The organism is Candidatus Zixiibacteriota bacterium (genome assembly GCA_018820315.1).
Lineage (GTDB): Bacteria > Zixibacteria > MSB-5A5 > JAABVY01 > JAHJOQ01 > JAHJOQ01.
Genome location: JAHJOQ010000065.1, coordinates 1 through 44,140, shown reverse-complemented (window position 1 = coordinate 44,140; position 44,140 = coordinate 1). Strand labels below are relative to the sequence as shown.

At 50.8% G+C, this 44,140-nt stretch carries 42 protein-coding genes and 1 tRNA gene; 31 read left to right on the top strand and 12 right to left on the bottom strand.

What is annotated here, in order from left to right; genetic code table 11:
* The 18 genes from KKH67_06210 to KKH67_06125 all read left to right on the top strand — a co-directional run.
* Positions 1 to 846, top strand: an 846-nt coding sequence (locus KKH67_06210) for a hydrogenase iron-sulfur subunit (protein ID MBU1318778.1), incomplete at its 5' end; no start/stop codon positions are given.
* Between the two features lie 482 nt (positions 847 to 1,328).
* Positions 1,329 to 2,543 carry a dissimilatory-type sulfite reductase subunit alpha gene (dsrA, locus tag KKH67_06205; GenBank protein MBU1318777.1) on the top strand — a complete coding sequence of 405 codons (1,215 nt, stop codon included), beginning with the start codon at positions 1,329 to 1,331 and terminating at the stop codon, positions 2,541 to 2,543.
* Positions 2,544 to 2,588: 45 nt separating this feature from the next.
* Positions 2,589 to 3,662, top strand: a complete 1,074-nt coding sequence (dsrB, locus tag KKH67_06200) for a dissimilatory-type sulfite reductase subunit beta (GenBank protein ID MBU1318776.1) — start codon at positions 2,589 to 2,591, stop codon at positions 3,660 to 3,662.
* A gap of 13 nt (positions 3,663 to 3,675) precedes the next feature.
* Positions 3,676 to 3,921: a hypothetical protein gene (locus KKH67_06195; GenBank protein ID MBU1318775.1), complete on the top strand. Its 246-nt coding sequence runs from the start codon at positions 3,676 to 3,678 to the stop codon at positions 3,919 to 3,921.
* A 23-nt stretch (positions 3,922 to 3,944) separates the two neighbouring features.
* Complete coding sequence (gene cobB / locus KKH67_06190) at positions 3,945 to 5,369, top strand: hydrogenobyrinic acid a,c-diamide synthase (glutamine-hydrolyzing) (protein ID MBU1318774.1); 1,425 nt, start codon at positions 3,945 to 3,947, stop codon at positions 5,367 to 5,369.
* Between the two features lie 285 nt (positions 5,370 to 5,654).
* Positions 5,655 to 7,343 carry an FAD-dependent oxidoreductase gene (locus KKH67_06185; GenBank protein MBU1318773.1) on the top strand — a complete coding sequence of 563 codons (1,689 nt, stop codon included), beginning with the start codon at positions 5,655 to 5,657 and terminating at the stop codon, positions 7,341 to 7,343.
* 69 nt (positions 7,344 to 7,412) lie between these two features.
* Positions 7,413 to 7,730, top strand: coding sequence for a TusE/DsrC/DsvC family sulfur relay protein (locus KKH67_06180; protein ID MBU1318772.1), 318 nt, complete (start codon positions 7,413 to 7,415; stop codon positions 7,728 to 7,730).
* Positions 7,731 to 8,250: 520 nt separating this feature from the next.
* The gene (locus tag KKH67_06175) at positions 8,251 to 8,823 is read left to right on the top strand and encodes an RsbRD N-terminal domain-containing protein (GenBank protein ID MBU1318771.1); all 573 of its coding nucleotides are present in this window, start codon (positions 8,251 to 8,253) and stop codon (positions 8,821 to 8,823) included.
* Entirely contained in the window at positions 8,820 to 9,821 is a 1,002-nt protein-coding gene (gene dsrM / locus KKH67_06170) for a sulfate reduction electron transfer complex DsrMKJOP subunit DsrM (GenBank protein ID MBU1318770.1), read from the top strand. The genes KKH67_06175 and dsrM overlap by 4 nt, the downstream gene beginning before the upstream one ends.
* Before the next feature lie 3 nt (positions 9,822 to 9,824).
* Positions 9,825 to 11,444: a (Fe-S)-binding protein gene (locus KKH67_06165; GenBank protein ID MBU1318769.1), complete on the top strand. Its 1,620-nt coding sequence runs from the start codon at positions 9,825 to 9,827 to the stop codon at positions 11,442 to 11,444.
* Positions 11,437 to 11,823: a sulfate reduction electron transfer complex DsrMKJOP subunit DsrJ gene (gene dsrJ / locus KKH67_06160; protein ID MBU1318768.1), complete on the top strand. Its 387-nt coding sequence runs from the start codon at positions 11,437 to 11,439 to the stop codon at positions 11,821 to 11,823. Before KKH67_06165 ends, dsrJ begins: the two co-directional genes overlap by 8 nt.
* Positions 11,820 to 12,617 (top strand): 4Fe-4S dicluster domain-containing protein, encoded by a 798-nt coding sequence (locus KKH67_06155; GenBank protein MBU1318767.1) that lies wholly within the window; start codon positions 11,820 to 11,822, stop codon positions 12,615 to 12,617. The genes dsrJ and KKH67_06155 overlap by 4 nt, the downstream gene beginning before the upstream one ends.
* A 7-nt stretch (positions 12,618 to 12,624) precedes the next feature.
* The gene (nrfD, locus tag KKH67_06150) at positions 12,625 to 13,836 is read left to right on the top strand and encodes a polysulfide reductase NrfD (GenBank protein ID MBU1318766.1); all 1,212 of its coding nucleotides are present in this window, start codon (positions 12,625 to 12,627) and stop codon (positions 13,834 to 13,836) included.
* Between the two features lie 57 nt (positions 13,837 to 13,893).
* Complete coding sequence (locus KKH67_06145; protein MBU1318765.1) at positions 13,894 to 15,576, top strand: FAD-dependent oxidoreductase; 1,683 nt, start codon at positions 13,894 to 13,896, stop codon at positions 15,574 to 15,576.
* A gap of 39 nt (positions 15,577 to 15,615) precedes the next feature.
* Positions 15,616 to 16,830: a glutamyl-tRNA reductase gene (gene hemA, locus KKH67_06140; GenBank protein MBU1318764.1), complete on the top strand. Its 1,215-nt coding sequence runs from the start codon at positions 15,616 to 15,618 to the stop codon at positions 16,828 to 16,830.
* 24 nt (positions 16,831 to 16,854) lie between these two features.
* Positions 16,855 to 17,499 (top strand): bifunctional precorrin-2 dehydrogenase/sirohydrochlorin ferrochelatase, encoded by a 645-nt coding sequence (locus KKH67_06135; protein MBU1318763.1) that lies wholly within the window; start codon positions 16,855 to 16,857, stop codon positions 17,497 to 17,499.
* A gap of 18 nt (positions 17,500 to 17,517) precedes the next feature.
* Positions 17,518 to 19,059, top strand: a complete 1,542-nt coding sequence (gene cobA, locus KKH67_06130) for a uroporphyrinogen-III C-methyltransferase (protein MBU1318762.1) — start codon at positions 17,518 to 17,520, stop codon at positions 19,057 to 19,059.
* Positions 19,060 to 19,106: 47 nt separating this feature from the next.
* On the top strand, positions 19,107 to 19,343 hold the full coding sequence (locus KKH67_06125) for a hypothetical protein (GenBank protein MBU1318761.1): 237 nt from the start codon (positions 19,107 to 19,109) through the stop codon (positions 19,341 to 19,343).
* Between the two features lie 2 nt (positions 19,344 to 19,345).
* Here the strand turns inward: KKH67_06125 and KKH67_06120 are convergent, their stop codons facing one another.
* Entirely contained in the window at positions 19,346 to 20,554 is a 1,209-nt protein-coding gene (locus tag KKH67_06120) for a 2,3-bisphosphoglycerate-independent phosphoglycerate mutase (protein MBU1318760.1), read from the bottom strand.
* A gap of 254 nt (positions 20,555 to 20,808) precedes the next feature.
* Here KKH67_06120 and KKH67_06115 point away from each other — a divergent pair.
* Both KKH67_06115 and hisS read left to right on the top strand, forming a co-directional pair.
* Positions 20,809 to 20,882 (top strand) — tRNA-His (locus tag KKH67_06115).
* 29 nt (positions 20,883 to 20,911) lie between these two features.
* Positions 20,912 to 22,348 (top strand): histidine--tRNA ligase, encoded by a 1,437-nt coding sequence (hisS, locus tag KKH67_06110; protein MBU1318759.1) that lies wholly within the window; start codon positions 20,912 to 20,914, stop codon positions 22,346 to 22,348.
* Between the two features lie 76 nt (positions 22,349 to 22,424).
* Here hisS and KKH67_06105 read toward each other — a convergent pair whose 3' ends face one another.
* Positions 22,425 to 24,719, bottom strand: a complete 2,295-nt coding sequence (locus KKH67_06105; protein ID MBU1318758.1) for a hypothetical protein — start codon at positions 24,717 to 24,719, stop codon at positions 22,425 to 22,427.
* A gap of 49 nt (positions 24,720 to 24,768) precedes the next feature.
* Positions 24,769 to 25,308, bottom strand: a complete 540-nt coding sequence (locus KKH67_06100) for a nucleoside-triphosphatase (GenBank protein MBU1318757.1) — start codon at positions 25,306 to 25,308, stop codon at positions 24,769 to 24,771.
* Positions 25,309 to 25,499: 191 nt separating this feature from the next.
* On the opposite strand from KKH67_06100, the gene KKH67_06095 reads away from it, so the two are divergent.
* From KKH67_06095 to KKH67_06045, 11 genes are all read left to right on the top strand, one after another.
* Complete coding sequence (locus KKH67_06095) at positions 25,500 to 26,789, top strand: SpoIIE family protein phosphatase (protein MBU1318756.1); 1,290 nt, start codon at positions 25,500 to 25,502, stop codon at positions 26,787 to 26,789.
* 4 nt (positions 26,790 to 26,793) lie between these two features.
* Complete coding sequence (locus KKH67_06090) at positions 26,794 to 27,258, top strand: ATP-binding protein (protein MBU1318755.1); 465 nt, start codon at positions 26,794 to 26,796, stop codon at positions 27,256 to 27,258.
* Entirely contained in the window at positions 27,248 to 27,604 is a 357-nt protein-coding gene (locus KKH67_06085; protein MBU1318754.1) for an STAS domain-containing protein, read from the top strand. The genes KKH67_06090 and KKH67_06085 overlap by 11 nt, the downstream gene beginning before the upstream one ends.
* A 109-nt stretch (positions 27,605 to 27,713) precedes the next feature.
* Positions 27,714 to 28,112, top strand: coding sequence for a response regulator (locus KKH67_06080; protein MBU1318753.1), 399 nt, complete (start codon positions 27,714 to 27,716; stop codon positions 28,110 to 28,112).
* Positions 28,105 to 28,749, top strand: a complete 645-nt coding sequence (locus tag KKH67_06075; protein ID MBU1318752.1) for a response regulator — start codon at positions 28,105 to 28,107, stop codon at positions 28,747 to 28,749. Before KKH67_06080 ends, KKH67_06075 begins: the two co-directional genes overlap by 8 nt.
* Before the next feature lie 97 nt (positions 28,750 to 28,846).
* Entirely contained in the window at positions 28,847 to 29,254 is a 408-nt protein-coding gene (locus KKH67_06070) for a response regulator (protein MBU1318751.1), read from the top strand.
* Entirely contained in the window at positions 29,254 to 29,766 is a 513-nt protein-coding gene (locus KKH67_06065; protein ID MBU1318750.1) for a hypothetical protein, read from the top strand. Before KKH67_06070 ends, KKH67_06065 begins: the two co-directional genes overlap by 1 nt.
* Positions 29,767 to 29,896: 130 nt before the next feature.
* Positions 29,897 to 31,123 carry a PAS domain S-box protein gene (locus tag KKH67_06060; GenBank protein ID MBU1318749.1) on the top strand — a complete coding sequence of 409 codons (1,227 nt, stop codon included), beginning with the start codon at positions 29,897 to 29,899 and terminating at the stop codon, positions 31,121 to 31,123.
* Between the two features lie 41 nt (positions 31,124 to 31,164).
* Positions 31,165 to 32,550 carry a sigma-54 dependent transcriptional regulator gene (locus KKH67_06055; GenBank protein MBU1318748.1) on the top strand — a complete coding sequence of 462 codons (1,386 nt, stop codon included), beginning with the start codon at positions 31,165 to 31,167 and terminating at the stop codon, positions 32,548 to 32,550.
* Between the two features lie 100 nt (positions 32,551 to 32,650).
* Positions 32,651 to 33,388, top strand: coding sequence for a methyltransferase domain-containing protein (locus KKH67_06050; protein ID MBU1318747.1), 738 nt, complete (start codon positions 32,651 to 32,653; stop codon positions 33,386 to 33,388).
* A gap of 115 nt (positions 33,389 to 33,503) precedes the next feature.
* Entirely contained in the window at positions 33,504 to 33,710 is a 207-nt protein-coding gene (locus tag KKH67_06045; GenBank protein ID MBU1318746.1) for a hypothetical protein, read from the top strand.
* 43 nt (positions 33,711 to 33,753) lie between these two features.
* Here KKH67_06045 and KKH67_06040 read toward each other — a convergent pair whose 3' ends face one another.
* The 9 genes from KKH67_06040 to KKH67_06000 form a co-directional block, all read right to left on the bottom strand.
* Complete coding sequence (locus tag KKH67_06040) at positions 33,754 to 35,190, bottom strand: GWxTD domain-containing protein (protein ID MBU1318745.1); 1,437 nt, start codon at positions 35,188 to 35,190, stop codon at positions 33,754 to 33,756.
* A gap of 20 nt (positions 35,191 to 35,210) precedes the next feature.
* Entirely contained in the window at positions 35,211 to 36,557 is a 1,347-nt protein-coding gene (locus KKH67_06035; GenBank protein MBU1318744.1) for a GWxTD domain-containing protein, read from the bottom strand.
* A gap of 139 nt (positions 36,558 to 36,696) precedes the next feature.
* A complete protein-coding gene (locus KKH67_06030; GenBank protein MBU1318743.1) occupies positions 36,697 to 37,938 on the bottom strand; it encodes an ABC transporter permease in 1,242 nt (413 codons plus the stop codon).
* Positions 37,935 to 39,155: an ABC transporter permease gene (locus tag KKH67_06025; GenBank protein ID MBU1318742.1), complete on the bottom strand. Its 1,221-nt coding sequence runs from the start codon at positions 39,153 to 39,155 to the stop codon at positions 37,935 to 37,937. Before KKH67_06025 ends, KKH67_06030 begins: the two co-directional genes overlap by 4 nt.
* Before the next feature lie 7 nt (positions 39,156 to 39,162).
* Positions 39,163 to 39,846, bottom strand: coding sequence for an ABC transporter ATP-binding protein (locus tag KKH67_06020; GenBank protein ID MBU1318741.1), 684 nt, complete (start codon positions 39,844 to 39,846; stop codon positions 39,163 to 39,165).
* Between the two features lie 19 nt (positions 39,847 to 39,865).
* Positions 39,866 to 41,197: an efflux RND transporter periplasmic adaptor subunit gene (locus KKH67_06015; GenBank protein ID MBU1318740.1), complete on the bottom strand. Its 1,332-nt coding sequence runs from the start codon at positions 41,195 to 41,197 to the stop codon at positions 39,866 to 39,868.
* A 19-nt stretch (positions 41,198 to 41,216) separates the two neighbouring features.
* The gene (locus KKH67_06010; GenBank protein MBU1318739.1) at positions 41,217 to 42,557 is read right to left on the bottom strand and encodes a TolC family protein; all 1,341 of its coding nucleotides are present in this window, start codon (positions 42,555 to 42,557) and stop codon (positions 41,217 to 41,219) included.
* A gap of 18 nt (positions 42,558 to 42,575) precedes the next feature.
* Positions 42,576 to 43,328, bottom strand: a complete 753-nt coding sequence (locus tag KKH67_06005; GenBank protein MBU1318738.1) for a hypothetical protein — start codon at positions 43,326 to 43,328, stop codon at positions 42,576 to 42,578.
* A gap of 112 nt (positions 43,329 to 43,440) precedes the next feature.
* The coding region (locus KKH67_06000; GenBank protein ID MBU1318737.1) for a thiamine diphosphokinase at positions 43,441 to 44,140 on the bottom strand (700 nt) is incomplete at its 5' end.

The following is a 44,140-nucleotide window of genomic DNA, read 5'->3' as shown; positions in this document are numbered from 1 at the left end:
GGTTATACGGATTCGCACTTCATTTGCTTCCCGTATGAGACAAGAAGAACCGCTATCTACGCAGCAGGAGCTACTCGTGCGCCGATGGATTTTGCATCAAGCATTAATGATGCCTACGGCGCCGCTCTGAAATCGATACAGGCTGTTGAAGCGATAGGCAGAGGCGCGGCTGTTCATCCCAGAGCTGGTGATTTGAGTTATCCGGAGTTCTTCATGCAGAGATGCACGCAGTGCAAACGCTGCACCGAGGAGTGCCCATTCGGTGCGCTCGATGAAGATGACAAGGGAACACCGTTGCCGAATCCGTTGCGTTGTCGCAGGTGCGGAATATGCATGGGCGCCTGTCCAGAGAGAATCATCTCGTTCAAGAACTACAGCGTGAATCAGATCTCACAGGTGATCAAGGCGATAAATGTCCCGGACGAATTCGACGAGAAGCCGAGAATTCTCGCGTTCGTATGCGAGAACGATGCGCTGCCTGCCGTTGACATGGTCGGCCTGAAGCGGATGCAGTATAATGCCATGCTGCGAATCATTCCGTTGCGCTGTCTCGGTTCGATGAATGTTGTGTGGGTCGGTGATGCCCTGGCGTCCGGGTTTGACGGCGTGATTCTAATTGGTTGCAAGAAGGGGGACGATTACCAATGTCATTTCGTCAAAGGTAGTGAATTGGCGAACACCCGAATGGAAAATGTTCAGGAGAAGCTGAAACAGCTTGTCCTCGAAGAAGAGCGGGTGGAGATTCACGAACTGGCGATCACTGACTACTACAAGATACCGAAGATATTCGATGATTTCCTTGAGGTGATCGAGTCTGTTGGACCTAATCCTTATAAGGGAATGTAAATCGGGATAGAATCTGTCTGAAGGTGTTTCAATCAGCCCCCGCAAGGGGGCTGATTAGAGTAAGTCAGAAGCCCACTGAGGCATCGCATTGGTGGTGCCAGTTTCAAAAGTACTACACGACTTGCCTAACAGAAGGAGGACGATTAAGGATCCGTAACAATCACATTCGAGGGGTACGTTACTACAACCTATTAATCTCTTGACAGTTAGAGGGGTGCGGTTGTAGAGCGGCGCATTCAGGGGGGAATCGGTCATGTTTAGACTTAATGAATTTTTTCACATTTTCTTCTTGACTACGGACCGAAATTGGTTTAATAAAGTATTGTCTTATAGCAACCTGCGACCGATTAGACTCGGGAGCGCCTGAGGCAAATCGGGTGCAGATGCATATATCACGATCGCAGAAGAAGAATGGGGTGATTCCATTCTCGGTGGCCAGGATGATAAAGGTTATACACTAATAAGCAATGTAAGGAGAGACAATGGCAGACGCATTACCTAAAACTCCGTTGCTCGACGAGCTTGAGAAGGGTGGGTGGCCAAGTTTCGTTTCGGAGATAAAGTCAGCCGCGAAGGACAACCCGATGGCCAAAGACTTGCTTGGCTTGCTCGAACGCTCCTACAAAGAGAAGATGGGCCATTGGAAGCATGGCGGAATCGTTGGTGTCATGGGTTATGGTGGTGGAGTTATCGGCCGTTATTCGGATCTTCCAGATGAATTCCCGAACGTGTCACACTTCCATACCATGCGTATAAATCAGCCGTCAGGTTGGTTCTACACTTCAGAAGCCTTGCGCAAGATATGCGATATCTGGGAGAAGCGCGGCTCTGGTCTTACCAACATGCATGGTTCCACCGGTGACATCATTCTGCTCGGGACTAAAACCGACCAGCTCGAACCGATATTTGCCGACCTTGCCAAGATCGACTTTGATATCGGCGGATCGGGCTCTGACGTCCGTACTCCGAGCTGTTGCTGCGGTATGGCGAGATGCGAATGGGCATGCTATGATACGATGAAGGCGTGCTACGATTTCACGATGGCGTTCCAGGATGAGATACATCGCCCGGCATTCCCTTACAAGTTCAAGTTCAAATTCTCCGGCTGCCCGAATGACTGTGTGGCGTCGATTGCTCGATCCGACATGTCAATCATTGGCACCTGGCGTGATTCAATCCAGATGGACAAAGCTGCCGTCACGGAGTACGCTGAGGCTGGAATGGATATCAAATCTGACGTAGTAGACAACTGCCCGGCCAAGTGTATGGAATGGGATGGCAAGGAGCTCAAGATTGAAAACAGCTATTGCCGCAGGTGCATGCATTGCATAAACGTAATGCCCAAGGCACTCCGTCCCGGTAAAGACCGTGGCGCAACGATCCTCCTCGGTTCCAAGGCTCCGATCGTTGAAGGTGCGCTGCTTTCATCCGTCCTGATACCGTTCATCAAGATGGAAGCCCCATACAAGGAACTGATGGGTATAGTCGAAAATATCTGGGATGTATGGAGTGAAGAAGGCAAGAACCGCGAGAGAGTCGGTGAGTTCATTCAGAGAGTCGGTCTCGGTAATTTCCTCGAAGCGATCGATCTTGAGCCTGTCGCAGAGATGGTCGCTCATCCGAGAGAAAATCCGTACATCTTCTACGAAGAGTATTTCGAAGATGATGGTGACGAAAGCGAAGAGGCAGAATCATAGCCACTTGTAATTCTGGATAATAACTTTTGGAGATAGAGGTATAACATGCCAGAGGAAAGAAGAACTGATTACGGGCCGCCGCATTACGAGCAGTTCTTGCCGCCTGTTATCAAGGAAAACTACGGCAAATGGAAATATCACGAATTGGTGAAGCCGGGCGTCATGGTTCACGTGTCCGAGACTGATGCCAAGCTGTTCACGGTGCGTGCCGCATCGGGCAGGCTAATCGCCGTCCACAAGATTCGTGCATACTGCGACCTCGCAGACAAATACTGTGATGGCTTTTTCAGATTCACAAGCCGCCACAATGTCGAATTCCTGCTGACTAAGTCAGAAAATATCGATCCGCTGATTAGTGATCTCGACAAGATGGGCCACCCGGTCGGCGGTATCGCAAATTCGATCTCGGCGATTGTCCACACTCAGGGCTGGGTGCACTGCCATTCGGCAGCCACCGATGCTTCGGGTGTTGTGAAAGCCGTTATGGACGATCTGCTCGAGTACTTCACGGAGACCAAGCTTCCCGGTAAGCTGAGAATTGCGCTCGCATGTTGCTTGAACATGTGTGGTGCCGTTCACTGCTCCGATATTGCTATCCTGGGCATCCACAGGCGCCCGCCGAAAATCGATCATGCGAGTCTGTACAAGATGTGCGAGATTCCGAACGTCAGCGCATCCTGCCCAACAGCGGCTATCAGACCAGCAACGGTTGACGGCAAGAACTCAGTTGAGGTTATTGAAGAGAGATGCATGTTCTGTGCCAACTGTTTCACCGTCTGTCCGTCGATGCCGATGGCAGATCCGCTGAACGACGGCGTTTCAATTTGGCTTGGTGGCAAGGTTTCGAATGCACGTCACGAGCCGATGTTCTCGAAGTTGGCGATACCATTTCTCCCGAATAATCCGCCACGGTGGCCGGAAGTCACCACTGCGATCAGAAGTCTCGTCGAACTGTGGGCAGCGAATGCTAAGAAGTACGAGAGAATGGGTGAGTGGATCGAGAGAATCGGATGGCCCAAATTCTTTAGGATGTCCGGTATCGAATTTCAGAAAGAGCATATTGACGATTTCAAGCATGCTGGTCTTACATTTAAGCGCTCGACGCATCTAACCTTTTAGAAGGGTGTGAGAAGTGGCCATAACAGTAGATGAACTCGCTGATGCGATGTTCAAGCTGGTGAAGGACGCGGGCAAACTTAAGAAGCTGAAAGCGATGGACCTTATCAAGTCGATGATCGAACTTCACGGTGATGTAGTCGACAAGAAGATGTGTAAGGAAGCCATCAAAGAGCTTATCAACTCTGGAAGATGCGTCTACACCTATTTCGGTGGAAGCTATATTGAGCTTCCACACAGGGAGGCCGCCGCCAACGATTAGATCGCGGTGTTCGGTTTTGCTCTATGCATGTCAGACTGCCGCGGCTCGTAGTTGCCGGCCTGTCCGGAGATTCTGGGAAGACGACGGTCAGCCTCTCAATCCTCACAGCTCTGCTGGAGAGAGGGCTGACTGCGTCAGTCTTCAAGAAAGGCCCTGACTTCATAGACTCGGCCTGGCTCGGGGCTGTCGGGAAAGCTACATGCCGAAACCTCGACACTTACATGGTCGATCCTGCGAAGGTGCTGGAACGTTTTGTTTCCAGCGCCGTCGGATCAGATATCGCGATTGTCGAAGGCAATCGCGGTCTGTTTGATGGCAAAGACCTCTCTGGGACTCATAGTACGTCGGAGCTCGCAAAACTGTTGCAGGCTCCGATCCTGCTGGTGGTCAATACCACGAAAATGACAAGAACGGTCGCAGCCATTGTCAATGGGCTGGTTTCCTTCGATCCGGGGGTCAGGATTGCAGGTGTCATATTGAATCGAGTCGCCGGAGAAAGGCATAAGAAGATTCTAACTGAATCGATAGAAGAATTCTGCCGGATCCCTGTACTCGGGGCTCTGCCAAGGCTCGGAGATGACTCATCAGTGATTCCGGGGAGGCATCTTGGTCTTGTTACGCCGGCGGAGTTCAGCGACGGCGACTCCCTGCACACGAAGCTCGCAGAGATTGCGGCGAAGTACATCGATATTGATGGCATAATTGAATTGACCTCCAAAGCTGATGACATGGAATCCCAAGATGACGCGAAGCAATCGGTGTCAGCAGGCGTGGCCCGCATAGGATATTTCAACGATTCTGTCTTTACATTTTACTACCCCGAGAATCTGGAAGCTCTGGAATCGAGCGGCGCTGAACTTGTTGGAGTCTCTTCACTTGATGATACGGCACTCCCGGATATCGATGCGCTCTACATTGGTGGTGGATTTCCGGAAACCCACGCTGAACGGCTCTGCTCGAACAAGTCGATGATGGTCTCTGTGAGGGATGCTGTGAACCTGGGGTTGCCTGTGTACGCAGAGTGTGGGGGACTTATTTATCTTTCGAGATCGCTGACTTGGCACGGAAAGAAATTCGAGATGGCTGGAGTGTTTCCTGTCGATCTCGAAATGCAGGCTAAGCCAGTAGGGCATGGGTATGCGCGGTGTCGAGTAGATCGGGAGAATCCCTTTCTGGAGATTGGCACCTTGATAAAGGGCCATGAATTCCATTATTCCGGAGCTCTCTCCGGGATAGGTGAAGTCGATACATGCCTCAGTATGCAGCGGGGAGTCGGACTGGGCGGCAATCGCGATGGGCTTATTTGTAAGTCGACTTTCGCGTGCTACACGCACATTCATGCTGATGGAGTTCCCAGTTGGTCTCGATCTGTGGTTGATGCAGCTTGCCGTTATCGCACTGATAGGAATGTCGTCGGGACAAGACAACTCGGAGGCTCATCCGGGTGATGCGCATGAATCTGACGTTGGTCACAGACCTGGATTTCGATGAAGATGAAATGTGTTGTCAACAGGAGCGAGATTGCTTAAATTACTTGATTGTTAAATATATCACAAGGTGTGGTATTGAATAAGACCTTTTGGAGAGAACATTAGAACAAACTCGGCCTATACGATGATTGAATGACCAGAGGCGACAGCGGAAGCTGGACCCGGCACTATTGCTCGGCGGACAGTACTGGCGGATTCGACCAGAATCATGGCGGAGTGCAACCATAACAAGAGAGTGACAACATGGCTAAAGTAGTTAGGAAAAAGAAAAAAGGTCTGGGGGGTCTCTCTCGTTCGTCGGGATCATCGAGTGTAGAAACCTCGCCATTGCGACCGAAGCTGATCGAGAAGATGCCGCCATGTATCTTCAATTGCCCCAATCACAATCAGATCAGAAAAATCCTGATGACGATTTCGAAGGCGGAAGAGTACGAGAAAACTTACGAGCAAGCTCTGGAAGAGGCCTTCTATATCTGGCTTGAGACCACTCCGTTTCCATCGACACTCGGCAGAGTGTGTCCTCATCCATGCGAATCAGAGTGCAATCGCAAGGCTCTTGAAGGCGCTGTCGGCATAAACAGCATGGAGAGGTTTATCGGTGACTGGGGACTCGAGAAGAAGCTCGCACCCAAGAAGCTGACTGACGAGAGAAGAACCGAGAAGATCGCAGTCATCGGCTCCGGCCCTGCAGGCATGTCTTGCGCTTACCACCTTGCTCGACGCGGCTATCCAGTGACTGTATTTGAGGCATTTCCCAAGACAGGCGGAATGCTGAGATATGGCATACCAGATTATCGCCTTCCGACAAACATCCTCGATGCAGAGATAAACCGTATACTCGATATGGGTGTCGAGCTCAAGCTCAGCACAATCGTTGGAAAAGATATCCAATACAGCGATTTGCAGAAGGAATTTAAGGCGATATTCATCGGGATCGGCGCGCATAAGGGGCTGCTGCTTCGAGTTGAAGGCGAAGATGCGGAGAATGTGTTCACCGGCACCGATTTCCTTCACAAGGTCAACGCGGGCCAGTCAGTATCTATCGGCGACAGTGTTGTCGTAATCGGTGGCGGAGACACCGCAATCGATGCCGCGCGAGTCGCGCGTCGTCTGGGTGCGAAATCCACTATTCTGTATCGCAGGACGCAGGCCGAGATGCCGGCCATCGACGAGGAGATAGAGGGTGCACTTGAGGAAGGTGTCAGAATCGATTTCCTTGCTGCTCCGATCGAAATCTACCGCAGCAACGGAACGGCCACAGGGATGAAATGCCAGCGGATGGAGCTCGGTGAGCCTGACTCATCCGGCAGACGGAGACCTGTTCCGATCGAGGGAGATACCTACGATCTCGAATTCACGACTCTGATAGCGGCTATCAGCCAGGAGCCCGACTTCACTGGTATCGAGAATCTCATTGAGGGACGCGACTGGATCAAGGTCGATGATAAGTTCAAGACCAAAGAAGATGGCATGTATTCCGGTGGTGACAATATCAATCTCGGCATAGCAATCGATGCCATATATCATGGCAGGAAAGCTGCCGCTGCCGTTCACGAGGCGATCACCGGCGAACCTGTACCCGCGGAGTATGGCGCGGATTTGAGCCAGATCAAGCCTGAGTTGATGCACATGGGGTACTATGCCGAGGCTCCGAGAGTCGAGTTGAATCACTTGAGTGTCGAAGAGCGTTTCAAAGCCCTGGATACGGAGATCACGTCGACGCTTTCGCAAGACGCCGCGATCGCTGAGGCAAAACGGTGCATGAGTTGCGGGGAGTGCTTCGACTGCGGCACATGCTGGAGTTTCTGTCAGGATAATGCGATTGTTAAGCCGCTCGCAAAAGGTGAACCGTACAAAATCAAGATGGAGTTCTGCAATGGTTGCAAGAAGTGTGAGGAGAACTGTCCTTGCGGCTATTTGGAGATGCACTGATAAAGCGAGTTTGCACAGTAGATTTGCATATAAGAATGCTGAACTAACGTAAATACGGAGGAATGAAAGATGGCACAACTCGAAGTTGGTGACTATCAGGTTGAGGTCGATGAGGACGGTTTCATTCAAGAGCCCGAAAAGTGGAATGAGGAAGTCGCCAAGGCGCTAGCCGTGACCGAAGGCGTCGATGCCATGACCGACGAGCATTGGCACCTCGTCAACTATCTTAGAGACTACTACCAGAAGTTCGGGATTGCTCCGATGATCCGCAAGCTCTGCAAAGAGACTGGATTCCCATTGAAGAAAGTCTACGAACTCTTCCCATCTGGACCGGCTAAAGGTGCCTGCAAAGTGGCTGGCCTTGCCAAGCCGACCGGCTGCGTGTAACACGCCGCATTCTATGACTTGAAAATCAGCCCGGAGCAAGTGAGCTTCGGGCTGACTCTATTATATCACTTCCGGTCGGGAAGGGTGGGCTCAGCGGACTGGTAGATCTAACATAAACGTATGAAAATCACCCAATGAAGCAGGACCCCTTCAAGGGCTAATGCACAGCGCCTGCCATGAATGCCCACAACTTATGCTGATTCTGAAAAAGGTAAAAATAACAGTTGACTATTCATCACAAAAGCATACTATCTATATAGCAGTAGCAGTTACTCTTACGACCTTTCTGTCGCGAATCACTGCTCTTCTATTTGTGTAAGGAGTTTCGTCTCTTGTGAAATAATGCGCAATCTTTCCTGACTGGATTGAGCGGCTGTCTGCACTTCACGATGAAGTGAACGTGAGACAGATGACAGTTGACTCCAGATTAGAGAAGTTGAGCGTGTTATTTTTTAGCTGAGTTTGTGAAATATGTAACATATTACAGTCCAGAGGCGGACTGAACGAGCGTCGAGGAGACATGCTGATAGATATCCTCAAAAAGAGAAGAAAAGCGGTTCTTGAAGACTGGCTCGACCGAACACTGGCCACTTATCCTCCTGACTCTGTAGATTTTTTCAAGAACCAGAAGAACAGGTTCTCGAACCCTGTGGGATTTACGATCGAGCGCGAGCTTGCCTTAATCTTCGAAGAGATCACAGGCGACATGGACGAGCAGAATCTCCGCGCCTCTGCTGAGTCATTGGTGAAGATCCGCGCAGTGCAGGACTTCAAGCCATCTGATGCCGTAGCATTCGTGTTCGAGTTGAAGAATGTAGTTCGTGCTTTCGCGATGGATCAGTCTTCCGACAAGCATCTGGCTGATGAATTGCATGACTTGGATACACGGATCGACAGATTTGCTCTTTATGCCTTTGATGCGTACATGCTCTGTCGCGAGACTATTTGCAAGATCAGAAACAGAGAAGCAACAATGGGAACGTTTTCGCCTCTGGAACGCCGGGCTAAAGCCTCGGATGATACGTGCGGTTCCGGAGCATCAGATAATGAAAATAATCCATCTGTGAAACGACATGAAGGGAGTGGTAGATGAGAGTCGTCTTTTCCTTCGTCGCAGTCATTCTGTTGATTCTTGCTGCCTGGATTGGAGTTGAATCGGCCGGACTCGGCTACCTTTTCGGGATCATCATCCCGTATGTAGCAATAGTCGCGTTCCTCGTCGGCGTGATCTACCGCGTGCTGAAGTGGGCGCGATCGCCGGTTCCATTTCGTATTCCCACAACCTGTGGCCAGCAGAAATCGCTGCCATGGATCAAGAGCAGCAAGCTGGACTGCCCTCACACGACGCTCGGCGTTATTGGAAGAATGGCGCTTGAAGTGCTTTTCTTCAGATCTCTGTTCAGGAACACCAAACTGGATCTGAAAGATGGTCCCAAGCTAGTTTACGGAGCGACAAAGCTTCTATGGTTCGGCGGGTTGATGTTTCATTGGTCGTTCCTGATCATCTTCGTACGCCACTTCAAGTTCTTTGCTGAACCGATTCCGTACTGGGTGCTCGGCCTTCAGAACTTCGATGGAATCTTTCAGGTAGGACTTCCGGTCATCTACATTACAGACATTCTGATACTTGCTGCCGTGACATTTCTGTTCGTGCGAAGAGTGATCGATCCGAAGCTGCGCTACATATCTCTTGCCGCCGACTATTTCCCGCTGTTCCTGATCTTCGGGATCGCCGCAACGGGAATTTTCATGCGGTATTTTTCCAAGGTGGATATTGTCTCCGTCAAGAAGCTTGCGATGGGGCTCATCAATTTTCACCCCGTCGACGCAACGGTTCTGAGTCAGATCGGTGAAGTGTTTTACATTCACGTGTTCCTGGTATCGGTATTGTTCATGTATTTCCCGCTGTCAAAGCTGATGCACATGGGAGGTGTCTTCATGAGTCCAACCAGGAATCTCGCGAACAACAACAGGATGAAGCGCCATGTGAATCCATGGGATTATCCGGTAAAAGTTCATACCTACGAGGAGTGGGAGGACGAATTCCGGGATGTGATGAAGGCGGCTGATATGCCACTGGAGAAGGAATAGACGATGGCTGAAGACACACCAAAACCTGAGCAGCTCATACAAATCGACTACGGCCCGCCCGACAAGGACTGGATGGAACCGTCGGTCAGGTTCCGTCGAGGATTTTACAACTATGGTGCTGTTCCCGCTAGCTCGAAGTATGTAGACTTTCCGTATCCGAGGAAATGGCAGCCTACTGACGATGACTGGCAGCTCCCCGATAACTGGAAGCAGATAATACTGGATGGTTTCAAGTCGCTGCTCGGCAAATATCGCACACTCAGGATTTTCATGGATACCTGTGTTAGATGCGGAGCCTGTGCCGACAAGTGCCACTACTTCATTGGATCGGGCGATCCCAAGAATATGCCTGTGTTGAGAGCGGAGCTGCTGAGATCAGTTTACAGGAATGATTTCACTGCCACAGGCAAGATTCTTGGCAAGTTCGCAGGCGCAAGAGAGTTGACGGTAGATGTGCTGAAGGAGTGGTTCTACTACTTTTTCCAATGCACGGAGTGCCGACGATGCTCGGTTTTTTGCCCTTACGGAATCGACACTGCCGAGATCACTATGATGGGGCGCGAGCTTCTCAATATGGTCGGCCTCAACATCGACTGGATCACGACACCCGTCGCGAATTGCTTCAGAACCGGCAACCATCTGGGTATTCAGCCTCACGGATTCAAAGACAGTATTGATTTCGCAGTCGATGAGTTGGAGGAACTGACCGGTGTCAAGGTCGAGGCTCCGATCAATAAGAAGGGTGCGGAAATACTCTTCGTTGCACCGTCAGCCGACTACTTCGCAACGCCGCATTACTACACTCTTCTCGGATATCTTGCACTGTTCCATGAGGTCGGTCTCGACTATACATGGAGTGCATATGCTTCCGAGGGAGGCAATTTCGGGCTGTTCCACTCTGCGGAAGCGATGAAGCGACTGAACAACAAGATCTATGCGGAAGCGAAGAGACTCGGCGTGAAGTGGATAATCGGCGGTGAGTGCGGGCACATGTGGCGCGTACTCCATCAGTATATGGATACATTGAATGGTCCTGCCGATTTTCTCGAGCAGCCGGTATCTCCGATCACCGGTACGAAATTCGAGAATGCGAAATCCACGAAGATGGTGCACATCTCGGAGTTCACTTCTGATCTAATCAAGAACGGCAAGATCACGCTTGATCCGAGCCGAAACGATCACCTCATTCCGACTTTCCATGACTCGTGCAATCCTGCGAGAGCGATGGGTCTTCTTGAAGAGCCGAGATACATAATCAACTCTGTGAGCAACAATTTCCACGAGATGCCAGAGAATACTATTCGTGAGCAGACTTTCTGTTGCGGAAGCGGCGCAGGCCTCGGAACCGACGAGAATCTCGAGATGAGACTGCGAGGCGGTCTGCCGAGAGCTAACGCTGTGAAATATGTTCATGAGAAGCATGGTGTGAACATACTGCTCTGCATGTGCGCGATCGATAAGGCGACTCTTCCAAGTCTGTTGGAATACTGGATTCCCGGTGTCGAGGTCGGCGGAGTTCACGAGCTTGTGGGTAATGCTCTAGTAATGAAGGGGGAGAAGCCAAGGGACACTGACCTGCGCGGCGAACCTTTCGCCGGGAAGGAGGGCAGCGAAGATGTATGATGGTGGGAAGATCATAATTGGATTGCTGATATTCCTCGCTCTCATATCTTTCCCGGTCTGGTATAATGTGGCAGCCGGAAGGGCTACATATCAACCCGATCCGAAGATAATTACATTGGAGAAGGAGTGTGTTGCTGCGACGGATTACATGAAGACAGACCATATGGATCTCCTCAACCAGTGGCGAGACCTGGTCGTGCGTCAGGACGTACGAGCCTACAAAGCGCAGTCTGGCAGGCTGTTTGAGATGAGCCTTTCGAATACATGTATGTCCTGTCATTCGAACAAGTCTGATTTCTGTGATCAGTGCCACAACTACATGGGGGTGCAGCCGTACTGCTGGGATTGTCATGTCGAGCCTAAGGAGGGTGTGAGATGAGCGTCGACAGGAGAATATTCTTGAAGGCCGCCGGACTCACCACCCTTACCGCTGCTGCAGGTGGGAAAGTGTTTGCGGGCGACGACCTCGCCAAGTCCTGGCTAAAAACAGGCGGTCTCAAGGCTGAGCGCTGGGCAATGGTCATCGATCTGAAGAAATGCCGTGAAGAGCATGGCTGTACGGCGTGTGTCGATGCCTGTCACCTCACGCACAATGTGCCGAAGATCGACAACCCAAAGCAGGAGATCAAGTGGATCTGGAAAGAGTCATTTGAGCACGCTTTCCATGAACAAGAACATGAGCTCACGCCCGATGAGGTGAAGCACTCGCCTGCGTTGGTGCTCTGTAACCATTGCAACAATCCGCCATGCGTCAGAGTGTGTCCCACGAAGGCAACATGGAAGCGGGAGCAGGACGGAATTGTCATGATGGATTGGCACCGCTGCATCGGCTGCCGATATTGCATCGTGGCTTGCCCCTATGGATCACGCAGCTTTAACTGGACGGACCCGAGAACTCATCTCAAGGAAATCCAGCCCGACTTCCCAACCCGCACGAAGGGCGTTGTCGAGAAATGCACTTTCTGTGAGGAGAGACTCTCCAAAGGCCAGTTGCCCGCCTGCGTGGAAGCCTGCGCTAAGCGATTCGCAGACAGGCCGGAGATCGCTCCAGCTCTCGCGTTCGGCGATATCGGAGATCCCAATTCTGAAGTGCGGAAGTTGTTGAGTTCAAATTATTCGATAAGACGCAAGCCAGGCCTCGGGACTGAACCTGAAGTCTATTACATAGTGTGAGGTTGGTATGATAGAAAAGGCACTAACAGGTGATAAGCGATACTGGGGATGGATAGCGTTCCTTCTCGTACTGATCGGCATTGGTACGATCAACTATCTCCGGCAATACGGTTACGGTCTTGGCCTCACCGGCCTCTCACGGGATGTTGCCTGGGGATTCTACATCGCCCAACTGACATTCCTCGTTGGAGTAGCGGCATCAGCAGTGATGGTCGTGCTTCCATACTACCTGCATGATTACAAAGCTTTCGGAAAGGTGACAATTCTCGGAGAATTTGTCGCCATCGGATCGGTAATCATGTGTGTTATGTTCGTATTCGTCGATCTCGGGCAGCCATTTCGGAGTCTGAACCTCCTTCTGTATCCCTCGCCGAATTCGCTGCTCTTCTGGGATACTGTAGCGCTAAGTGGGTACTTGGTGTTGAACGTTGTGATTAGCTGGTTCTCCATGGATGCCGAGCGGAAAGGTATCAAACCGCCCCGCTGGTTGAAGCCGATCATCTATCTCTCGATTCCGTGGGCGATCTCTATTCACACCGTGACGGCGTTTCTATATTCCGGTCTTTCAGCCAGACCATTCTGGATGACTGCTGTTCTCGCTCCGCGATTTCTTGCATCTGCGTTTGCAGCCGGTCCGGCACTGCTTGTAATACTCTGTCTGATTGTCAGAAATGTATCACGATTCGATCCGGGTGATAAGGCCATCAAGAATCTGGCGAGAATTGCGACCTATGGCATGATTGTCAATGTATTCCTGATTCTAATGGAAGTTTTCACTGCCGTCTATAGTGATATCCCTGAACATCTGTTGCACTTCAAGTATATGTTCGTCGGAATCGACGGCAACTCGAATCTTGTTCCGTGGATGTGGCTGTCATCGATACTGGCGATAGTGTCGCTGATACTGCTGATTCCTCCGAAGTCGCGCAACAATTTCAAAATTCTTTCTGTCGGATGCGTTCTGCTCTTTCTCTCGCTCTGGATTGACAAGGGTATGGCGATGGTTATTACCGGTTTCATACCATCTCCGCTCGGGACGATTACTCAATACTCACCAACATTCCCTGAACTGATGATTTCGATGGGGATTTACGCTCTCGGTGCGCTGATAATCACCATTCTATACAAAGTTGCTGTTTCGATCAGAGTTCGGGATCTCATGTCTGAGATCGTAGTGAAAAGAAAGATGGCGGCTGCCATTTCCAAGTCGTCTTCATAGACTGTAGATATTCGACTGCAACGGGGGTTGCCTTAGGGCAACCCCAAGGTTTTTAAAATGAGTGTTAATAGATCAGATTTTGTGATAATAGGCGGAGTCGCCACAGGTCCAAAGACTGCCGCTACGTTGGCGCGAAGGTTGCCCGATGTGAAGATTACGCTTTTTCAGAGAGAGAGTCTGGTATCGTATGCGACCTGTGGTATGCCATATTTTGCGTCGGGTGATATCGACAGCTTCCAGAAACTGACGGCGACCTCCTATGATGTGCAGCGTGACGCCGACTTTTTCAAGAACACAAAAGGCTTCGATGTTGTCACGGGTGCCCAGGTTATCCGTATTGACAGAGAAAAGAAGGTGACCGCTGTTAAGATGCTTGCCACTGGTGAAGTACTTGAGCACGCTTATGGAAAGCTTGTGATCGCCACCGGTGCGGCGCCGATGCAGCCTCCATTCCCCGTGGCGGAGAGTCCCAGGATCAGTTCGTTTACGAAGCCGGATGATGCAGTGGCATTCCGTGAAGCTGCCCAAACCGGGCAAGTCGGGAAAGTTGTGGTAGTCGGAGGTGGATTCATCGGATGCGAAGTTGTGGAAGCCGCAGCGGGACTCTGGGGTATCGAGACGGTGCTTGTCGAGAAAGAAAACCAGATTCTTCCATACGTGCTCGATCCCGAGATGGCAGCGATAGCCGAGCGCGAAATGATGCGGCAGGATGTCACGATCAAGACTGGTATGCAAGTCAAGCGCATTGATCTGGACGGCGACGGGAATCCGGTAGTCCTTCTGCAGAATGAAGAGAGCATCTCATGCGATTACGTTTTTCTTTGTCTCGGAGTCAGTCCCGAAACTTCGCTGGCACGTGATTGTGGTCTGAGAATAGGCGATCGGGGTGGTATCGTTGTCGACTCTCACATGCGCACAAGCGATCCGGATATATTTGCCGGGGGCGACTGTGTCGAATCCCATCATTTGATTACCGGCGCGCAGATATACATTCCGATGGGATCGTTGGCCAATCGCCACGGACGGGTGATAGCGGAAAATCTGGCCGGAAATCACGCTGAGTTTAAGGGTGTGGTTGGTGCGTTTCTTGTGAAGATATTTGATACAAACGTTGGTGCGGTTGGTCTTTCTCAGAAGGCTGCTGAGGCTGCCGGTTTTCGAGCTGAAGCGGTTTGGGGAGCCTTCCCAGACAAGCCTGACTACTATCCGGAGTTTGGTACTTTCAGCGTGAAGCTTGTTTACTCTTCCGATGATGAGAGGCTGCTGGGGTTGCAGGCTGTCGGCGCAGGTGACATTTGCAGGCGGATCGATGTGTTCTCGTCTTTCCTGCAGCGCAGGGCATCGGTTCATGATCTGCTGGCATTTGAGCATGGCTATGCGCCGCCATATTCCGAAGTGCTTGATCCGCTCCACCAGATGGCGGCTTTGGCAATCGCGCGAGAGAAGGGTCTGCAGATCGTCGGCCCGGCTGACAAGTCGGCCGATAACGTTGTATTTCTCGATGTTCGCGAGACAGAAGAATTCTCCTCGGAACCGTGGCCGGTATCGGGAAGTTGTACTCTGGTGAACATTCCTCTCGGTGAGCTGAGACTACGCATTGATGAGCTTGACAGAATCAGGGAAATTCGAATAGTCTGTCGGAGAGGACCAAGATCTTATCAGGCCTCACTCATTCTGAGGCATGCGGGCTTTGAAAATGTAACCATGATTGGTGGCGGCACACAGGCTTCGCTGTCGTAAACTGGATAATACAAGAAGCTAATTGGAGATGCTGACTCAATGGCAATGGCAAGCTGGAAACTGATAGTATGTGGTATCAGCCATAAGACTTCAGAGTTGACTGACAGAGAGCCGTTGCAGGTGGATCGCGATTCGATCGCCGAAGCAAATGCAATTCTCGGCAAGCTGCCGGGTGTGCTCGAATCAGTGATCGTGTCCACATGCAATCGAGTTGAATTCTACCTTGTCCTCGAGAAATCGGCAGAACCGGCAGACATCCTTCTCAGCTTCTATTCGCAGTTCAAGAATCAACACATCGCGGATGCTCTGGATAAGTTCTACACAATGAAGCGTCGTGAGGCGGCCGAGCACCTGTTTCGAGTGGTGGCAGGAGTGGATTCGATGATCATAGGCGAAAATCAGATTGTTGGGCAATTGAAGGACGCCTACAGCTCGTCCTGCTCGGTGAAGTCTGCCGGCAAGATTATCCATCGCCTGTTTCATCAGGCATTCCGCGTCGGCAAGGCAGTAAGATCGGACACCGAAATCGGCAAGGGAGCCTGCTCCGTCAGTGGCACGGCTGTAAGTCTCTTGAAATCAAAGATCGCAGCGAACACGAACCCTGCCGTCCTGTTTATCGGCGTCAATCAAATGATAGCCATAGCGGCTGCGGGTCTCTCAGGCGACGATCAGTGCAGATTCATGTTTGCAAATCGGACTCGGGAAAAGGCTGTTGCACTTGCTGAGAAGTTCGCTGCGTCCGCTCACACACTCGATGAACTGCCGGAGCTGCTCGGGCGCGCAGACGTTGTCGTGACTTGCACAAGCTCACCAGTACCGATCATCACGAAGGAGATGATGCGTGCCGCCGGTGTCGCCGGCAGTAGTCGCAGGCGGATTGTCATGGATCTGGCCGTCCCGAGAGATGTCGAATCAGATATCGATGAGCTTACTAATATCGAGATTCTCGATCTTGAAGACATCAGGAGATTCGTCGAACAGAATCAGAAGCAAGTCCTGGAATCCATTCCGGAGGCTGAGGCTATCATCGAGCGCAGGCTGGATGAGTTCATGTACTGGTACAGTCATGTGCTTCATGAGCCGCTGTACAACGGATTTGGTGATACATTCGAAGCGATCAGGCACGAGGAATTCGGGCCGGTCATCAAGAAGCTGAGTCCCGAAATGCAGTATGCTGTCGATAAGGCTTCGCGCCGACTGATCAACAGGCTGCTGGCGATGAAGGTCAGGGCGGAGACTGAACCGGAGAAGTAGAGAGACACAGAACGGAGAAAAGATATGACTTCAAAGTACATGCCGATAAACGTATCCCTCGAAGACTGCCGTGTCCTTGTAGTTGGTGGCGGTGGCATTGCCTTGAGAAAGATCGACAATCTCCTGGATTACAATTCAGACATTACAGTCGTTGCGCCCGAGGTCACCGACAAGATCGATTACTATGCCACATCCGGAAGAGTAAAGCTGGAGAAGCGCAATTATAATCCATCAGAAGCAGCGGATTATGGCTTGGTGATTTCCGCCTGCGATAATCGAGCGGTAAACGAACAAGTATTCGAGGACTGCAAATCTGCCGGTGTACTTGTAAATGTAGTCGACAATCCGGCGCTCTGCACGTTCATTTTTCCCGCCGTGGTCAAGCGGGAGCATCTGGCCGTGAGTGTGTCGACAGATGGCAAGGCGCCTTTTCTTGCCGGACATCTGCGCGGGATTCTCGACGACATTTTCCCCAAGCACTGGGGCAAAATATCCACGTACGCGCATACTTTTCGCAAGAAAGTGCAAGCTCGCTACAAAGACGATGCACAGAAGAGGCTGGAATGCTTCGAGAGATTTCTTTCCGCAGACTGGAATGCGATCATCAAGATGAAATCCCCGGACGAAATCGAGAGCGAGCTTAACGATATGCTTAACGATGACGAATGAGGCGAATCGGAAACCGGAATGAAGAAAGGCACAGTATATCTGATTGGTTCGGGACCGGGTGATCCTGAACTGATATCTCTGAAGGGATGGCGCTTGCTTCAGACCTGCGACGTCGTTTTCTACGATAATCTGGTCTCCGATGAGATCGTCGTCGCGTTGCCTGCCGGTCAGGAGAAGCATTATGTCGGCAAACGGGATGGCAAGCATATTATCCCGCAAGACGAAATCAACGAGCTTCTCGTCAAATCTGCCAATGAAGGAAAGAATGTCGCTCGTCTTAAGGGCAGTGACCCTTTGGTTTTCGGCAGAGGGGGTGAAGAGGCGAAATATCTCAGAAAGCATGGCATCGACTTCGAGATAATTCCGGGTATCACCGCAGGAGTAGGCGCTCCGGCGTATGTCGGCATCCCCTGCACTGATAGAGAGAAAGCATCCTTTGTGATATTTGTTACGGGACACAAGGCGAAGGATAAGGCTGTTTCTACGGTGCCATGGGAGTGGATCGCGAAAGCTGAGAATGGAACGATCATTATCTACATGGGCGTAAGCGAGATAGAAACAATCGCGACGAGGCTGATCAATTTTGGAATGTCGCCAGACAAACCATCCGCTGTTATCGAGAGGGGCACTCTACCGAGCCAGCGATACTTCAGCGCTGCATTGAAGGACCTGCCTGCCGTCGTCAAGAAGCATCATGTCAGATCGCCCTCGATTTTCGTGATAGGTGAGGTGGTTGATCTGCAGCCGTGTCTCTCGTGGGTGAAACAGAGACCACTTTTGGGCAAGCGTGTGATCGTTACTCGATCTCCTGATCAGGCGCGCGACATGTACCAGAGCCTGAGGGAGCTCGGCGCCGAAGTGTTGCCGTATCCATCGATAACGACTTCCGACTATCATGATGACGATGCCTGGCAGAGATTTGCTGCCATCAGTAACAGCAACCGTTGGCTTGTATTTACCAGCGAAAATGGTGTGCGCTACTTCATGCAGCAGCTTATGGATAAGTTTGGCGATCTGCGGTGTTTGGCAGGGTACAGGATTGCTGCCGTAGGAGGTGCGACTGCCGAGGCCATCGCCAATTGGCATATCAGAGTCGACTTCGTGCCCAAAGAGGCAACGGCGACGGCTTTCGCCAGAGAGTTGATTTCATCTCACGATCTAAAAGGCAGTGTTCTGGTTCGAGTGCGAGGTGGACTCGCTGGTGATACTGTGGAGTTGATGGCGACCGATGCCGGAGCGGAAGTCCTGCCGATCACCGTCTACGATACAGACCTCTGCAAGTGGCCTGAGGGATTCAAAGAGAAGCTGTTCGTATATCCGCCGGATGCAGCGATTTTCACCAGTGGTTCGACATTCAAGGGGGTGTTGGAAAATCTGACTCGTGAAGAGGCGCACGAACTCTTTGCTTCAGTACCGATATTCTCGATTGGACCATCAACGACCAAGATGATAGCATCGGAAGGCTTCGAGGTTGCAGTGGAATCCCGCATTCACACAATTCCCGCTATGATCGATGATCTGGTAACATACTTCGAGAAGAAAGAAAATCCCGGCCGATAGAGTTCGACCGGGAAATACTAATACTGTCACTGCAGTTCGAGACACCGGTGAGATTCAAACCATACAAAGAGCTGCGACTATCTGGGCTGCTCTGGCCGGAGGCGAGGCAGCGCTGGGCAAGTTCAGCGTACGCTACCTGCGAAGGGATGGGTAAAGGCCAGTTGATTCTGTTTGCCGACGATCCCACTTTTCGCGGGTACTTTCATGGTACAGCGCGTCTGTTGCTGAATGCAATCTTTCTCGGGCCGGGATTCGGGACGGCCATGCACGATGATCTCAGGTGAGACTACGCTCCGAATTTCGCGAGCTTGCCGGCGCATGAAAGCGCAATCGGCATCAGATTCACCAGCGGGAGCCTCCCGAGACCGCCGGTCTGGCATTCTATCTCCGAGAACCTCTCCGATTTGTCGCGTCTGACAAGCCTACTGTGCAGTAAGACCGGCGTCGGATGCCAACTGTGTGCTTTCATCGACCACGGTGTCGAATGGTCGCCTGTCACTATCAGGACATCAGGCTTCATCGCCATGATTCCCGGCACGATGACTTTGTCGACGTCCTCTATCACCTGTTTCTTCGATTCAAAATTACCATCCTCGCCATAAGAATCTGTCTTCTTGACATGCAGGAAGAAGAAAGTGAACTCTTTCCATTTGGACTTGAGAACGGCGATGGCATCGTCGAAGTCTGTGTAAGGCGGCTGTACGGTCATTCCGACGAGTGTCGCAAGCCCTCTGTACATCGGATACTCAGCAATCGCACATGCCTTCACGCCGAAGCGCTTCTGCATGGATGGAAGTTGCTTGAATCCGGAATAGCCGCGCAGTAGAATCATGTTTGCCTTTTCCTCATCCGAGAGGATTTGGCGCACCTGCTGCAGAATTTCCATCAGAACCTTGGAAGTGTGATCTGCCTCCGCTGCGAGCGGTTTCGGTTCACGTGTCGGCACGCCCGTTTGTTGCGGATCGGTGTCGGCTATTTGATCGGATAGATCATTGCCTCTGATAACGAGCAATCCCCGGTGCTGGCTCTCTGTTTCGAGGAAGAACTCAATGCCCGCAGGTGTACGGAGCTTGCTCTTGATCTTCTCACATATCCGCCTGTTTTCATCATCTGATATACGACCAGCTCTTCGGTCAGTGACATTGCCGTTGGAATCGAGCGTGCAGAAGTTGATACGGGCCGCCACATCCTTCTCGGTGAGATCAAAGCCTATCCCGAATGCAGATAGGATTCCGCGTCCGACATTATTTTCGACAGGATCGTATCCAAAAAGCCCAAGATGCGCCGGTCCCGAGCCCGGAGTGATACCTGGAGCGATCGGGTCAAATTGCCCCAGCACGCCCTCCGCGGCAAGTTTGTCAAGGTTCGGTGTGGTTGCCTCTTGCAGCGGCGTCCCGTGACCGCTGGCGGGGATATCTCCGAGGCCGTCCATCACGAGCATTACTATTCTTGAATCGCTCTCTACTGCAAGTTTCTCAATGAGATCAGGTTTCACTGCGCTTCCTTTCTCTATCAGCGGTTCTCACGGGAATTTAGGTGTAGAGCCTGCCATGTCAATTCAAAACTCTGCTCCCTGACGGACAATGATTTCAATATCGCTGATTTAAGCCGGTCCACGGATCAGATTTTTGTGTTGCCAACTTCGCATAAATGGCTTATTATCTCGTTTTGCGTGCCGGTGAGCACGTGACATCGTTTTGAATTCGGAACGAAACTTTGACCGGATCGTTCCGATGTTAATAGAGTAATGCTGGGGTAGCTCAGATGGCTAGAGCGCCTGACTGTGGATCAGGAGGTCGGGAGTTCGACCCTCCCCCCCAGTATTATGTTTTGTGGGCCGCCAGGGATTGCCATGTCTGACAAAGCGAAAAAAGTCCCAGCTAAGCTTCTGAAGGGTTTCAGGGACTATCCCCCGGAGGATGAGCTGACCCGGCAGGTTCTGATCGACAAAACCCGATCAGTATTTGAAAGGTATGGCTATCTTCCGCTGCAGACCCCTGCTCTTGAGTTCCTGACCACACTGTTCGGTGCCGACTACGGCAAGGAGAACAAGGAGCAAATATTCAATTTCATCGGTCCCGATGAGGTTGAGATGGGACTCAGGTTCGATCTCACTGCACCGTTAGCGAGGTTTGTCGCAGCCAATCGCGAACTGCCGACGCCATTTCGGCGATACCAGATCGCACCGGTCTGGCGTGTCGACAAGCCGGGTCCGGGGCGATTCAGAGAGTTTCTGCAGTTCGATATCGACATTGTTGGGACATCGCTCGTCGCTGCCGACGCTGAGATAATAGCTGTCATGGCCGAGACGATGAGTTGCCTCAAGATCGAGAATTTCGAAGTGCGATACTCAAATCGGAAGATCCTCAACGGTCTTGCTCAGTTTGCCGGAATCTCACCCGAAACTGCTCCGGACGTATTCCGGGTTCTCGATAAGTTAGAAAAACAGGGACGTGATGCTGTCATCATGGAGCTTGGTCCGGGCAGAACAGACAAATCGGGCGACGTCATACCGGGGCTCGGTTTTCCCGATCCTCAGATTGCTTTGCTGGAGAAGTTCCTTGACATTGCGCAGGCAGCCGGATTGAGTCAGATCGATAATGCTGCGGATCTGCTCGGCGCGTCTGAGATGGCTGCAGACGGATTCGAGGAGCTGCGGGAGATTGGCCGCTACCTTGATGGGATGGGTGCCGATCCGGCGAAGGCGCGAGTTGATCTCACGATTGTCCGGGGCCTTGGATACTACACCGGTCCGGTATTCGAGACATACCTGCTCGATCTTCCCGATTACGGATCTGTATTCTCTGGTGGACGGTACGATCATCTTGTATCGCGATTCTCCGGCCAGCCGATGCCGGGCACGGGCTCTTCGATTGGAGTCGACAGACTGTTGGCAGCACTCCTGAAACTTGAGGCGCTTGAAGTCAGGAAAAGCTGTGCGGAGGTCATTGTTACCACCATGGACAAGGGAAGAATGGCCGACTACTTCGAAATGGCTTCTCAGCTTCGTAATGAAGGGTTCATGGTCGAGGTCTTCCTTGGGAATAATCGCAGAATCCCGAAACAGCTTCAGTACGCCGATAGGCTCGATATACCTGTCGCAGTGATTTGCGGCTCGGATGAGTTTGATAAGGGGCAGGTTACAATCAAGGACCTTGTAGCTGGTCGTGGACTATCGAAGGATGTTCAGGACAGAGCTGAGTGGCTCAAGGCTGAAGATGTCCAGGTCACAATTCCTCGCGGCGACATGATCTCGCACATTCGCTCTCTGCTAAACCGAAACAAATAGCCAGACAATCGTCAAATAGAAAGCCGGACGAGATGACTCACGCCCGGCTAACCGTCAACGTTTCGCTACTTGTCTGCTACATGCAGGGTGCTGGTCCGCCTGTGAAAATGTATTCAATCAGATACACCACATCGTCAATATCGATTTCAGTTGAACAATCGACATCACCTGACTCCAGCGGATCAGGCGCGGGACCGCCCGAGAAAATATAGGCGATGAGATACACAACATCATCTATATCGATTTCACCGGATCCGTCGCAGTCACCGCGCGGGAAGCTCTCTTCGACCACCGCAAGCGTAAATGCGCGCTCGTCAACTTTCGGCGGACTGTCGGAGTCGGTGCATCTTAATCTGAAGAAATAATCAGCGACCCACGTGGGCGTTCCGGACAGTACACCTGTCGTCCCATTGAATGTCATACCTACTGGGAACTGACCGAGGGTCTTCTGCCATGTGTAATCAGGAACGCCGCCGATTGCCTGCAGCGTGTAACTGTACGGTTCGCCCAGCACGGCGTCCGGCAGTCGCCCAGGTGAAGCGATATGCATGCTGAACGGGACTTGCCCAGCGGTTTTGAGAATTTTGTCATCAGGATCGATTTCGAACGATGTCGGCGGGTTCGGCAGATTGAACGTGTATACATCAACTTCGCTCGTATTCCAGATGGTGAATGCCGAATCATAGTCGCCGGCGTGAGCCACAATATCTACGTGCATCGGGAATACGCCGTCCATGTTTTGCTGCTCAAGAATGAAGTAGACGAAATATCCGGTTCCGAGGATTGTATCCGGCTCATAATCATAGGAATATCTGTAGTCAGGCTGTCCTTCCTGATAGACCCATGTGTCGAAGAACCAGCTCATATCCGACCCGTAGTATTGCGATACAACCGAGTTGAGATCGTCAGTGCTCGCGCTACCTCCAGCGAACTCGGAGGTTAAGAAGAAGTCTTGCATTGCAGGGAAGAATAGGTCGTCACCCATTTGATTCCTGAGCATATGAACCAGCCAGGATCCCTTGTCATAAACCGTCGTGCCGTCGAAAACATTGTCGGTCTCGAGATCCTCAACGTACGGTGTGCCCGCATTGATGTGTTCCTGGTACGAAAGCCAGGTCTTGGCGTATGACGAGCCATAATGGTACTCGAAATAGAGAACCTCGGCGTACGATGCGAATCCCTCATTGATCCACATGTGGTTCACTGGGGCGCATGTAACCTGGTCACCTGACCATTGATGCGCCAATTCGTGGGCTATCACATATTCCGTATTGAACGTTGGGCTGATCGATGTACAGGTCTGATGCTCCATGGCACCACCCCAGCCAAAGTGCATGTGACCGTATTTCTCATCCCAGAACGGATAGAGACCCCAGTAGTATGACAAAGCATCGAGCGCTGGAAGAGTGTAATTCACCATATAGTACGTGGAATAACTCGAATCCGATGGTGACGTGGTCGGATAGTAATTGTGCTCCACCGGCATGAATTCACCGGGAGCATACTCCCAGCTCTGATTCGTCTGGTTGAAATCTGTCAGAACAAGTGCTACAAGGTATGTAGCGATCGGGTGCTTCTCGAGCCAGTGAGTCGTCGTGGTCCCGTTTCCATTGTCCGTCACCGACTGACGAAGACCATTGGATACCAGATCCATTGTATACCCACCGTAAGTTGTCGGGTGTGTGATTATGATGTTTGCACTGTCCGGTTTGTCGAAGGTGAAGTCTTTGCACGGCCACCAATTTCTTGCTCCCCATGGTTCGCAATTGGTGTAGCAGACTCTCCGACCTGAGTAGGAATAGAAGAACATTCCTAGACCATCGGACGTGGAAGGATAACCGTCGTACTCGACCTTGAGTGTGAATTCATCCCCGTCGTTAAGCGGGGTGGTGAAGTTCACTGTCAGGATGTCGGTTGAATGCCAGAAAGCCTGAGATACACCGTCGAGGCGCGTCGCAGTGACATTAAGCTGATTCGCCAATGTGAGATCCACGTATGACAGCCCATCGATCAGACTCTTGAGATGCATCTCAACGTAGCCGCCGACAGTTTCACCGCTCATGCTTATACTAATATCAATCTTGTAATAGAGAACATCGTAGTCGTACATGTTAGAAGTGGGATAGACTGTCGCGACAAGCGGATTATTCGCTTCACGCATCGCAGCGAGCCGCTCGGTGGACTTCTGCATGCAGGCATGCTTCTCCAGCCGAGTCTCAGCCATCATCTGCATTTCTTCTTCGGTTGGAGCCGTCATCTGGAAGTGGCCATTTGAGTCGCTTGGACCGACATAAACCTGACTGCCGAAGGATAGACTTGAGATTAGAATGCCGAGTAGTACGGCGAGAATAGCGATGAATGATCGATGCATTGAGCACCTCCGTAATTAATCCGATATGTGAAATGATGGTATATCTTATTTAGATGACGAGTGATAAATCGCATAGGTTGCGAATTTCACCGAGGACCTCCTTATTATTCCGATGATTCAGAGTGATGACTTTGCTCCTCGAGTCATTCTTCAGCCTGTCACAGATCGGTTGTTGGGCAGACATTATTGTCGCCAGAATTGTCTTATCTGATTCCCACAGTGTCTCGATTAGGGAAATAAATCTCTCAGACAGAAGTTCCATCTTTCCAATCTCATCGACAACTATCAGATTCGCGATAGGTTCGGCAAATTCGGTCTCGATGACTCGGTCAATCGCCTCGACGTCCACACCATATTTACCGACGCGAAAACCGGAGTCAATGTTCAAGTGTGCAAGAGTCTCCTCGGTTCCCGATATGCCGGCGATCCTAAATCCAGTACGGTGCCCGGACTCCCTGATCTCTTTCGTAATGAAGCCCGACACAGGAATACGGAGTTCAGCCAGCAGTCGCTCCACTAACGTGGTCTTTCCGCAACCTGGCGAACCGGTAAGCAATATCCTCGCGGACTTTTGGCCTTCGCGAGCCACTTCTACTCTCTTGATCCATCTAAAGTCGTGCGATCACTCAGGTGAGAAATTACATAACACATTGAAAGATAATGCAATAAGGAGTTTTGTCAAGATGTATTCCCGAATTTGCAGTTTTCGGAGGCATACTCTTCAGAACGTGAGCTAACTGTCGATAATAGAATAGATTAAACAACAACGGTCGGAGTCAAATGTCTACATCATGCGCTCTTGAGACAAGAGTAACAGATCTGGAAGATCAACTCGAGTCAAAACAATCCGAACTAAATGATATTGCCAATATGGGCGTTATGTTGACCTCGATGCTCGATATCGAGGCAATACTGTCTGCCATGATGGAGATGTCCCTCAGAATTGTCTCGGCTGAAGTTGGCTGCATCCTGATCCGGGACAACGGCGAGCTTGAAACGCGAATTTCGTGGGGGGTTGATGGTTCGCATGTTAGGAAGATCAAGGCAGGAAACGACATCGATCTTGCACAGGCAGCTTATGATACCGCCAGGACTATCAGACTGAACGAAATCCCCAAGGACAGCGAAGTAAGTGCTATAGTGAACTCAGTCATTTGTGTTCCTGTGACTCAGAAATCTGAACCTATCGGGGTTCTGGTCGCTGTGAATAAGACAAATGGCGAAGGTTTCAGCGATCATGACGTTGCTACTCTCGAGAGGCTTGTCAATTTCGCGGCAGTAGCGATCGAAAACGCAAACATGATGAAAGAGATTCTCAAGAAGCAGAAACTTGAACAGGAACTCTCGCTGGCGAAGGATATTCAGAGGGCACTTCTTCCAAACCTTGACATCGATCTCAGGGGTGCTTCAATCGGCAGTCTGTATCTGCCCGCCGGAAAAGTGGGTGGCGACTACTTCGATCTCATACCGATTTCGGACAAGGAGTTTGTTGTCATTGTCGGGGATGTTTCGAACAAGGGTGTGCCCGCGGCGCTGATGATGACAGCCGTTCGATCGGTCATACGCTCCGATACGTATAGAGGCAAGGATGTCGCGAGTATTGTGACACACACAAACCGCATTGTGTGCGAGGATGTCATGAGATACCCCAACATCTTCATATCGTTCGTCTACGCCTACTTTGACCTGGCTGCCGGAACCTGCACTTACACAAATGCAGGGCATCTGCCCCCGTTCATCCACAATAAATATTCGGGTGAACTGCGGCAGTTAACGACCGGAGGTATCATAGTCGGACAGTTCGAAGATTTCGAGTATATGCATGAAACGATAGATCTGGTCCGGGGCGACCGGATATTACTTTTCACCGACGGTGTTACAGAGTGCGTCAATAGAGCCGATCAGATGTACGGTCGGGAAGAACTCGAGAAGTTCTTTGCCGCCAGAGGTGACATGCGACCGCAGGAACTTGTCGACCAACTGAAGACGGTTCTTGACGAGTTCACTCTGGGCGCCGGAGAATCGCAATTTGACGATACAACCGCTGTCGTGGTGGAGATTGAGGGGTGAATTAATGAATGACAGCATCAGAGTGCAGGTACCGAGCGATTCAAACTACCTGAACTGGGTCTACACTATTTCTATGGCAATTATGTCGGAGCTGCCACTGGATGACAGGATCAGCTATTTCCTGCTCGTGGCAATCTCCGAGGGATTCACAAACGCCTATCTTCATGGCAATCAAAAGGAGGCGGACAAACAGATCGTGCTCAGCTACGACATAGGTGATGAATTCTTGACGGTGACGATAGAGGACGAGGGCGTTCTTCCCTTCACGCGGAAGCTGGAGGAAGTCACTCGGCCTGTTGATGACGATTCGGAATCAGGGCGCGGTCTTGCAATTATTGAAAGATACATCGATGAGGTTGACATTCATCATGAACCGGGCAGAGGAAATATCCTCACTATGAAAGTCAGTCTCGATACACACACTCAGGACCAGAAACCGATTCAAAGAGAGGTGGCATGTGAATATTAGCGTTAGTAAGCATGGCAGCTGTACTGTACTGAAGTTGAACGGAAGGCTCGACCTGAATAGTTCCTCCCGGCTGAAGGACCAGGTCAAAGAGCTGGCGAGCGAAGGCGTCGTGAATCTGATACTGGAGCTGGGCGAGGTCGGATTTGTCAATAGCTCCGGTCTTGGTACGCTTGTGTCCATTCTCAAGGATGTCCGGCTTGTAAAGGGGCAGATGGTTCTGTGCAATCTCGCTCAATACGTTCAGGAGATTTTCGAGATAACCCAGCTATCGCACATTTTCGACATATATCCGACTGAGGACGCAGCTCTGGAGTCTTTCAGCATTCCTGCCTCTGAGGTGAGTTAGAAGATATGAGATATAAAAGATACTGAGGGCAGATTCTCCGAGAAACAGCAGCCAGCCAGAGAGCGGCGACAATAGTTGAGGAATTCTGAGAGGGGAGTTAGACAACGTTATGAATAGACTCTTAATTGTAGATGATGAGCTTCTGATCAGGGATTTACTATACGATCATTTCAGCACTCTCGACTACCATATCAGCATGGCTGACTCCGGACAGCGAGCGCTCGATATTCTAGGTAGTGAGACGGTCGATTGTATTCTGACAGATCTCAAAATGCCCGATATTGACGGGCTGGAGCTGGCTAAGAGAGCCAGAGAGATTACAGGGAAGAAGACGCCTGTCATCCTCATGACCGGCTTTCCTTCGCTTGAAACTGCCATTGAGGCACTCAGGAATCGTGTCTATGACTATGTTGTGAAGCCGTTTAACGTCAAGAGACTTCACACGACAGTTGAAGAGGCAATCGATGAGGCGAATAGGATTCAGACTGCAGGGAGCACCGATGTCTAAGCAGAAATTACTGGTAGTGGACGATGAACTGTTTGTGAGAGAGTTGCTCGACGAGTATTTCTCCAAGCTCGATTTTGAGGTCGTTGTTGCTAATTCCGGACCGGCAGCATTGAAGCTCGTGGCCGAGAATAGCTTCAAGGTAGCACTGGTCGATCTCAAAATGACCGACATGGATGGATTAGAGGTGCTGAAGAACCTCCAGAAGCTTGATGAGAATCTCATTGTAATTTTGATGACTGGCTATCCTACTGTAGAGTCATCTATCGAAGCCATGCGGTCGGGCGCTTACGACTACGCCATCAAGCCATTCAGACTAAACGATCTCAAGGAGATGATCACCAGGGCGCTGAAGGAATATCAGGTGCGCAGCGAGATAAGCGAGCTCAAATCCAGAATCGCCGGTGTAGAGCGGCGTCTGGAGCGAATTTCGGTCAAGCCTGATTCCGATTTGAAGATCGGTGGCGGCAAGAAGTCCCGCCGGCAGACGTCAACCGAGAATAGCACCGACCCGAGTTCGAATTACAGCGTTCTTGCGATCGAAAGTCAGATTGAGCGGTGGGGGAAACTTCTTGAAGGTGGGCTGATTTCTCACCGGGAATTCGAAGAAAACAAGAAGAGGATTCTAAGCGCTGTCTGATTCGACCATGATTCAGCGCAGAATGCACCTATAAGTTCTTCAGCCAACTGATGAGAGCAACTGGGTGCAATCTACTCAGGAGGAATGTGTGGAAGATCTGAACATTCTTGCCATAGATAATTCGGCGACAATGCGCCGAATCATCGTCAGCACCCTCAGAAGAGCCGGTTATACAAGTGTTCTCGAGGCTGCAGGCGGAGCAGAGGCTATTGCCACGCTGGAGCAGGGATCAGTTGATTTCATAATCGCGAATCTGGATATGCCCGATATGGACGGCCTCGAATTTGTTGCAAGAGTCAGGCAAACAGATGGGCATAGCAGCGTCCCAATCCTTATGGTGACAGCGAGGTCCGTGAAGGATCAGATCAAGGAAGCGATAAACGCGGGGGTCAGTAATTACATCGTCAGACCATTCACGCCTGACACGCTCAAGGATAAGATAACTCAAACACTTGAGGGTATCAGTCAAATCGGTAAACGACAACGATCAGGAGGAATGAGGTAATGGATCAGGTGAATACGGTTCCTCAGGAAACGACTATTGATCTAAGTTCGATTGTAGATTCTCTGGATGATATAATCCGTTCATTTTCGCAGTTCATGTCCCGGGGCAGCAGTTCCGCTCACGAGCAGGTGTCGGCTGTGATACCCTCCTTAAGCAACATGCCGGAGACCAATCTCGATACTCACAAGGTACTGGATTTGGTGCAGGATTATGCTAACCACACAAGTGATGTTCTACGTGATTTGAAGGTGCTGCGCAGGGCGTTACCCGCTACATACTTCAAGAATCGTTCGAGAATCAGGGATGCGTTCGAAGAAATCGAAACAACATCGGCGAAATGCCAGGCGAATGCCTTTGCGATTATGGACGCTCTTCAGCATCATGAGCTGATGTCTAAGCGATCCGAGCACACCGCGGACGCGCTCAGGGATGTAGAATCGCGGCTGAAGAGAGTCCGTAACACGCTCAACAGACAAGCGGTTACGGTCAAACCGGCAGCGATGGTTTTGTAGCCAATGCCGACCTATTGACAATACTGTAGGTTCGCACTTCTTACCCATACGCAACATTGCAGTCCACATTTGATGCAGAAAACAAAATTTTTGTTGATGAATTCGGCATTTTGAGTGAAATTGCAACGATATGAGCAGCAGGAAAGCTATACCCACCGAGGGCAAACTGGAAGCCTTCACAGACGCATTTGAGACATTCGGCCGGACGATCGACCGTCTCGAAAGTTCGTATGAAGAGCTCGAGTCACGATTCAGTAATCTTAACTCACAGTTGGAAGAGACCAACCAGCGTTTGCGAGATGCCCTGCTGGAGAATGAGAAGGCGCGATCGTTTCTGGACAACATTCTTTCGTCAGTGTCATCGGGCATACTTGTCTATGATTGCGACGGTTTTGTTAGTCACCACAATGTAGCAGTCGAGGAACTGCTCTGTCTTGCGGCGGACCGCATTCCCGGGCATGAAGGGCACGATCTCGTTGCTGGAGATACGAAACCGGAGATCTCTGCGAAATGTACTCTCGAAACAGGAGAGGAGTTTCGCTCAGAAGAGAAGATGCTGACGCTCAAATCTCGGAGCGAGCTTCCGGTTGCCGTGTCAACCTCGCTGATGCGTGATCAGAACGGTGACGTCATCGGGGTGGTTGAAGTGCTTCATGACTTAACAAAGATCAGGCTGCTGGAAGATGAAATCACGCGTGTTAAGGCGCTGGCAGCACTTGGCGAAATCGCTGCGACTATTGCGCACGAGGTCAGAAATCCTCTCGGCGGAATAGCAGGCTTTGCATCACTGCTAAAACGGGACCTTCCTCAGAATCACCCGGGGCAGCGAATGGTCGACAAAATCATAGCCGGCGTCGACAATCTTAATCGATCGGTCAGCAGTCTGCTATTGTATGCCAGGGATATCAACTTGTTGCCTCGCACGGTCGAGTTGCGTAACTTTCTGGATGAAATCGTCACCTACTTCTCCGCCGACATAAATCATGATGCCGGCAAATATAATATCCGGACAATGCTGGCACCGGAAGATATCACTTGGCGGCTCGATCCCGAGCAATTCCGTCAGGCTGTCGTGAATCTTCTGTACAACGCCGTACAGGCGATGCCGGATGGTGGCGATATCGGCCTGACCGCGCGAGGGGGAGAGGAATTAACCGTTGAAGTGAGCGACAGCGGTCCCGGTATCGACCATGAGCTCATTGAAAGAATCTTCACACCTTTCTTTACGACGAAAGAGGGAGGCACCGGTCTCGGCCTTGCTACGGTAAAGAAAATCGTGGATGCCCATAGAGGCAAGATAGATGTCAGATCAGAGCCGGGCGGGGGAACGAGCTTCAGACTCGCTTTCCCTAAGTGAGAGATGTGATCGAATATTGACTTCTTCAGACGAGGTGAACAATGACGGAAAAAATCCTGGTCGTTGATGACGACAAACTGGTCAACGAGTTCGTCGAAGAAACTCTGACTCGGTCCGGCTATGATGTCACGTCTTCCATGTCTGGTGAGGACGCTCTTGAGTTGATAAATATAGAGGACTTCGATCTCATACTTTCTGATGTCAGGATGCCGAGGATGGATGGCATCGAGCTGCTCAAACGAATCAGAAAAACTTCACCCGCATCGATGGTGATAATGATTACCGCATTCGGTACGGTCAAGAATGCGGTAGAAGCTATGAAGATTGGCGCACATGATTACATTCTGAAACCGTTTTCTCCTGAAGAGTTGGAGTTGACTGTCAAGAGGGCTCTTGATTACCATGATTTGCGCGCCGAAAACGATATGCTCAGAGCAGAGGTCGGTAGGAAATACAGTTTCGACAACATCGTGGGAAAGAACAAGACGCTTACCGATGTTTTTGATCTTGTGAAAGTTGCGGCAGACAGCAAGGCGACGATTCTGATCACTGGCGAATCCGGCACCGGCAAAGAGCTCATCGCAAAGGCGATTCATTATAACAGCCCTCGAAGTGATGAAGCGTTCATTCGCGTAAACTGTGCGTCTCTGCCGGAAAACCTCATAGAGAGCGAGCTTTTCGGCCACGAGAAAGGTGCATTCACCGGGGCGATCAAGCAGACCAAGGGACGGTTCGAGCTTGCTGATGAAGGGACTCTGCTGCTGGACGAAATCTCGGAGCTGCCGATGGCGCTCCAGGCGAAGTTGCTCCGTGTACTTCAGGAATACGAGTTTGAGAGAGTCGGCTCCGGAACGCCAATCAAAGTCGATGTACGTGTCATAGCAACTTCAAACAGAAATCTAAAGTCTGAAATCAGACAAGGCAACTTCCGTGAGGATCTATTCTATCGTTTGAATGTGATCCAGATCGAAATCCCTCCCTTGCGCGCTCGCAAGGATGATATTCCGGCACTTGTAGACCACTTCGTGGAGAAATACAACGAAGAGAATGCGCGCTCAATTGACAAAGTCGATGAGGCAGCTATGAAGATATTGCTGAATCATCATTGGCCCGGGAACGTCCGGGAACTGGAAAATATAGTCCAAAGGGGTGTTGTTACATGCAGGGCTAACACGATTACAGCAGAGCTCCTGCCGGAGTATCTGTCTATGGGAGAGAGCATGGACTCAGGAGACGTCCGTCTGCCCATGCCCGTCTCGATCGCCGAACTTGAAAAATACGCGATCATGGAATCGCTGAAATTCACCGGCAACAATCGATCCAAAGCGGCTGATATTCTCGGGATCACGTCAAGAACTCTTAGAAACAAGCTTGCTGAATATGGCATGAAGAGGAATCCTGTGGAGGTCGAAGAGGAAACGAGTTGACAGTTCGCTCCGCGTCTCTTAACTTTCGGTTGAGCATCCTCTGATTGTGCACCTGCTGTTTTGTCTTTCTTGAAAGGGGCTGGCGACCATTGGGGGTCATGTGAAGAAAGAATGGGTCAGATCAATAGTGGATGACATAAGCCGATCCAGCATTGGCGTCGATCATCCTTCAGCGCGAGCCGAACGCGCCTGTGCATGCGATTTGATCTCGCTTCTGCCATTCAACGGGGATGGCATGACAGTGCTCGACATCGGGATGGACTGTGGATTTAGATTTGCTCCACTTGCATTCCTGAATTACAGAGTATTCGGGATCGAGCCATCCGGGGAATCGAGCAATGCGTCAGCAGAATGCGACTATGCAGCGACCGGTGTCGAGGTGATGCGCTGTGCCTTTCCGGGTGAGTCTGTTCCTTTTCAAGACGGTAGTTTTGACTGGATAATACTCTCGAATCTTCCTGATGGCTGTTCTGAATCGGCTGCAACAGTGTTCTCCGAGATCAGGCGGTTGATGAAACCGACGTCTCGGATGATTCTCAAGTCGCATAACCCCTCTCGTCCGATAGACGCACAAGCGTCCGACAAAGCAGTGCGCCAAGGCGAGGATGTCATTTCCGGCAGGATTACTGAAGAAAGGGAGCTGGTACGCAGAATGGCAGCGTGCCCCGGAGAGCTCTCAGAGCGAGTCGAAAAGAACGGATTCCGGGTGGTACTCCGGATGTACCGTGACTACAGTGTCTACTGCAAGCCGTTCCTGACTCGCTACATCTGCCACATCGCGAGATTCATCAGGCCCCGTCTGTGTGACACTCTTGTAACTGTCTGCACAAAGAAGTAACATCAGCACGCCATACTAATGTGCAGGAGTGATGCACTGTGCCTATGATCCATCTTGATGTCTCACAATCTTTGCATATCTTATATCCGGCATTGATCATACTATGAGGTCTGTAATGGAATTGCTGGACCGGTCGGCGGCGCAAACTCAGGATCAGAACGAAAATGATTACCGGGAATTGCCGTGTCGTGATTTCGATCTCGATTGCTATGCTTTCGACGGAGTGATTCCCTTCGGTGGGTACAGGAAATGCCAATCATACATGCCTGAGATGGGCAAATGCATTTTCCTTTCGGGACACGAGCCCGAAGGCGAGGTGTGAACAGTGAGAACACCCTCGCGATATCTATCGTTGCCTCAGAGCATCAATAGTTGTTCAGCGCTCCCTGCTCAATTCTATCTTGCCACACTGGATCGATCGGTTCTCCTTTGGCGTCGGAGTGCGCAAGACGGTAATCGCCATATCCGGTCTCATCTTCGAATATGAAGTACCTGTTGCCCTGTGTTCCGAGTGAGTAGTAGTTCCATTTCTCGAACGGATTGAGATCTGAAGTGGATGGATAGTATTCTATCTCATCCGGTTCACCGTATACTATGTAGACTCTCCCGCGATCGGTCTCCCAGCCATCCTGCTTGTTTGCTATGCCGATCGAGTAATGTTCATTCGAGTAGTTGTATCTCCTGAAAAGCTCAACCTTGAACTCGTTAAGCCGCGTAGATGGATCGGGATCCGATCTGATCCAGAACTCCTCAAAAAACCTCATTTTTCCTTCGAGGCTCAGCTCCTTCAGCGTTGCCTTCTGGTTCGAGGTCAGAACGTATTTTAGTACCCTCTCCAGATAGGCGGCATCCTCCCCGGTGAACATCTCGGCTGGTACGCCGGGACTCAACTCCCTGCCGCCGACCAATAATTGAAACGGTTTCGTGGCTGAGGCAGTCGCTCCATTCTCGCCGTCATCAACTTCAAGGCTCAGTGCATAATTGCCTTCAGCCATATCATGAATATCCAGCGCCGACGAGACAATGGCAACCGTGCCCGGTTTTATCTGCCTGCGCTGCCCGAAATGAGACACGGTTGCTCCGTAAGAATCAAGAATCTTGCAGGTTACGTGGAGTTCTTTGTTGACGTCGCGTCCGAATACCAGGTTGTAGGCTTCGCTGTAGAAGTACATCATGCTGTCCTCGTTGACGAAGATGCGAGAGGGGTTCGGAATGACTCTCCGCTGGCTCTTGTCGATTGACTTATACTCAGACGTCTGAACTCCCTGCGGCAGCAAGTCAATCCTGTAAGCGAGTTCAATCCCGGACATCGTGAGTCGATCGGTATTGAAACTCGGCACCAGCACCTTAACTTTTCTCTGGCCATACTTCCCAGATAATGCCACGTTTTCGACATGTGATTCGACATCTTCGATGTAAAGGCTCGCAATATATGTACCCGGCCTCAAGGAAGTGGCTATCTGGTCTGTCAGCCTCACATTACGGTTATTAGTCTCGGCAGGCGACTTAACACTGGTAGTGATTTTCTTGTAGAGAGTGTCCAGAGTGGAGCCATCCTCATCGAGGATTTCTATCCAGACAAATGCAGTGGCTGCATAGTTGGAATCTGTTGATGCAAAGGTCAGCTGATATCGCTGGAGTCCGTAGTAGAATTCAACCAATGTCAGGCTGTCATTCGGTTCGAACTTGAAGCAAGCATAGTCGAGCCACGCTGCAATTCTCTCCTGCTGAGCTTCAGCCTGTCCAAAGCTGGCTGTCTGCAGTGCCAACATACACAACAGAAACGATAGTACTATTCTCATTTTGATCGACCCTCCGAAAGCTAGTCAAAGTCTTCGAAATTCTCATGGAGCCCACCCCGGCGACCGTCGTACGGGAACTTAAGATAGTAATCGCCGGTGTGGTGTGTGTCCTCGAATACAAAAGTGCGTGACAGCCGGTAGTAGTACCATACCTGATATGGTACGCTGGTCAACTCGAACGGGTATCGTTCGACGTTGTCCGGTTCACCGAAGATGATATAAATTCTTCCCCTGTCAGTTTCCCATCCCTGCTGATTCACAACACTGAAATTCTCATTGGCATGTCTGATCCTGCCGTAATAGAGGCTCCTCGTCTCATTCTCGGGAGTCTCCGGATACTTGTCATGGTCTCTCCAGAAATCTTCAAATACTTGTTCCCGTGCTTCCGGATCGGCCTTCTTGAGTTTATCTGTCTCGTCTTTCGATGCGATGTAGCGAAGTTGTTCCACTGCAGCGCTGAAGTCGTTACGAATCAGGGCCTTCATCGACCAGGCAACCGTAAACGTGGTCTTGCGATTAACAAGTGTTCGTTTATGGCTGTCCTTCAACTCGAATGATAATTCGTACCGGCCCGGAACAAGGTTCTCTGTAGATACCACCTTGATCAATCGTGTGATCTGACTTTCGAGGGTTAGGTCCAGTTTGTCCTTGTATGCCACTTTTGCCTTCTCATCTACGACTTTGTATTGGATAGAGACATCGGTGGGATCCGCCTTGTCGCAATACAATTCAGCATAAAACGAGACGTTGTCAGCGTCTCCGCTGAAACTTCGCGACACAAACGGCACAATACGTTTCTCGCCCTTATCGAACCCTGACTCCTCATCAGCTTGTTCCTCTATAGAGTGGACAAACTCAATGTCAGACATGCTGATCTCGTTTCGAAAGAGATCTTCGACCCGCACGTCCTTCTCCATTGAGGCAACCTTGCCGGAGAGTTCGTCAATGAGCTTGCACACAACTTTGAATTCCCCTTTCGGGACCAGCAATTCAATCTGATTGATCAGATAGCCTCCCGCGCTGGTTGTCTGAGCATATGTATCGAGAGTGTGCTTCCTCTGCCTCGAAAAACCGGTAACCTGGTTCTTGTCCACACCCAGCACCACAACATTGAATTCGTAGTTTGCAACGAATTTACCATCCTGCTTGAAAAACTGGAGGCCATCATTATAAATCTTATAATAAATCTCCAATGTCACCATGTCTTCGTCGACATCGGAGCGAAAGGCCGCAAAGTCGAAAATGAACCTGGGGCTATCGGGGTCCTGAGTGGTTACGTATCCCGTCTGGCAGAAGGCGGGAACTGCAGACCAGAGGAGAAGGACTCCTATGACAACTACAACCAAGCGCTTTCGTGTAATATCCATAACAGCAACTCCAATCCGGATTCGAATATTCCCACATCATCTTCTACTATACTAAACGATGCAGATCACAAATGGTTTAATACAATTACACATGCATATTATTGTCCGACACTGGACTGGATGCAAGCTAAAATCTTGACTATTCGTATCTGAGGGATACTACCGGATCGACTTTGGCTGCTCGATACGCCGGATAGACGCCGGAAATGAGGCCAACCCCCACTGCGACCGAGAAGCCGAGAATGATCCCCATGACTGGAACAGCGAACGGAAGCCCTGTGGCTGCAGATACGATGGCTGAGATACCGAGCCCAACCAGTATCCCGATGATTCCGCCGGAGCAGGAAAGGGTGACAGCTTCGACCAGGAACTGCAGAAGGATATTGGATTTTCTTGCGCCAATCGCCTTTCGGACACCGATTTCACGAGTCCTCTCGGTAACCGAAACAAGCATAATGTTCAGCACACCGACTCCGCCAACCATCAGACCGATAGCTGAAATGACGACCATGACCGCGACAATAGTACCTGTCAGGTCTTCATATAGCTCCTTCAGATTCTCCTGCGTGAAAATAGCGAAGTCGTTCTCTTTGTCATACGGCACCCCGCGATGAAGCCTTAAAGCGTTTACTATCTCTTCCTTTGCCTGATCTATCAACTCCGGAGACCTCGCCGAAACCGCCAACCACAACTCCTTTTCCCATGGGTACATTTTCAAAAATGTGTTGAGTGGGATGGCGATGAACTTGTTCGGTGAATCATTGAACACCAGATCGAGCTCTTCCATGACACCGACAACAGTGAATCTCGTGCTGTTGATCGTAATTACCTCTCCGATCGGGTCCCTATCCGGGAAAAGCCCCTCGGAGATGTCGTACCCGAGCACACAGACCCTTGCCGCATGGAAATTTTCAGTTTCGGTAAAGAACCTGCCTTTGTCGGCAAACGTATTGTTGACTTTTTCGTAATCTGGAAGTGTGCCAAATAGGGTGGGTCGTTCCACCGTCTGATCGCGATACTTCGCTATGTTGCCGTCCGGTCTCTGGTAATAGTCTTCCGGGGAAATTCCGTCGACCGATGGACACTGCTCCCGAATTACATTAGCATCTTCAGTGGTAACTGGTTTGCGCCGGCGTTCTTCATCCGACAGATTCGAGTAGTCGGTGTCAGGAGGAAATTTCGATACGAACAACACGTTTGAGCCGAGCTTCTCGATCGATCCCTTAACAGATTCATCAACACCTTTGATGATAGCTACCATCGCGATTACTGACGCCACCCCGATCAGAACGCCAAGAATCGTCATGAATGACCGGAACTTGTTAGCCCAGATCGAGTCGAGTGCGATCTTGACTCCCTGTGTCCCCTCCACGAGGTTCATGTTTCGTACCTCATAGCATCAACTGGATCGAGTTTCGATCCCTTTAGGGCAGGGTAGAGACCGAATATCACGCCGATACCGGTTGATACACAAATACCACCGCCAACCGCGATAGGCGAGATTATAAATGGCAGACTACCCCAATCGGTTAGCAGTTTTGCGGAACCCAGCCCGAGACCGATGCCAATGACTCCGCCCGCTATGGACATGAGCAGTGCTTCCAGCACGAATTGCAGCAGAATCGACTTCCGTCTTGCCCCCAGGGACTTTCTGATGCCGATTTCGCGAGTACGTTCGGTCACGGACACCATCATGATGTTCATCACGACAATACCGGCTACAACCAGCGCAATTGCCGGGATAACGATGGCCGTTACTCTGACCGCCTTTGTCACCTGCTCATACATTGCCATGAACGCGTCGGATGTCACTATCCCGAAGTCGTCGTCTTCACTATATGGAACATGTCTGCGTGCACGAAGGATCATCCTGACCTCGTCCATCGTTTCCTGCAATGTTTCCGGTGATTTGGCGCTGATTAGCAACTGCAAATTGCGGCTTGTACCGAAATTCTTCCGCAGGTTCGTCAGCGGTATCACTACGAACTTGTCTAGATCGTTTCCCAAAATTGCACCACGCTCTTTGGCAATGCCGATTACATCGTATTTAAAGCCGCCGATCTTGACCTGTCGGCCGATTGGATTGAGGTTTGGGAAGAGCTCTTTCTCAATTCCCGCACCAATCAATACAACTGATCTGGAATGGTCGTCGTCGAACTGGGAGTGCATGCGCCCTTCGCCGATTTCAAACTCTGTTATGTCGATGAAGTTGTAAGTGCCCCCGAATACCAGCACGTCGTTCACTTTCTCGCTGCCGTACTTCACCGCTCTGGACCTGAAAGCTCTTGCTCCGACCTTGTAGCAGGATTCGCATTCGTCCTGTATCGCGCGCAGATCATTCATCGTGAGGTCTTTTCGCTTGCGTGCCTTTAGCCACGCCTCATGCGAGGTGATTATGCCGCCTTTGTTCACTACGAACGATGAGGGGCCCATCGAGTTGATCAGCTCGGCGACCCTGAAATTCATCCCCTCGATGATCGAAACGATTGCTATGACGGATGTTACCCCGATGACCACGCCGAGTATGGTGAGCGTAGTCCTGAGCACGTGGGCGCGGAGCGCCTGCGCCGACATTACGACTATATCCCAAACTTTCATGACGATTCTATCCGGCTCGCCGTTCCTCGCGTTCAACCTTGCCGTCAAGGATGTGGATTGCCCGTTCGGCGCGTTCAGCGATATGCTTTTCGTGTGTGACCATTATGATCGTGTGGCCCTGCTGATGGAGGCTATCGAAGACATTCATGATTTCTTCGCCGGTTGCGGTGTCGAGATTCCCTGTCGGCTCATCAGCAAGGAGGATAGAGGGGTTGTTCACAAGAGCGCGTGCCAGCGCTACTCTCTGGCGTTGCCCCCCGGAGAGCTCATTAGGCTTGTGGGTCATCCTGTCTGCAAGGTCGACCGATGCGAGAGCCATCTCGGCCTTCTCTCTGCGAGATGCTGAATCAGTGCCGTTGTATATCAGGGGAAGCTCGACATTGTGCAGCGCGGTTGCCCGTGGGAGCAGATTAAACGTCTGAAATACGAATCCGATTTCCTTGTTCCGTATTCTTGCGAGCTCGTCGTCGTTAAGCTCGGAAACAAGCTGACCGTTCAGATAATACGATCCCCTGGTCGGAGTATCCAGGCATCCGATCAGATTCATAAGAGTAGACTTTCCTGATCCGGACGGTCCCATGATTGCCAGGTATTCACCCTTCTCCACGGACAAGTCCACGCCTCTCAGGGCATGGAGCTCCTCGTAACCCATTATGTAAGTCTTCCAGATATCTACCGTTTCTATCAGCATCAAAAACCTGCTTCCTCGATTACTCCACTTCTTTCTTCTGCTCAGGTATCACTTCGTCGCCGTGTTTGAGTTTTCGCAACATTTTGTAGGGTCCGATCACAAGCTCAAGGCTGTCAGAGAGTCCCGACGTGATTTCGATACTCTGCTGATCGGATATCCCCGTAGTTACTTCGACAAAAGAAACCTCGCCATCCCTGATCAGGAACACACCTTCGTATTCCTTCTTATCACTGTCCTTGGACGCATTCTTGATGTCCTCTGTCGGCTCTGCAGCGATAGCTGCTCCAGAGGATTCAGTTTGCTCATCGGCCATCTCATCCTCTGTTTTGGGAAGCTCATCTCTCATGACGACGGCCTGAATCGGAACATGAAGAACATCCTTGTGCTCGTTGGTTGTGATGTCGACTTCGGCTGTCATGCCCGGCTTCACGGGATCATATGTCTCAGAGAACTGGACTTTGACAATGAAATTAGTCACCTGATCCTGGCTCGAGAATCCGGATACTTTGGCGGAGTTTCCTACTTCGGTGACTGTAGCCTCGAAGATCGTATCCGGGAAGGCATCGACACGAATGGCGGCCTTCTGACCCAGCACCACAGCTGCAATATCTGTCTCGTCAACTTCTGCTTCAACTTCTATTTCGCTCAGATCTGATACGGTCATGATAACCGTACCGGGGTTGTTCATGGTGCCAACCAGTACGATCTCGCCCACTTCCGCATTCAAGTCAGTGATAACGCCGTTCATGGGAGAAGTCAGAACTGTTTTGTCGAGAGCATCCTGCGACTGGATGACATTCGCCTGACTCTGTTCCACCTGATATTGTGAAGCTTCGTACCGGGCGGCTGCAACTTCATAAGAGGTCTTACGAGCGATTCTCTCCTCATCCGACAGCAGCCCCTTCTCGAACATGCGCTCTGCTCGGGTGTTCGTCAATTCAGCTTCGAGCATATTTGCCTCGCTCTGCTTCATATTAGCCCGAGCGGATGCAAGGTCGGCTTTTACCATGCGCACTGCGGCCTGGTATCGAGTCTGGTCCAGCTTAACCAGCAGATCACCGGCGTGTACGAAGTCCCCTTCTTTCACCGGGAGTTCGACGATTGTAGCCTGCACCGATGCCTGTATCTTGACTTCAGTCTTTGGCTTGACGCGACCGGTCGCGGTCACCTTTGATATGATGTCGCCTCTCTCCACCAAACCGGAGGTGACTTTCGACCCTTTCTGAGAGGACATGCTAAGATTGACAATTACAAGAATCGCCACTACGACGATGCCTCCCACGATGATCAGGAGTTTCTTTTTGGATTTCTTCTTATGAAGTCCATTCGGCTTGATGGAGTCATTCGGCACGGCTGCTCACCTTCTTTCTCTATTCAATAATTCCCATAACCTGCTGGAGCCTCGCCACAGCCAGATAATAGTTATACTTGCTATCGATCTTGTCCGATTCAGCTGTTTTGAGACTGACCTCAGCGTCGAGGATATCAAGTATTGTGGCGGCTCCCAGCGTGTATTTCTCCTGCGCAAGTTTGTAGTCTTCCGCAGCCGATGCAAGTCGTTCGTTGGCAAGCTCTCTCGCCTTTGCTTTTTCCTGAAGATTCAGGTATGCCTCGCGCACCTCAAGCTCGACAGCTCGTTTCGTATCGCTCAGTGTATACTCTGCTGTGTGCAGATTCGCCTTTGCGTATTCTGTCTGCCTTTTTGTTCCGAATCTGTTGAAGATGTTGAAATCGAGAGTCGCGTTCGCATAGATGAGGTAATTGTCGGCCCACCTTTCATCTAACTGCCCCAGTTCGAGCCCGTCCCAACTCTTGCCCGCATCGAGAGAAACTGAGGGATAATATGCTCCCCTTGCAGAGCTGAGTCCGTGCGACGCCGCTCGCAGACTTTCCTGTGAGGCGAGATAGTCAGGGTTCTGGCGAATTGCCATGTCGTTGACTTGCTCGATAGAATATATTGCTACGGATAAATCAACTTCAGTCACTACAATAGCCTCGTTCACATTTTCTCCAACTGCGTAGGCCAGCTTTGCCTGACCGGTGGCAACAGCGTTCTCCGCAGTCAGTGAATCGAGCTGCGCTTGAGAAAGAGAGACCTTAGCCTTGAGTACGTCGGACAGCGAAGCTGATCCGAGTTCGTACTTCGTTTGTGCGATCTTCATCAACTGATGAGAGCGTTCGGTCGCTTTTCTCCTGATGTCGAATATCGACTGCGCCTTAAGAAGGTTGAAATAATCCGTCTTGACCCCAAATGCGGCCTGAATCTGTGTCTGTGTCAGCCGGTGCTCTCTCTCACTCCGATATGCTTTAGAGCTTGCGTAGTCGTGATAACGAGTCAATCCGTCGAAGAGCGTCAGGCGTCCCCAGAGCAACGCGCGGTATGAGTGCGAATCCCTTGTGTAATCGACCTCAAAGAATTGCCGGGTGTCCTCATCATAGACCCTGGATAATCGCAGATGGTTGTATGTCCCTCGCATCTGCCAGCCAATGCTCGGCAAATACTGCCCCCATGAGTACAAAACGTCCGACTTCGCCTGCCTTAGACTGCCCTGTGCCTGTACCACAGAGAGATTCGTCCCGAGCGCCCTATCGATACACTCATTCAGAGTATAGGTCTTGGCGAATGTCACTGAGATTGGCGTCGCAAGCAGAAGAGCAAGCAGGATGACTGCCGAACCGATGCAATATGCGCCTTTTCTATCATTCTTCATATCTTTAAGCTCCTAAATTTAGAATCCGAAAGCTCCGCCGGTGAACGATGATGCCAAGGAGATTATTATAGTCCAAATGAGCCAGAACGATATGACCCAAATGGTTATCTTCTTGCCTGACACTCTCGGAAGAAACACGGTCATTCCTATTATCAGAACAGACATCATCCATGCCGTGAATATGTCAAACTTGTTCAGCAGTGCATATAGGAACGACGTCGTATCACTCGAACCGAGCACAACTGCAAGGCTTGTGGCAACATCGGTGCTACCCTTCGAATGTATAAGAAACGTCTTTATTATCGTCTCAGGAATGCCAATCAAAGCTGAAAAGGCATAAACCGTCAACATTTGGAAGTACTTGGCATCACCACCGAGAAAGATATTTCCTATCATCAGCAGGATTGCCCCGACTGCCAGAGCAGCGATATATGGAAATGCGAAACCGATTGCATACTGCCAGATGGGAGGATTCAGGATAGACTCTTGACTATTATCGATTATCTCCTGGCGCTGCTCCTTGGGCAGTGATTCAAGCAGAGAGGAGTTCTCCAGCCTTCGAACCTGATCTTTGGCGAGGACGTCTCGCATGAACGGGAAACAGGCCGTCACCACCAAAGCCGTGACGAGAATCGGCAAGATCCACGCCCACTTGCTCCTAGTGAGACTCATGAATGTCTCTTTAGGTGAATAGAACAGGCTAAAGAAGCGCAGAAATGGATTCATCTCTACATATGCAAGGCCATTGACCTCTTGTGCGGTTGGTTCCATTTTCATATTCCTTTCGTCTTCTCATGTTACAGACGTCACAATCCCCTAAAAGTTTCAAAATAGGAACTGTGTGATCTGCAATCCACGATTATAATACTATTTCCTTGTGATTTTATTCAACCGGTCGAGGTTCCACCTCAATGTCGTCCGGCCTGCATTCAGCAAAGACAAGCAATGTCCCGGATTGGATTGATATTGTGACTGCTGCGCCGGTCGCTTCATTGCTCAGGCCAAGCGAACCGGCCTGAATCGTGACATCGTTTAGCTCCCATTTCGTTCCACTAACGGCTAATCCTTGTACGCTTTCTCCGAAAGAGAAAACGGAGAGTCTCTTATGTTGCTCTATTTTGAGTCTCGATCCCGATGTTTCAGCATCAAGCGAGAAGACAGCGAAGTTGCCGTCGACGAGAAATACTCTGCCTGCATGCCGGGTCAGGATTGCCAAGTTTGAGAAGAAATGATCAGACCTCTTGCCGGCAGCAGAAAGAAGCAGTACTCTGTCGGCGCCTCGTTTGAGAGCTTCGACCACCGCCAATTCTGAATCGGACTCATTCTTGTCCTGTGGATACCTGATTATTTCGGCACCGGCGGCTCCACCTGTCAATGCCTCTGCGGCAGAATCCATGTCGCCGATCAAGAGATCAGGTACAACCCCGATCTGCTTCAACTGCTCGATACCGCCATCGGCGGCGATTATGAGGCTGCATCTTTCGACGAATTCTCTGAGCACTTCGCTCGATGCCGGTTCGCCGTCGCAGACAATGCAGGCACAAGTTCTTGACATGGGCGGAATATAAGCGATGGGATGAATT

What these genes read in the sequence shown, in the direction of transcription:
- dsrA (MBU1318777.1), top strand. Translation starts at nt 1,329, where the DNA reads ATGGCAGACGCATTACCTAAAACTCCGTTGCTCGACGAGCTTGAGAAG.
- dsrB (MBU1318776.1), top strand. Translation starts at nt 2,589, where the DNA reads ATGCCAGAGGAAAGAAGAACTGATTACGGGCCGCCGCATTACGAGCAG.
- cobB (MBU1318774.1), top strand. Translation starts at nt 3,945, where the DNA reads ATGCATGTCAGACTGCCGCGGCTCGTAGTTGCCGGCCTGTCCGGAGAT.
- KKH67_06185 (MBU1318773.1), top strand. Translation starts at nt 5,655, where the DNA reads ATGGCTAAAGTAGTTAGGAAAAAGAAAAAAGGTCTGGGGGGTCTCTCT.
- KKH67_06180 (MBU1318772.1), top strand. Translation starts at nt 7,413, where the DNA reads ATGGCACAACTCGAAGTTGGTGACTATCAGGTTGAGGTCGATGAGGAC.
- KKH67_06175 (MBU1318771.1), top strand. Translation starts at nt 8,251, where the DNA reads ATGCTGATAGATATCCTCAAAAAGAGAAGAAAAGCGGTTCTTGAAGAC.
- dsrM (MBU1318770.1), top strand. Translation starts at nt 8,820, where the DNA reads ATGAGAGTCGTCTTTTCCTTCGTCGCAGTCATTCTGTTGATTCTTGCT.
- KKH67_06165 (MBU1318769.1), top strand. Translation starts at nt 9,825, where the DNA reads ATGGCTGAAGACACACCAAAACCTGAGCAGCTCATACAAATCGACTAC.
- dsrJ (MBU1318768.1), top strand. Translation starts at nt 11,437, where the DNA reads ATGTATGATGGTGGGAAGATCATAATTGGATTGCTGATATTCCTCGCT.
- KKH67_06155 (MBU1318767.1), top strand. Translation starts at nt 11,820, where the DNA reads ATGAGCGTCGACAGGAGAATATTCTTGAAGGCCGCCGGACTCACCACC.
- nrfD (MBU1318766.1), top strand. Translation starts at nt 12,625, where the DNA reads ATGATAGAAAAGGCACTAACAGGTGATAAGCGATACTGGGGATGGATA.
- KKH67_06145 (MBU1318765.1), top strand. Translation starts at nt 13,894, where the DNA reads ATGAGTGTTAATAGATCAGATTTTGTGATAATAGGCGGAGTCGCCACA.
- hemA (MBU1318764.1), top strand. Translation starts at nt 15,616, where the DNA reads ATGGCAATGGCAAGCTGGAAACTGATAGTATGTGGTATCAGCCATAAG.
- KKH67_06135 (MBU1318763.1), top strand. Translation starts at nt 16,855, where the DNA reads ATGACTTCAAAGTACATGCCGATAAACGTATCCCTCGAAGACTGCCGT.
- cobA (MBU1318762.1), top strand. Translation starts at nt 17,518, where the DNA reads ATGAAGAAAGGCACAGTATATCTGATTGGTTCGGGACCGGGTGATCCT.
- hisS (MBU1318759.1), top strand. Translation starts at nt 20,912, where the DNA reads ATGTCTGACAAAGCGAAAAAAGTCCCAGCTAAGCTTCTGAAGGGTTTC.
- KKH67_06105 (MBU1318758.1), bottom strand. Translation starts at nt 24,719, where the DNA reads ATGCATCGATCATTCATCGCTATTCTCGCCGTACTACTCGGCATTCTA.
- KKH67_06095 (MBU1318756.1), top strand. Translation starts at nt 25,500, where the DNA reads ATGTCTACATCATGCGCTCTTGAGACAAGAGTAACAGATCTGGAAGAT.
- KKH67_06090 (MBU1318755.1), top strand. Translation starts at nt 26,794, where the DNA reads ATGAATGACAGCATCAGAGTGCAGGTACCGAGCGATTCAAACTACCTG.
- KKH67_06080 (MBU1318753.1), top strand. Translation starts at nt 27,714, where the DNA reads ATGAATAGACTCTTAATTGTAGATGATGAGCTTCTGATCAGGGATTTA.
- KKH67_06075 (MBU1318752.1), top strand. Translation starts at nt 28,105, where the DNA reads ATGTCTAAGCAGAAATTACTGGTAGTGGACGATGAACTGTTTGTGAGA.
- KKH67_06065 (MBU1318750.1), top strand. Translation starts at nt 29,254, where the DNA reads ATGGATCAGGTGAATACGGTTCCTCAGGAAACGACTATTGATCTAAGT.
- KKH67_06060 (MBU1318749.1), top strand. Translation starts at nt 29,897, where the DNA reads ATGAGCAGCAGGAAAGCTATACCCACCGAGGGCAAACTGGAAGCCTTC.
- KKH67_06055 (MBU1318748.1), top strand. Translation starts at nt 31,165, where the DNA reads ATGACGGAAAAAATCCTGGTCGTTGATGACGACAAACTGGTCAACGAG.
- KKH67_06045 (MBU1318746.1), top strand. Translation starts at nt 33,504, where the DNA reads ATGGAATTGCTGGACCGGTCGGCGGCGCAAACTCAGGATCAGAACGAA.
- KKH67_06040 (MBU1318745.1), bottom strand. Translation starts at nt 35,190, where the DNA reads ATGAGAATAGTACTATCGTTTCTGTTGTGTATGTTGGCACTGCAGACA.
- KKH67_06035 (MBU1318744.1), bottom strand. Translation starts at nt 36,557, where the DNA reads ATGGATATTACACGAAAGCGCTTGGTTGTAGTTGTCATAGGAGTCCTT.
- KKH67_06030 (MBU1318743.1), bottom strand. Translation starts at nt 37,938, where the DNA reads ATGAACCTCGTGGAGGGGACACAGGGAGTCAAGATCGCACTCGACTCG.
- KKH67_06025 (MBU1318742.1), bottom strand. Translation starts at nt 39,155, where the DNA reads ATGAAAGTTTGGGATATAGTCGTAATGTCGGCGCAGGCGCTCCGCGCC.
- KKH67_06020 (MBU1318741.1), bottom strand. Translation starts at nt 39,846, where the DNA reads ATGCTGATAGAAACGGTAGATATCTGGAAGACTTACATAATGGGTTAC.
- KKH67_06010 (MBU1318739.1), bottom strand. Translation starts at nt 42,557, where the DNA reads ATGAAGAATGATAGAAAAGGCGCATATTGCATCGGTTCGGCAGTCATC.
- KKH67_06005 (MBU1318738.1), bottom strand. Translation starts at nt 43,328, where the DNA reads ATGGAACCAACCGCACAAGAGGTCAATGGCCTTGCATATGTAGAGATG.